Source organism: Mesorhizobium sp. M1428 (genome assembly GCF_040317515.1).
Classification (GTDB): domain Bacteria; phylum Pseudomonadota; class Alphaproteobacteria; order Rhizobiales; family Rhizobiaceae; genus Mesorhizobium.
Genome location: NZ_JAMYKT010000018.1, coordinates 1 through 57,671, shown reverse-complemented (window position 1 = coordinate 57,671; position 57,671 = coordinate 1). Strand labels below are relative to the sequence as shown.

49 protein-coding genes and 1 tRNA gene (1 of these 50 running past the window's edge) are annotated in these 57,671 nt (G+C 62.1%); 32 read left to right on the top strand and 18 right to left on the bottom strand.

All coding sequences use genetic code 11. The features are described from left to right. The 4 genes from NKG60_RS23100 to NKG60_RS23085 all read left to right on the top strand — a co-directional run. Positions 1-165, top strand: the 3' portion of a protein-coding gene (locus NKG60_RS23100) for a DMT family transporter (RefSeq protein ID WP_352866534.1). It extends 720 nt beyond the left edge of the window; the window shows 165 of its 885 coding nt (coding positions 721-885); the start codon falls outside the window, past its left edge; it ends in the stop codon at positions 163-165. Positions 166-233: 68 nt separating this feature from the next. Continuing rightward, positions 234-1,256: a LacI family DNA-binding transcriptional regulator gene (locus NKG60_RS23095; protein WP_023676245.1), complete on the top strand. Its 1,023-nt coding sequence runs from the start codon at positions 234-236 to the stop codon at positions 1,254-1,256. Then, entirely contained in the window at positions 1,253-2,233 is a 981-nt protein-coding gene (locus NKG60_RS23090; protein ID WP_352866536.1) for a 2-hydroxyacid dehydrogenase, read from the top strand. The genes NKG60_RS23095 and NKG60_RS23090 overlap by 4 nt, the downstream gene beginning before the upstream one ends. 152 nt (positions 2,234-2,385) lie before the next feature. After that, positions 2,386-2,781: a hypothetical protein gene (locus NKG60_RS23085; protein WP_352866538.1), complete on the top strand. Its 396-nt coding sequence runs from the start codon at positions 2,386-2,388 to the stop codon at positions 2,779-2,781. A 14-nt stretch (positions 2,782-2,795) separates the two neighbouring features. Here NKG60_RS23085 and NKG60_RS23080 read toward each other — a convergent pair whose 3' ends face one another. Next, positions 2,796-3,569, bottom strand: a complete 774-nt coding sequence (locus tag NKG60_RS23080; protein ID WP_352866540.1) for a gamma-glutamyl-gamma-aminobutyrate hydrolase family protein — start codon at positions 3,567-3,569, stop codon at positions 2,796-2,798. A gap of 283 nt (positions 3,570-3,852) precedes the next feature. Here NKG60_RS23080 and NKG60_RS23075 point away from each other — a divergent pair, with 283 nt between their 5' ends. Further along, entirely contained in the window at positions 3,853-4,962 is a 1,110-nt protein-coding gene (locus tag NKG60_RS23075) for a TRAP transporter substrate-binding protein (protein WP_352667505.1), read from the top strand. Positions 4,963-5,028: 66 nt separating this feature from the next. On the opposite strand, the gene NKG60_RS23070 is transcribed toward NKG60_RS23075, so the two are convergent. The 4 genes from NKG60_RS23070 to NKG60_RS23055 form a co-directional block, all read right to left on the bottom strand. Then, on the bottom strand, positions 5,029-6,051 hold the full coding sequence (locus NKG60_RS23070) for a zinc-dependent alcohol dehydrogenase family protein (protein WP_352866543.1): 1,023 nt from the start codon (positions 6,049-6,051) through the stop codon (positions 5,029-5,031). A gap of 16 nt (positions 6,052-6,067) precedes the next feature. Beyond that, on the bottom strand, positions 6,068-7,846 hold the full coding sequence (locus NKG60_RS23065; protein WP_352866675.1) for a TRAP transporter large permease: 1,779 nt from the start codon (positions 7,844-7,846) through the stop codon (positions 6,068-6,070). Then, on the bottom strand, positions 7,846-8,430 hold the full coding sequence (locus tag NKG60_RS23060) for a TRAP transporter small permease subunit (protein WP_352667510.1): 585 nt from the start codon (positions 8,428-8,430) through the stop codon (positions 7,846-7,848). The genes NKG60_RS23065 and NKG60_RS23060 overlap by 1 nt, the downstream gene beginning before the upstream one ends. 205 nt (positions 8,431-8,635) lie before the next feature. Further along, positions 8,636-9,541 (bottom strand): branched-chain amino acid ABC transporter permease, encoded by a 906-nt coding sequence (locus NKG60_RS23055; RefSeq protein WP_292658326.1) that lies wholly within the window; start codon positions 9,539-9,541, stop codon positions 8,636-8,638. 140 nt (positions 9,542-9,681) lie between these two features. Here NKG60_RS23055 and NKG60_RS23050 point away from each other — a divergent pair, with 140 nt between their 5' ends. The 11 genes from NKG60_RS23050 to NKG60_RS23000 all read left to right on the top strand — a co-directional run bounded on the left by NKG60_RS23050 (position 9,682) and on the right by NKG60_RS23000 (position 23,380). Further along, entirely contained in the window at positions 9,682-10,290 is a 609-nt protein-coding gene (locus NKG60_RS23050) for a CGNR zinc finger domain-containing protein (RefSeq protein WP_352866546.1), read from the top strand. Then, positions 10,283-10,813: a hypothetical protein gene (locus tag NKG60_RS23045; protein ID WP_352866549.1), complete on the top strand. Its 531-nt coding sequence runs from the start codon at positions 10,283-10,285 to the stop codon at positions 10,811-10,813. Before NKG60_RS23050 ends, NKG60_RS23045 begins: the two co-directional genes overlap by 8 nt. 224 nt (positions 10,814-11,037) lie before the next feature. After that, a complete protein-coding gene (locus NKG60_RS23040; protein WP_352866552.1) occupies positions 11,038-14,514 on the top strand; it encodes an indolepyruvate ferredoxin oxidoreductase family protein in 3,477 nt (1,158 codons plus the stop codon). A 152-nt stretch (positions 14,515-14,666) separates the two neighbouring features. Beyond that, positions 14,667-16,988: a putative bifunctional diguanylate cyclase/phosphodiesterase gene (locus NKG60_RS23035; protein ID WP_352866554.1), complete on the top strand. Its 2,322-nt coding sequence runs from the start codon at positions 14,667-14,669 to the stop codon at positions 16,986-16,988. Positions 16,989-17,139: 151 nt separating this feature from the next. Next, entirely contained in the window at positions 17,140-17,922 is a 783-nt protein-coding gene (locus tag NKG60_RS23030) for an N-acyl amino acid synthase FeeM domain-containing protein (protein WP_023676258.1), read from the top strand. 119 nt (positions 17,923-18,041) lie between these two features. Continuing rightward, positions 18,042-18,191, top strand: a complete 150-nt coding sequence (locus tag NKG60_RS23025) for a DUF3096 domain-containing protein (protein WP_013528205.1) — start codon at positions 18,042-18,044, stop codon at positions 18,189-18,191. Positions 18,192-18,364: 173 nt separating this feature from the next. After that, positions 18,365-18,589 carry an aa3-type cytochrome c oxidase subunit IV gene (locus tag NKG60_RS23020; protein ID WP_352667524.1) on the top strand — a complete coding sequence of 75 codons (225 nt, stop codon included), beginning with the start codon at positions 18,365-18,367 and terminating at the stop codon, positions 18,587-18,589. 84 nt (positions 18,590-18,673) lie between these two features. Continuing rightward, entirely contained in the window at positions 18,674-19,948 is a 1,275-nt protein-coding gene (locus tag NKG60_RS23015) for a Re/Si-specific NAD(P)(+) transhydrogenase subunit alpha (RefSeq protein WP_352975666.1), read from the top strand. Then, positions 19,948-20,370, top strand: a complete 423-nt coding sequence (locus tag NKG60_RS23010; RefSeq protein WP_352866677.1) for an NAD(P) transhydrogenase subunit alpha part 2 — start codon at positions 19,948-19,950, stop codon at positions 20,368-20,370. The genes NKG60_RS23015 and NKG60_RS23010 overlap by 1 nt, the downstream gene beginning before the upstream one ends. A 6-nt stretch (positions 20,371-20,376) precedes the next feature. Continuing rightward, entirely contained in the window at positions 20,377-21,774 is a 1,398-nt protein-coding gene (locus NKG60_RS23005; RefSeq protein WP_352866563.1) for an NAD(P)(+) transhydrogenase (Re/Si-specific) subunit beta, read from the top strand. Positions 21,775-21,865: 91 nt separating this feature from the next. After that, a complete protein-coding gene (locus NKG60_RS23000) occupies positions 21,866-23,380 on the top strand; it encodes a hypothetical protein (RefSeq protein WP_352866566.1) in 1,515 nt (504 codons plus the stop codon). A gap of 109 nt (positions 23,381-23,489) precedes the next feature. Here the strand turns inward: NKG60_RS23000 and NKG60_RS22995 are convergent, their stop codons facing one another. The 4 genes from NKG60_RS22995 to NKG60_RS22980 form a co-directional block, all read right to left on the bottom strand. Beyond that, positions 23,490-24,407, bottom strand: a complete 918-nt coding sequence (locus NKG60_RS22995) for a hypothetical protein (RefSeq protein ID WP_352866568.1) — start codon at positions 24,405-24,407, stop codon at positions 23,490-23,492. A gap of 245 nt (positions 24,408-24,652) precedes the next feature. Continuing rightward, the gene (gene gyrB, locus NKG60_RS22990) at positions 24,653-27,124 is read right to left on the bottom strand and encodes a DNA topoisomerase (ATP-hydrolyzing) subunit B (RefSeq protein WP_352667539.1); all 2,472 of its coding nucleotides are present in this window, start codon (positions 27,122-27,124) and stop codon (positions 24,653-24,655) included. Between the two features lie 146 nt (positions 27,125-27,270). Continuing rightward, positions 27,271-29,937: a caspase family protein gene (locus tag NKG60_RS22985; RefSeq protein WP_352975663.1), complete on the bottom strand. Its 2,667-nt coding sequence runs from the start codon at positions 29,935-29,937 to the stop codon at positions 27,271-27,273. A 58-nt stretch (positions 29,938-29,995) separates the two neighbouring features. After that, entirely contained in the window at positions 29,996-30,565 is a 570-nt protein-coding gene (locus NKG60_RS22980) for an NADPH-dependent FMN reductase (protein ID WP_352866574.1), read from the bottom strand. Positions 30,566-30,749: 184 nt separating this feature from the next. Here NKG60_RS22980 and NKG60_RS22975 point away from each other — a divergent pair, with 184 nt between their 5' ends. Further along, complete coding sequence (locus NKG60_RS22975) at positions 30,750-32,123, top strand: cytochrome P450 (RefSeq protein WP_352975661.1); 1,374 nt, start codon at positions 30,750-30,752, stop codon at positions 32,121-32,123. A gap of 21 nt (positions 32,124-32,144) precedes the next feature. Here NKG60_RS22975 and NKG60_RS22970 read toward each other — a convergent pair whose 3' ends face one another. Then, positions 32,145-33,119 (bottom strand): complex I NDUFA9 subunit family protein, encoded by a 975-nt coding sequence (locus NKG60_RS22970; protein ID WP_352866579.1) that lies wholly within the window; start codon positions 33,117-33,119, stop codon positions 32,145-32,147. 174 nt (positions 33,120-33,293) lie between these two features. On the opposite strand from NKG60_RS22970, the gene NKG60_RS22965 reads away from it, so the two are divergent. Continuing rightward, entirely contained in the window at positions 33,294-33,623 is a 330-nt protein-coding gene (locus NKG60_RS22965) for a hypothetical protein (RefSeq protein ID WP_352866582.1), read from the top strand. Positions 33,624-33,680: 57 nt separating this feature from the next. On the opposite strand, the gene NKG60_RS22960 is transcribed toward NKG60_RS22965, so the two are convergent. The 5 genes from NKG60_RS22960 to NKG60_RS22940 form a co-directional block, all read right to left on the bottom strand. Beyond that, on the bottom strand, positions 33,681-34,682 hold the full coding sequence (locus NKG60_RS22960) for an Ldh family oxidoreductase (RefSeq protein WP_023676270.1): 1,002 nt from the start codon (positions 34,680-34,682) through the stop codon (positions 33,681-33,683). 102 nt (positions 34,683-34,784) lie between these two features. Then, positions 34,785-35,609, bottom strand: a complete 825-nt coding sequence (locus tag NKG60_RS22955; protein WP_502903430.1) for an ABC transporter permease — start codon at positions 35,607-35,609, stop codon at positions 34,785-34,787. Beyond that, a complete protein-coding gene (locus NKG60_RS22950) occupies positions 35,609-36,274 on the bottom strand; it encodes an ABC transporter permease (protein WP_352667594.1) in 666 nt (221 codons plus the stop codon). The genes NKG60_RS22955 and NKG60_RS22950 overlap by 1 nt, the downstream gene beginning before the upstream one ends. A gap of 212 nt (positions 36,275-36,486) precedes the next feature. Beyond that, entirely contained in the window at positions 36,487-37,281 is a 795-nt protein-coding gene (locus tag NKG60_RS22945; protein ID WP_352667553.1) for a transporter substrate-binding domain-containing protein, read from the bottom strand. A 51-nt stretch (positions 37,282-37,332) separates the two neighbouring features. Beyond that, complete coding sequence (locus tag NKG60_RS22940; protein ID WP_352866586.1) at positions 37,333-38,142, bottom strand: ABC transporter ATP-binding protein; 810 nt, start codon at positions 38,140-38,142, stop codon at positions 37,333-37,335. Between the two features lie 217 nt (positions 38,143-38,359). On the opposite strand from NKG60_RS22940, the gene NKG60_RS22935 reads away from it, so the two are divergent. The 3 genes from NKG60_RS22935 to NKG60_RS22925 are packed head-to-tail and all read left to right on the top strand — an operon-like array spanning position 38,360 to position 41,550. Beyond that, complete coding sequence (locus NKG60_RS22935) at positions 38,360-39,208, top strand: dimethylarginine dimethylaminohydrolase family protein (RefSeq protein ID WP_352866680.1); 849 nt, start codon at positions 38,360-38,362, stop codon at positions 39,206-39,208. Continuing rightward, positions 39,205-40,785, top strand: a complete 1,581-nt coding sequence (locus tag NKG60_RS22930; protein ID WP_352866588.1) for a 5-guanidino-2-oxopentanoate decarboxylase — start codon at positions 39,205-39,207, stop codon at positions 40,783-40,785. The genes NKG60_RS22935 and NKG60_RS22930 overlap by 4 nt, the downstream gene beginning before the upstream one ends. A gap of 57 nt (positions 40,786-40,842) precedes the next feature. Further along, a complete protein-coding gene (locus tag NKG60_RS22925) occupies positions 40,843-41,550 on the top strand; it encodes an SDR family NAD(P)-dependent oxidoreductase (RefSeq protein ID WP_352667561.1) in 708 nt (235 codons plus the stop codon). Between the two features lie 105 nt (positions 41,551-41,655). On the opposite strand, the gene rpsA is transcribed toward NKG60_RS22925, so the two are convergent. The 3 genes from rpsA to aroA form a co-directional block, all read right to left on the bottom strand. Beyond that, on the bottom strand, positions 41,656-43,353 hold the full coding sequence (gene rpsA / locus NKG60_RS22920) for a 30S ribosomal protein S1 (RefSeq protein WP_023676278.1): 1,698 nt from the start codon (positions 43,351-43,353) through the stop codon (positions 41,656-41,658). Positions 43,354-43,557: 204 nt separating this feature from the next. After that, positions 43,558-44,208, bottom strand: a complete 651-nt coding sequence (gene cmk / locus NKG60_RS22915; protein ID WP_352866591.1) for a (d)CMP kinase — start codon at positions 44,206-44,208, stop codon at positions 43,558-43,560. Between the two features lie 273 nt (positions 44,209-44,481). After that, positions 44,482-45,840, bottom strand: a complete 1,359-nt coding sequence (gene aroA, locus NKG60_RS22910; protein WP_352866593.1) for a 3-phosphoshikimate 1-carboxyvinyltransferase — start codon at positions 45,838-45,840, stop codon at positions 44,482-44,484. A gap of 195 nt (positions 45,841-46,035) precedes the next feature. Between aroA and NKG60_RS22905 the strand changes: the two genes are divergently transcribed. The 11 genes from NKG60_RS22905 to NKG60_RS22855 all read left to right on the top strand — a co-directional run bounded on the left by NKG60_RS22905 (position 46,036) and on the right by NKG60_RS22855 (position 57,067). Continuing rightward, positions 46,036-46,425: a TIGR02300 family protein gene (locus NKG60_RS22905; protein WP_352721538.1), complete on the top strand. Its 390-nt coding sequence runs from the start codon at positions 46,036-46,038 to the stop codon at positions 46,423-46,425. Positions 46,426-46,587: 162 nt separating this feature from the next. Continuing rightward, a tRNA-Ala gene (locus tag NKG60_RS22900) sits at positions 46,588-46,663 on the top strand. Positions 46,664-46,833: 170 nt separating this feature from the next. Continuing rightward, positions 46,834-47,511, top strand: coding sequence for a hypothetical protein (locus tag NKG60_RS22895; protein ID WP_352975655.1), 678 nt, complete (start codon positions 46,834-46,836; stop codon positions 47,509-47,511). Continuing rightward, positions 47,508-47,948: a PIN-like domain-containing protein gene (locus tag NKG60_RS22890; protein WP_352975652.1), complete on the top strand. Its 441-nt coding sequence runs from the start codon at positions 47,508-47,510 to the stop codon at positions 47,946-47,948. The genes NKG60_RS22895 and NKG60_RS22890 overlap by 4 nt, the downstream gene beginning before the upstream one ends. A 2-nt stretch (positions 47,949-47,950) precedes the next feature. Beyond that, a complete protein-coding gene (locus tag NKG60_RS22885) occupies positions 47,951-48,604 on the top strand; it encodes a hypothetical protein (RefSeq protein ID WP_352975651.1) in 654 nt (217 codons plus the stop codon). A 323-nt stretch (positions 48,605-48,927) separates the two neighbouring features. Beyond that, positions 48,928-51,372, top strand: coding sequence for an EcoAI/FtnUII family type I restriction enzme subunit R (gene hsdR, locus NKG60_RS22880; protein WP_352975648.1), 2,445 nt, complete (start codon positions 48,928-48,930; stop codon positions 51,370-51,372). Then, the gene (locus tag NKG60_RS22875; protein ID WP_352975646.1) at positions 51,372-52,232 is read left to right on the top strand and encodes an FRG domain-containing protein; all 861 of its coding nucleotides are present in this window, start codon (positions 51,372-51,374) and stop codon (positions 52,230-52,232) included. Before hsdR ends, NKG60_RS22875 begins: the two co-directional genes overlap by 1 nt. 18 nt (positions 52,233-52,250) lie before the next feature. Further along, on the top strand, positions 52,251-53,705 hold the full coding sequence (locus NKG60_RS22870; protein WP_352975644.1) for a type I restriction-modification system subunit M: 1,455 nt from the start codon (positions 52,251-52,253) through the stop codon (positions 53,703-53,705). After that, complete coding sequence (locus tag NKG60_RS22865; protein ID WP_352975643.1) at positions 53,702-55,318, top strand: restriction endonuclease subunit S; 1,617 nt, start codon at positions 53,702-53,704, stop codon at positions 55,316-55,318. The genes NKG60_RS22870 and NKG60_RS22865 overlap by 4 nt, the downstream gene beginning before the upstream one ends. Beyond that, positions 55,315-55,800 carry a hypothetical protein gene (locus NKG60_RS22860; protein ID WP_352975640.1) on the top strand — a complete coding sequence of 162 codons (486 nt, stop codon included), beginning with the start codon at positions 55,315-55,317 and terminating at the stop codon, positions 55,798-55,800. Before NKG60_RS22865 ends, NKG60_RS22860 begins: the two co-directional genes overlap by 4 nt. A 58-nt stretch (positions 55,801-55,858) precedes the next feature. After that, positions 55,859-57,067, top strand: a complete 1,209-nt coding sequence (locus NKG60_RS22855; protein WP_352975638.1) for an RES family NAD+ phosphorylase — start codon at positions 55,859-55,861, stop codon at positions 57,065-57,067. Positions 57,068-57,671 lie beyond the last annotated feature (604 nt).

The window sequence follows — 57,671 nt, the reverse complement described above, 5'->3', positions numbered from 1 at the left end:
TCCGGCTTGATCGTTTTCAACCAGTTTCCCGATCGCTGGACACTGGCCGGTGCCACAGTGATCGTCGCCAGCGGCCTCTATATCGTCCACCGCGAGCGCCGGCTTCGCTTGCGCAACCGCGCGACGCTGGACGCGGAGGCGGAGGCGCTGGCAAAAAAACTTTGATTTGCTCGGGATCGATGGCATAAGAGCCGGCCTTTAAACAGTTTAAATTGCTTCGGGAGCGCAGGGCGCTGGCACAGAAGATCAAGCTTTCGACCATCGCGGATGCACTCGGCGTGTCCACGGCCACGGTCTCGCTGGCCTTGCGTGACAGCCCGCTGGTCGCCGGCGGCACCCGCGACCGCATCAAGGAACATGCCCGCGCCATCGGCTATATCTACAACCGCCGCGCCGCCAGCCTGCGCACCTCGCGCTCGGGCATTGTCGGCGTCGTCGTCCACGACATCATGAACCCGTTCTTTGCCGAGATATTGCGTTCGATCGAGAGCGAGCTCGACCGCAGCCGGCAAACCTTCATCCTGTCGAACCATTACGACCAGCTCGAGAAACAACGCACCTTCATCGACACGCTTCTGCAGCTCGGCGCTGACGGGGTCATCATGTCGCCGGCCATCGGCACGCCGCCCGAAGACATAATCATGGCCGAGGAGAACGGTCTCCCGGCAGTGCTGATTGCACGCACCGTCGAAGGTGCCGACGTGCCGGTGTTTCGCGGCGATGATGCCTATGGCACCGGGCTTGCTACCAATCATCTGATCTCGCTTGGCCACAAGCGCATCGCAATGATCGGCGGCACCGATCAGACGTCGACCGGCCGCGACCGCTATCAGGGATATGTCAACGCCATGGAGGCGGCGGGGCTTGAGGTCAGGCCATCCTGGCGCATCGCCGGCCCACGCACCAAGCAGGCGGGCTTCGAGGCTGCCGGGCAGTTCCTGGCGCTAAAGGACAGGCCGACCGCGGCCTGCTGCTGGAATGACCTCGTCGCCATCGGGCTGATGAACGGCATTGCGCGCGCCGGTCTGGTGCCGGGCATCGACATCTCCGTTACTGGCTATGACGACCTCGAGGAGGCGGCGATCGCGACACCGGCGCTGACCACGGTCTGGAACGGCCAGCGTGAGGTTGGCCGCCGGGCCGCCAGCGCGCTGCTCGACAAACTCAACGGACAGACGGTGCGGCCGTCGCAGGAACTGATCAAGCCGGAACTGCATGTGCGCCAGTCGACCGGCAAACCGGTGGAACGTGCATGACAAAAACCGAACAGCAAGCTGTCGCCATTCTGGTGCCGGGCCAGTTCAACGACCATGCGGTCGGCCGCATCGACGGGGCGTTCAGCCGCGTCCGGATCGAACGCGCCGATCCATCGCTGGTCACCGACGACATGCGCCGTACGGTGCGCGGCATAGCCGCCTTTGGCGGCATAAGCGCCGCGTTGATGGACGCGCTGCCAAAGCTCGAGATCATCGCCAATTTCGGCGTCGGCTATGATTCTGTCGATGTCCGCCACGCCGCACAGCGCGGCATCATGGTCACCAACACACCGGACGTCCTGACCGAGGAGGTTGCCGATACGGCGCTCGGCTTGTTGATCAACACCATCCGCGAACTGCCGCGCGCCGAGGCCTGGCTGCGCGACGGCAGTTGGCTGCGCAAAGGCAATTATCCGCTGAGCCGGCTGACCTTGCGCGGGCGCCATGTCGGTATCTTTGGCATGGGCCGCATCGGCCTCGCCATTGCCCGCCGGCTCGACGCTTTCGGGCTGCCCATCGCCTACCACAACCGGCGCCGCGTCGAAGGCCTGTCCTATGATTATCACCCGACGCTGAAAGGTCTCGCCGAGGCGGTCGACACACTGATCTCGGTGGCGCCCGGCGGGGCCTCGACGGAAAAGGCCGTCAATGCCGAAATCCTCTCGGCCCTTGGGCCGAACGGCGTCTTCGTCAATATCGGCCGGGGCAGTACGGTCGACGAACCAGCCCTTGCCGCCGCACTTGCCAGCGGCAGCATCGCCGCTGCCGGGCTAGATGTCTTTGCCGACGAGCCGAATGTGCCAGCGGCGTTGCTTGCCGCGCCCAACACCTCGCTTTTGCCGCATGTCGGCTCGGCCTCGCAGCACACCCGCCGCGCCATGGCGGACCTGTGCGTCGACAATCTGGTTTCGTGGTTTTCGCAGCGCAAGGCGCTGACGCCGGTGCCGGAGACGGCAAACGTCAAGGCGAGGCTGTGACCGCCATATTATTGTTAACTTCAGCTTAACCCTTGGGAATCATTCTGAGCCCTTCGCAGTGTATGTCCGCCTGACAGCACATGACAGCAAGATGAAGCGCGCCTCCCTGATCTCTTCGACCGCGGCGCGCTTGAAATGCGCGGAGAAACAGGATGAAGACGCTTCCTGCATTGATGGCAGTCGCTGTGCTGTTCGGCAGCGTCCAGCTGTTTTACGCCGGTAGCGGTGAAAGCCGTGCAGCCAGCGAGTCACCACCTTCATCCGGCAACTACAGGCTGGTAGCCCATGGCGACGAGGCGTCTTGTGCGGTCAGCCGCGGCGCCGAGATTTCGCACGGCCTGTCGCTGTTGACCGTCGCCGCAAATTGCCGCCGGGTGTTGCCCGGCGTCGAGCAGGCGAAGTTCTGGCGAGAGCAGGATGACGGCACGGTCACCTTCAGCGCCAACGGCACCGATCCGATCGTCATGTTCTCAGTCGCCGACGGCGATGGCTACGAATCCTACGCGCCGGCGCTACCGCTGCTGACGCTGGCGTCGGCCGGCAACTAACGAGCGCGGCAGGACTACTCCGCGGCTGCGCGCGCACCCGATTTCGCCGCCTGATGCAGGCGCACCGCATCGCCGAATACGCGAAATATCTTTACCGAGATGCTGTCCGATTTGACCCAGTATTCGGGATGCCACTGGACGCCGACGGCGAAAGCCCGTGCATCGCGCACCGAAACCGCCTCGACAGTGCCGTCGGCCGCGACCGCTTCGACCTGCAGCTTTGGGCCAAGCCGGTCGATGGCCTGGCGATGCACCGAATTGACCATGATGTCGCCGGCGCCGAAGACCCCGGCCAGGCAGCTGCCGGGTTTTATCGACACGCTCTGGCGGATGGCGAAGCGTTCGTCCTGATTGTCGCTTGCCGGCGCACGATGATCGAGCGAACCGGCGCGTTCCTGGATTTCGGTGGCCAGCGTGCCACCCAGCGCCACATTCATCTCCTGGATGCCGCGGCAGATGGCGAGCAACGGCACGCCGCGCTCCACCGCCCGGCGGATCAGCGGCAGCGTGGTGGCGTCGCGGGCGGGGTCGTAAGGACCATTGGCTTCGCTGGCGTCACCGCCATACAGCGAGGGATGAACGTTCGATTTGGAACCGGTGACCATGACGCCGTCGACTGCGGAAAGCAGTTCATCGAAGTCGAGCCGGTCGCCGAAGGACGGTACCAGCAGCGGGAACACGCCTGCCCCCGAAAGCGCCGCCTCAAGATATTGCTGCGGCGCGGCATGCCAGGTGTAATTGTCGAACTGGCGGACGTCGGTCGATATTGCGACGAGCGGCTGGTGCATTTGGTCCGGATCCCATCGGGTGCAACGAATTATCTGCCTGCAAAATAGGCGATCCGAAGGCGCATTTCCATGGCAAGTTTCGGCGTGTCGCGTAGCTAGTTAATCGACCTTAGACTATAGTTGCAAGATCTGCCCCAACGCCGTGAATTTCCCCGAAATGCGCCCCTCAAACCGGACTGCCGCGCTGGACTCGACTCCTTGCCTGTGTATTGTCGGCTCGAAGCCGATCCGGGCGCCGAAGTGTCCCGAATGTCGGTCAGTGGATCCAAAAGGGAGGAACTTCATGGATCGTCGTTCGTTCATCCGCAAGGCCGGCACCGCCGGCGTTGGCGCCGCGGCCGCTGCCGCGACACTTGCCGCGCCGGCCATCGCCCAGTCCAATCCGAAAGTGACCTGGCGGCTGGCGTCGTCCTTCCCGAAGTCGCTCGACACGATCTATGGCGGTGCCGAAGTGTTTTCCAAGATGCTGTCGGAGGCGACCGACGGCAACTTCCAGGTCCAGGTCTTTGCCGCCGGCGAACTCGTTCCCGGCCTGCAGGCCGCCGATGCCACCACTGCCGGCACAGTGGAGGCCTGCCATACGGTGGCATACTATTACTGGGGCAAGGACCCGACCTGGGCGCTGGGAGCGGCGGTTCCGTTCTCACTCAACGCGCGCGGCATCAACGCCTGGCACTATCATGGCGGCGGCATCGATCTGTTCAACGAGTTCCTGGCGACGCAGGGTTTGTTCGGACTGCCGGGCGGCAATACCGGCGTGCAGATGGGTGGCTGGTTCCGCAAGGAGATCAAAACGGTCGCCGACCTTTCCGGCCTCAAGATGCGTATCGGTGGTTTTGCCGGCAAAGTGGTGCAACGGCTCGGCGTGGTTCCGCAGCAGATCGCCGGTGGCGACATTTATCCGGCGCTGGAAAAAGGCACGATCGATGCCGCCGAATGGGTCGGCCCCTACGACGACGAGAAGCTCGGCTTCTACAAGGTTGCGCCCTATTACTACTATCCCGGCTGGTGGGAAGGTGGACCGACTGTCCATTTGATGTTCAACAAGGCGAAATACGACGAACTTTCGCCGGCTTACAAGTCGCTGGTGCATACTGCCGCTCAAGCGGCCGACGCCAACATGCTGCAGAAATACGACTATCTCAATCCGGCGGCGATTAAGCGGCTGGTTGCCGGCGGTGCCAAGTTGAGCCCATTCAGCCAGGAGATCATGGCCGCCTGTTTCGAAAAGGCCAACGAAGTCTATGCCGAGATGGAAGCCTCGAACGCGCCGTTCAAGAAGATCTGGGACTCGATCAAGGCGTTCCGCAAGGAGCATTATCTCTGGGCGCAGGTGGCCGAGTACAACTACGACACCTTCATGATGGTCCAGCAGCGCAACAGCAAGCTCTGAATCTTGCTGCTCTGCGGCGCCGGCGTTCCTTCGGGACGCTGGCGCCGCAGAGCATTCCGTTTGCGATCAGCCGGGCACCACCAGAACCTTGACCTCGCCCGGCGCAGGCGGATTGGCGATCACTGCAGCTGACTCTTCAAGCGTGACCTGCCGCGATATAAGCCGGTCTACCTCGATCGCCCCGGAGGCGATAAGATCGGCGGCCCGGCGATGGGTAAAGGGGTTGAGGAAGGAGCCCAGGACCTTCAACTCGCGGAACAGCAGGTCGAACGGTTCGAACGCCGCTTTCATGCGTTGCGGCATCACGCCGACGATGACAACGGTGCCGCCTGCTTTGGCCAGCCGCATCGACTGCTCAACAGTGTCTTTCACGCCGGCGCATTCGAACACCACGTCGACGCCGCCCGGCATCAAACCCGACCGGCCGACGATCGTGTCGGTGACGTCGGAAGCACTGGGATCGACCGTCGCCGTTGCGCCAAGTTGCTCGGCAAGAGCCCGCCGCGAGGCCTGACGCGTCGACAGGATGATGGTCGTCGCACCGGCGAGCTTTGCCAGCTGAACGGTGAGCAGGCCGATCACGCCGCCGCCGAGCACCGCGACCGACGAGCCTGGTTTGATCGCGGCAAGGTCCACGCCATGCAGGCAGCAACCGAGCGGCTCACAGAAAGCACCATGCGTAGGCTTCAGATCGCCTGGCAAGACGAAAGCCTGTTTCTGCGGCAAGGCAAGATATTCGGCAAAGCCGCCATCGCGATGGATACCGATGGCGCGCAAATTACCGCAGAGATTGACCCGGCCCGCCTGGCAATGCGCACAGCGCCCGCAGGCAATATTGGGGTCGCCGGTAACGCGGTCGCCGACGGAAAAGCCGGATACGGCAGGTCCGACCGCCTCGACGATGCCGGAGAATTCATGCCCGAGCGTCACTGGCGGCGTGCACGGGAATTCACCATGGAAAAGGTGCCGGTCGGTGCCGCAGACGCCGCACGCCTCGATGCGCACCAGCAGCTCGTCCGGCCCGACGGTCGGTTTCTCGACCTCGCACACGGCGAGGCCGCCCACTCGCTCCAACCGAACTGCCTTCATGGCCGCCGGGCCTTCCTCAGTTGAAACTCGGTGGTTGCGACAAATCGATTGCCGGCGCCGCCGGCTTCGCGGGCGGTTTTTCGTCGAAGCTCGGCGGCTGCGACAAATCCGGTGTGGAAGGTGAGGCCGGGGCAGTGCCGCCGTTGGCCGGCGGCGCGCCGAGCGGCGACAAGCCGATGCCAGGCGTCTCCGGCACCTGATAGTTGATGGTGCCCGGATCGACGACGGTGCCTTTGTAGTGCATCACCATCTGCGGGAAGGCGATGGTCAGGCCGATCATGATCACCTGGATACAGACGAAGGGCACCGCGCCCCAATAGATCTGCCCTGTGGTGACCGGCGCGATCTGCTTGCCGCTGAGCCGGTCGAGATAGGGCACGCGCGCGGCGACCGAGCGCAGATAAAACAGCGCGAAGCCGAAGGGCGGATGCATGAAGGAGGTCTGCATGTTGACGCCTAAAAGCACGCCGAACCAGATCAGGTCGATGCCGAGCTTATCGGCCGCCGGTGCCAAAAGCGGCACGATGATGAAGGCAAGCTCGAAAAAGTCGAGGAAGAAGGCGAGCACGAAGACGAGGATGTTGACGCCAATCAGGAAACCGACTTCACCGCCCGGCAGCGACGTCAACAGGTGCTCGACCCAGATGTGGCCATTGACCCCGTAGAAGGTCAGCGAGAACACCCGCGCGCCGATCAGGATGAACAGGACGAAGGACGACAGCCTGGTCGTCGAGGCCAGCGCCTGCTTGACCACGTCGAGCGACAGCCGCCCCTTCATCGCCGCCATTGCGAGCGCGCCGACGGCGCCCATGGCGCCGCCTTCGGTCGGCGTGGCGATGCCGAGGAAGATGGTGCCCAGCACCAGGAAGATCAGCGCCAGCGGCGGGATCAGCACGATGATCACCTGCTGTGCCAGTCTGGACATCAGGTTGATCTTCAGGCGCTGGTCGACGATCGCCACGACATAGATGAAGATGACGCCAATACTGGCGCCGAGAATATCGGCGTTGCCGCCATGGTTCGGCGCAAGATAGCGATACGCCGCATAGGAAACCACCACCGCCGCCAGCAGCGCCGCCAGCAGCGACAGCACGCCGTGACCCAGCGTGCGGGCCTCAAGCGGCAGGGCCGGCATCGACTTCGGCCGGAAGATCGACATGAGGAGAATGTAGAGCATGTAGATGCCGGTCAAAATGAGCCCGGGGATCAGCGCCCCCTTGTACATATCGCCGACCGAGCGGCCGAGCTGGTCGGCCAGCACGATCAGCACCAGCGACGGCGGGATGATCTGCGCGAGCGTCCCGGACGCGGCAATGACGCCGGATGCCAGCCGGCGGTCGTAGCCGTAGCGCAGCATGATCGGCAGCGAAATCAGACCCATGGCGATGACGGAAGCTGCCACCACGCCGGTCGTCGCGGCAAGCAGCGCGCCGACGAAAATCACGGCGTAGGCCAAGCCACCACGGACGGGTCCGAACAACTGGCCGATCGTGTCGAGCAGGTCTTCGGCCATGCCGGATCGTTCGAGCACGATGCCCATGAAGGTGAAGAACGGGATCGCCAGCAGCGTATCGTTCGACATCACCCGGCTGCCATAGAAATTATCCGGCAACGCGTGCAGCAACGGCCAGGCGAGATTGATCGAGCCGCCCGAATAGGGCGACAGAAGCACGCCGATGAAGAAGAACATCAGACCGTTGGCGGCGAGCGAGAAGGCGACGGGGTAGCCGATCAGCAGAAAGACGATCAGCGAGGCGAACATGATCGGCGCCATGTTCTGGGCGATGAACTCGATCACGAGCGCACCTCTTCGACGAGCGCCTTGGCTTCGAGTTCGGCCTGCTCATGCACCGATATGAACGGAGTGGGATCGTCCATCCGACCGCGCATGATGGCGATCTTCTTGATGATCTCGGAAATGCCCTGCAGCGCGAGCAGGAAAAAGCCGACCAGCAGGATCGCCTTCGCCGGCCAGATGATCAGCCCGCCGGAATTGTTCGACATCTCCCCGCTGCGATACGACAGCGACACATAGGGAACGAAATAGACCACCATCAACGTCACGAACGGCATCAGGAAGAAGACGTGACCGAAAAGGTCGATCCAGTGCTGCACGCGGCGCGAGAACATGCCGTAGACGATATCGATGCGGATATGGTCGTTCTGCTTCAGAGTGTAGGCGGCGGCCAGCATGAAGGCGGCGCCGAACAGATACCATTGCAATTCCAGCCAGGCGTTCGAGGACATGTCGAACACCTTGCGGATGACGGCGTTGGCGGCGCTTACCAGGATTGCCAGCAGGATCAGCCACGATACCCATTTGCCGATGAATTCGTTCAAACGGTCAATGGCTCTGGAAAGAGCGAGAAGCCCTGCCATGCATTCCTCCCTTGTGTCAGAGCACGCCGGTTCCCTGTCCGTCGCGTCGCTGTGGACCAACGGTATGCAGTGCGTGGTTCGGCGGGTCAACATGGGACAGCCCGCATAAACACGGTTGTGAGGTGACGCCCGGCAAAAATGCTACCGCGTCGTTTGCATGTCCAAGGACATGCGGCTCGTTCATCCAACCAAAGTCGGATGCGGCTCAGGCGATCTTCTGTTGGTCGCGGCCGGAGCCGATCAGCACAAGCATGGCGACGAGGAACAGGTACATCCAGCCGTCCCGCCATTCGAGCGGGAAATAGCCGGCCCATAGCGATTCGGCCATGCCGAAGGCGGCTGCGCCCAGTGCCGCCCGCAAAGGCGAGAGATAGCCGCCCACTGCGGTCACGAACAGGATTTTCAACCCGTAGACCAAACCTGTGCCGAAGCTGATGTTGCCGTAGTAGAAGGCGGCGAGCACGCCAGCCAGTGCTGCGCAAAGGCCGCCGAAAAGCACCGCACGCCGAAACACCGCGCGGACATCGACACCGCACATCGCAGCGGCCTTGGGATCGTCGGATACGGCACGCCAGCTTCGGCCGAAGCTGGAATGTGTGAACCCCCACGCAGCCAGCGCAATAGCCGCCAGCACGGCGGCGCAATCGAGCAACTGGATCAGCGTCAACGTCGCCTTGAAGCTGGCATTCTGCGCGAAGACGATGGTCTGGGCCAGCATTGGCGGCAACCATAGGTCATGGGTATCGGCGGCGATGCGGCTGGCTTCCGACAAGACCAGCAATATGCCGAGCGTCGTCACCACGATGGCGTTGGGCGAGCGGTCGGCCAGCGGTTCGAAGATGCTTCGCGACAGGACATGGCTGAGCAGCGCCGCATAAAGGAATGCCGCAGCTACGCCGAGCGCGACCGATGCAAACAGCGTCAGCCACAGCGCCTGATAGCCGAACGCCGCGGTGAGGATCATCGTATGCCCGCAAAAGGCGAACAGCGCGCCATAGGCAAGATTGGTACGGTGCAGGATGCCGTTGGTCAGCACGTAGCCGAAGGCAAGCAATGCGTAGAGCGCGCCCGAATGCAGCCCGTTCAGAACCTGCTGGAAGAAATAGAGCATGCAAGACCCTCGATGCATGCCCCGCAATCGGGGCGGGGGTTTGGGGCGAACGACATTCTCAATACGGCGATCGCCTCACTGACGAGCGTTGCACCCGGAATCTAACTTGTCAAACGCGATTTATCGGTTAGATTCTCCATATGATAGTATCCTGGACTCCGCATCGCTTCACCGGTGGCATGCTGGCGCTCGACACGGCGAACACCGTCGTTTTGCGGAACGATCCAAAGGAAACCTTCGACCGTTTCGACGATCCGGCCGAGATCGCCCGCTTTGCCGAAGCCGCGAGCGGCTTTCGCGCCGCCGAGCTCGGCGGCAGGCGGCTCGTAGCGCCGGCGCCTGAAAAGATCGCACCGGTGGTGCTGTCGATTCGCGAGACGACCGATCGGCTGTTTCGCGGCGCGGTATCGAAAGGTGCGATCGACACCGCCGACATGCCTGAATTCCTGCAAGCCTGCGCCGATGGCCTCGCCCATGGCCACACCGAAATCGGCACGCCCGGGAAACCGTTCGGCGACCCGGCAAATCCGATCGCCTTCGAGGCGGCGCTTGCGGTCTCGGCGCTGTCTCTGCTGCGCAGCGACACCATCGCCAGGCTGAGGATATGTCCGAACTGCAGCTGGCTGTTTGTCGACCGAAGCCGCAATTCCAGCCGCCTCTGGTGCGACATGGCGGTGTGCGGCAACCGCCAGAAGGCAAACCGATACTATCGCCGCCGGACCGCGGCCAGGGAGGTCACCAATGTCTAAGAAATGTTCGCGCGCGATGATTGTCGTCGCGGCGTTGTTTGCGGCGGCCGCGCTCGGCGCCTGCCGTGATTCCGGCAAGGACCAGCTGTTCGCCATTTCCGGGAAGCTGTTCGAGTTCAACTACCGGCTGGGTATCGCCACCTATGTCATCACCCTCAATCCGCTGCGGCCGGTGGGTGAGGGACAGGTCGCCGTGGTCTCCTTCCAGAACCCGGCCGGTGGTGATCCGATCATCGTCACCCAGAAAATATGGCCGAAGCTGCCGCATGTGACGCTCACCAGCCCGCCGCTCACCTGCGTTGTCAAGGACAAGCCCTATGCGGTGTCGATCCGCATCGAGGATTCCGGCGGCAAGTTGCTGCAGAGTTTCGAGACCACTCTGACGTCCTCGCTCGACCAGTCGGTCCTGCCCGACCGGCCTCTGGTGGTCGGGCCAGTCTACGAGCTCAACAAGGACTTGGCCGGCCATGTCGACGGCAAGCTGCCCGGTGAACCGAAGCCCAGTTGCCCAAAGGCTGCATGATGCGTCACCAGCGGCACCGACCGCCGCCGGAGTTTTCGTGCTCGGCCATCCTCCCCGACAGGCGTTTCGTGGCGCCACACGGCCGCGGACGGATCGTTTGTTGCGGACCGCCTGGCACCTTCGATTTTGTTTGACCTCCCCGGCAAGGGAAGAAAGACTGTGGGCACTCGACTCCGACGTTGGCCGCGCACCTCCAGACGCGACCTCCGCACAGGAAATGCCTGATGACGCTGCACAATGTCGCGCTCGACGACAAGTTCGACCTGGCAAAGGAGCGCATCTTCCTGTCGGGTGCCCAGGCAGTCATCCGCATGCTTCTGATGCAGCGCGAGCGCGACCGCCGGGCTGGCTTGAACACCGCCGGTTTCGTCTCCGGCTATCGCGGCTCGCCGCTCGGCGGCCTCGACATGCAGCTGTGGAAGGCCAGGAACCAGCTCGCTCAGTCGGACATCGTCTTCCAGCCCGGTCTCAACGAAGAGCTCGCCGCCACCGCCTGCTGGGGCTCGCAGCAGGCCGAATTGCTGGGCGAGGGTACCCATGACGGCGTTTTTTCAGTCTGGTACGGCAAGGGTCCGGGCGTCGACCGCTCCGGCGACGTGTTCCGCCACGCCAATCTCGCCGGGTCGTCAAAACATGGCGGCGTGCTGGCCCTGATGGGTGACGACCACATGGCCGAATCCTCGACCAACGCGCATGCCACCGAGTTCCTGTTCGTCGACACCATGGTGCCGATCCTTAATCCGGCCGGCGTCCAGGAGATCATCGACTACGGCCTCTGCGGCTTTGCCATGTCGCGTTTTGCCGGCACCTGGGCGGCGATCAAATGCGTCAAGGACAACATCGAATCGACGGCCTCGGTCGATGCCGCGCTCGACCGGCTAGATATCGTCATCCCGGACTTCGACATGCCGCCCGGCGGCCTCAACATCCGTAACGAGATCGACATGCTCGGCCAGGAGGAGCGGTTGCATGAATACAAGCGCGCCGCCGCTTCGGCCTTCATCCACGCCAATGGGCTGAACCGGATCGTCTATTCGGGCGGCAGCAGCGCCAAGCTTGGCATCGTCACCATCGGCAAGAGTTATCTCGACGTTCGCCAGGCGCTGGAGGATATCGGCGTCGACGAAGCGGCCGCCAGTCGTATCGGTATCAGGCTGTTCAAGGTCGGCTGCCCGTGGCCGCTCGACCTGCAGCACATCGCCGACTTTGCTCGCGGCCTCGATACCATCGTCGTCGTCGAGGAGAAACGCTCGCTGATCGAGGTGCAACTGCGCGAGAACCTTTACGGCACAGCGACGCAGCCGGTCATCGTCGGCAAGAAGGACGAGCGCGGCGACTGGCTGTTCCCGGCCAAGGGCGCGCTCGACCCCAACGACATTGCCATTGCGCTCGGCGAGAGGATTTTGCGAACGATCGGCCCGTCGGAAGAAATCGCTGCGCGGGTGGCGAAGTTGCGCCAGTTCCAGGCGATGCTGGCCGACACGTCAGACATCGCCTCGCGCACGCCCTTCTTCTGCTCCGGCTGCCCGCATAATTCCTCGACCAAAGTGCCGGACGGCTCGCTCGCCGCCGCCGGAATCGGCTGCCATTTCATGGCGTTATGGATGGACCGCAACACCGTCGGCTTCACCGCCATGGGCGGCGAGGGCGCGCAGTGGGTCGGCCAGGCGCCGTTCTCGAAGCGCGAGCACATCTTCCAGAATCTGGGCGATGGCACCTACAACCATTCGGGTGTGCTGGCGATCCGCTTTGCGCTCTCGACCGACGCCAACATCACCTACAAGATCCTCTACAATGACGCCGTCGCGATGACCGGCGGGCAGCCGCACGAGGGCGGCCTGACGGTGGACATGATCGCAAGGCAGGTGCGCGCCGAGGGCGTCGAGCGCATCGCTATCGTCACCGACGAACCGGACAAATATACCGGCAAGGTGGAATTTCCCGGCGGCGCCACCATCCATCACCGCGACGACCTCGATCTCGTCCAGCGCGAGTTGCGTTCGGTCAAAGGCGTCTCGGTGCTGCTCTACGACCAGACCTGCGCCGCCGAGAAGCGTCGCCGCCGCAAGCGCGGCACCTTCCCCGATCCCGACAAGCGTATCTTCATCAACGAGCTGGTCTGCGAAGGCTGCGGCGATTGCGGCGTGCAGTCGAATTGCGTCTCGATCCAGCCGGTCGAGACCGAATTCGGCCGCAAGCGCAAGATCGACCAGTCGAGTTGCAACAAGGACTTCTCTTGCGTCAACGGTTTCTGCCCGTCCTTCGTCACAGTTCACGGCGCCAAAATCAGGAAAGCCGAAGGCATTGCCGGCGCGGCCGACCCGCTCGCGGGGGTGCCGGCGCCGGCGCAATTTGCGCTCGGTGAACAAGGCTGGGCGGCGATCATCGACGGTGTCGGCGGCACCGGCGTCGTCACCATAGGCGCGGTGCTCGGCATGGCCGCGCACCTGGAAGGCAAGGGCTGCGGCATGATCGACATGGCCGGCCTCGCCCAGAAGGGCGGCTCTGTGTTCACCCATGTCCGCATCGCCCGCACGCCGGACGACATCCACGCCATTCGGGTATCGGCCGGCAAGGCCGATCTCGTGCTCGGCTGCGATCTCGTCGTTTCGGGTGCCAAGAAGGTGTTGGCCGCGGTGCGCGAAGGCCATACCATCTTCCTCGCCAACACCGCCGAGATCATGCCGGGCGAGTTCGCCCGTTCGGCCGATTTCTCGCTGCCCGTCGAGCGGCTGAAGAAAGCGATAAGAACTGCCGCGGGCGACGACAGGACGCATTTCTTCGACGCTACCCGCACCGCCACCGCGCTGTTCGGCAGCTCGCTTGGCGCCAACATGTTCATGCTCGGCTTCGCCTTCCAGCACGGCGGCTTGCCGCTGTCGGCGGAGGCGGTCGAGAAGGCGATCGAGCTCAACGGCGAGGCGGTAGCGATGAATATCGCGGCATTTCGCTGGGGCCGCCGCGCCGCCCACCAGCCGGATTTCGTCCGCAGCCTTCTCGCCCAGCCGGGCAAGGCCACGCAGCCTGCCGCAATTGCCGAGACGCTGGACGATATGATTGCTCGCCGCGTCGCCTTCCTGACCGCCTATCAGAACGCCGCCTATGGCAAGCGCTATGCCGACAGACTGGCGGCGCTGCGCAAGGCCGAAACCAATGCTGTGCCTGGTTCGACCGTGGTGACCGAGGCTGCCGCAAAGAACCTGTTCAAGCTGATGGCGATCAAGGACGAATACGAGGTGGCGCGGCTTTATACGGACGGCTCCTTTGCCGCAGAGCTCGCAAAGCAGTTCCAGAGCTACGACAAGCTCGAATTCCATCTCGCACCGCCGATCATGGGCAGGCGCGGCAGTGACGGCAAGCCGAAGAAATCGAGCTTTGGCCCGTGGATGATGAACGGGTTCCGCCTGCTGGCGGCGATGAAGGGCCTGCGCGGCACCGCTTTCGACCTGTTCGGCTACAGCGCCGAGAGGCGTATGGAGCGGCAGCTTCTTGCCCTCTATGAAGCCGACCTGGAGCTTGTCGCCGGCGCGCTGGCACCGGGCAAGATCGAGGCTGCTGCCGCGCTTGTTTCCGTACCGGCGCTCATCCGCGGCTTTGGCCACGTCAAGCAGGCCAGTGCCGAAAAAGCCGCCGGCGAACGCCAGCGTCTGCTCGACCGACTCTCGACGGCGCTGCGGCCGCAACTTCAAGCCGCCGAATAATTCAGCGCTGTGATACGCCTTGTTTACCTGAACTGTAGTTTCCCTGTTTCCGCTGCGTCACCAATGAGTGCCAATAGAGCCCGAACCGCTGCTCTAAACCTTTCTTAAGGCCAATGTGACACTGCTGGGTTCCCCAGGGTTGGGATCCAGGCGTGAATCTGAGACGAAAAAACGAGATTCCGGTCGACGTTTACATTCCGTTCGTGGAAACGCTGTTTCGCGACGGGTTCACGCTGTCGATCGGCCTTGTTGCGCAGACACTCCTCGTCATCCTGGTCTATTGGAAGACCATGGACCTGGCATATCTTCTAGTTGCCGCTGGGCTCATCATTGTCGGTACTCTGCGCCTTCGCAACATCCGGAAATACGGGCGACTTCCTTCCCCCACGACGTGGGAAGAAGCCCATGATCGTGAAAACGATTACATAATTTTCGGTTCGATGCATGGTTTCATGCTTGGCGCATTCTGTTTCGTCAGTATCTATCTGGCAAATGACAGCCACGACAACTATGCCGAAATAGCCTCTGTCTGCGTCACGTTGGCATCGGTCACGTCGATTGCCGGCCGCAATTATGGGTCGCCGCGCATGGTCATGATTTTTATCATAACCACGACATGGCCCATATCGCTTGGCTTTATCCTGCGCGGCGATATCTATCACATCATCCTGGGGCTGATGTCGGCCCCTTTTCTGTTTGCGATCAAGCGGTTTGCCGACATCGTCCGCGAAGTGCTGTTTACCGCCCTGTCGGAGGAAAAGAAGGCGAACCGCATCGCGCAGCGTTTCAACCGCGCGCTCAACACCATGTCGCATGGCCTTGTCATGCTTGGACCCGACGGCCGGGTGGCGGTGGCCAATGCTGAAGCCGCGCACCTGATGTCGCTCAAATCGGCCGATGCGCTGCTAGGCCGCTCGATTCACGGTCTGCTGATGCGCGGCGCTGCAGGCGGCATGCTGGCGCCGAAGGATTGCCGTTACATCGAAGCCCAGCTGACGCGTGCGTTGCGCGAGGGCCGCGACCGTAAGGTCCTGGTTTCGCTTACTAACGGCCAGCACTATGAATTTTCGGCGCGCGAAGGCAGCCAGGAACTGGGCGTCGTCACTTTCGAGGATGTGACCGCTCGGGTCGAGGCGGAAGACAAGATCCGCTTCATGGCGCGCTACGACAGTCTCACCGGCCTGCCCAACCGCGCCTACTTCCACGAGTTGGTGGTGGAAGCCATGGCCTCGGGGGATCCCGAGCGTCTCTGCGGGCTGGTGGTGCTCGATCTCGACGATTTCAAGAGCGTCAACGACACGCTCGGCCATCCGGTCGGCGACGGATTGATCTACGCCGTTGCCGAGCGGCTGGCGGCAGTCGCTGGGCCAGGCATCACCGTCAGCCGCTTCGGCGGCGACGAGTTCATGATCTTCTTCGAGCGCGTCGAGGATGAAAGCCACCTGACCGGCCAGATCGACGAGATCTTCGTCGACCTGCAGGGCGAGGTCGATGTTGCCGGCCATGGATTGCGCATCCAGGCCAGCGGCGGCGCGGTGCTGTCGCGGGTCAAGGATACCGACGTTGACGCCATGATCGTCAAAGCCGACCTTGCACTCTACAAGGCCAAGGAGCTTGGCAAGAACGGTTGGCGGCTGTTCGAGGCCTCCATGGATGCTGCCTTCCGCAGCCGTCAGCTGATGAAGGCGGACCTGCGCAGCGCCGTGGAAAACAACGAATTGCGGGTGGTCTATCAGCCGATCGTGGCGATGAGCACGATGCGTATCGCCAGTTGCGAAGCGCTGTGCCGCTGGGATCATCCCGATCTCGGGCCGATTTCCCCCGGTATCTTCATTCCGCTGGCGGAGGAAATGGGGATTATCTCCGACATCAGCACCTTCGTCCTGCATGCGGCCTGCACGGAATGCGCCAAATGGCCGGCCCAGACCAGCGTGTCGGTCAATCTCTCGGCCAAAGATTTCCGCAACCGTGATGTCATCCAGAAGGTTCGCGACGCGCTGGCTGAATCCGGTCTCTCCGCCGGACGTCTGGAGATCGAGGTCACCGAGACGGCGCTGCTCGACGACAAGTCGCTGACACGCCAATATATCGAGGAGTTGAAGCGGCTCGGCGTGCGCATTGCGCTCGACGATTTCGGTACCGGGTATTCGAGCCTCAGCTATCTCCACAAACTGCCGCTCGACAAAATCAAGATCGATCGATCGTTCCTGATCGATGTCACTCAGAACAGCCGGTCGCTCGAATTGCTCAAGGGCATCGTCAACCTGTCACGGCCGCTGGGACTTTCGGTTACCGTCGAAGGTGTCGAGACCTTCGAACAGCTCAAGATCCTGGCATTGCAGGTCAAGCCGGACCTGGTCCAGGGCTTTCTGTTCGGGTCGGCACTCAGCGCGTCCGGCATCGAGACGATGTCGAGCACCGTCTGGCCCTTCGCCAAGGACATCCAGACGGCAAGGAAGGCGCCGCGGCGCTGACTTCGCGCTGAAAAACCGCGTATTTTAGTATAATTTTATTAATTGTTAACCTTAACGGGCGGTAAACGAGCTCCTACTTATTTTCATCTTTACATCTCATGACCCGTCCGTAGTGTCGGCTGGTGGCGGTAATCGCGGGGAATAAGAGTTCATGTGTGCCCAGTTGAGTTCGCTCGGCCATGCGGCGGGCGCTGGTGGGAAAGACGCGTCCGAGACCATGTCCAGCTTCGCGCAGCATGTTTATGCGCTGCTTGACCGGACGGAGTACCGACGCTGTGAAAGCGGCGAGGACTTCGAAAGTATTTACAGGCTGCGCTACAATTCCTATCGGATGAACGATCTGGTGCCCGAGAATGCGTCCCGTCAGGTCCATGACGAGTTTGACGAACTGCCCAATTGCCATACGTTCGGAATCTACATCGAGGGGCGGCTGGTCAGCACAATGCGCCTGCATAACGTGTCTGCTGATAATGCGACATCACCAGCGCTTAGCGTCTACAAGGACTTGTTGATGCCGCGTCTGGCGGCCGGCGAAGTCTTTATCGACCCGAGCCGTTTTGCCGTGGACGCCGAATGGTCACGGCTTTACCCGCAGATCCCCTATGTGACGCTGCGCCTTGCGGGCATGGCTTGCTTCCATTTCGGCGCGCCTTACTGCATATCCATGATCCGCGAGGACCATGCGGCTTTCTACAAGCGCATCTATCGGGCGCGACCGATTGGCGATGCGCGGCCCTATGCCGGCGTGATCAACTGTTTCGCGCTGCTTTATCAAGCTGATGTCCTGGCGATCAAGAATGAAACCTACGCTCGCTTTCCGTTCTTCCGTTCGACGCCAATGGAGCAGCGCATGTTGTTCGATACGCCCGGTGCCGGCGAACTCGCCCCGCTGACCATCCTGCCTACCGCCAAGTATTTTCGCGAAGCCGCCTGAACGAGCCCATGGAGCCTTCCGGTCGCTTCGGCGTTCTGGGCAAGGGTGCTGGTGGTAGGTTGGCATGGCCGACATCCGCCAAGCATCGCTTCGATAGCGATCCGATCAAAGGAACCAATATGACCATTTCGACACTCGCCCTTACCCCGCTTATCTCGCTGATTGCAGGCGTGCTGATCCTGGTGATGCCGCGGCTGCTCAATTATATCGTCGCCCTTTATCTGATCGTTGTCGGCCTGCTCGGTCTGTTCCCACATCTCGCCGGCTAACGCCATCGGCAATAGCGGACCTGCCATCCATTGGGATTGGTATCGCCGTGCTTCGCGCAGCGATTTCAAGTTTTGCTTGAGATTGTTGGCTGCGGCGATGCGGCAATAGCGCCATTGCCCTTAACGCGGCTTTTCGCTATGTGCCTGAAAGATGTCTTCGAAGGGGTATTCCAATGGCTGAACACACGCCGACCGGTCCTGTCGAACTGGGCGCGAAGATGGACTATGCCGAGCATGATCGGACCTATGCGGGCTTCCTCAGGCTCGCGAAATACGGATCGCTGTTTTGCCTCGCCGTGCTTCTGGCAATGGCTTTCGGCTTCTTCGCAGGCGGCTTCTTCTCGGGGTTTATCCTGTTCGTTCTGATCCTCGCCGTCGGCGCCTTCATTCTCCGGTAAATTCTTCAAAACCCTTGCCCGTGACATCGCCGGAAGTCCGGCCGGCGTCCTGCGCAGACAGGTTCCAGCCGAAAGGATCATGCGGTGGGACAGACGGTTTTCATCCCTCGTGAGCTCGATGCGAACGAGCCGCGCGTTGCTGCCTCGCCGGATACGGTGAAGCGGCTGGCGGGGCTGGGGTTCGACCTAATCGTCGAAAGCGGGGCCGGCACTGCCTCGCGCATTCCCGACGAGGAGTTTGCCAAGGCGGGCGCTGCGATCGGTAAGGCCGGCGATGTCGCCAAGGCCGATGTGGTGCTGAAGGTGCGCCGGCCTGATGAAGCGGAGCTGAAGGCCTATCGCCGGGGCACTGCGGTCATCGCCATCATGGATCCCTACGGCAACGATGCCGGTGTCGCCGCTCTGGCAAGGGCCGGCGTCACCGCCTTCTCGATGGAGTTCATGCCGCGCATCACCCGCGCCCAATCCATGGATGTCCTGTCCAGCCAGGCGAACCTCGCCGGCTATCAGGCAGTGATCGACGCGGCTGCCGAATATGACCGGGCGCTGCCGATGATGATGACGGCCGCCGGCACCGTGCCGGTGGCGAAAGCCTTCATAATGGGCGTCGGCGTCGCCGGCCTGCAGGCCATTGCGACGGCAAGACGGCTTGGCGCCGTCGTCACCGCCACCGACGTGCGTCCCGCCGCCAAGGAACAGGTCGCCTCGCTGGGCGCAAAGTTCCTGGCGGTCGAGGATGAGGAGTTCAAGGCGGCCGAGACCGCTGGCGGCTACGCCAAGGAAATGTCGAAGGAGTATCAGGCCAAGCAGGCGGCACTGACCGCCGAGCACATCGCCAAGCAGGACATCGTCATCACCACGGCGCTGATTCCCGGCCGTCCGGCGCCGAAACTGGTTTCGGCCGCGATGGTCGCCTCGATGAAACCCGGCTCTGTGATCGTCGACCTCGCGGTCGAGCGCGGCGGCAATGTCGAGGGCGCCGTGCCGGGGCAGGTGGTGACCACCGCCAACGGGGTAAAGATCGTCGGCCATCTCAACGTTCCTGGTCGCGTCGCCGCCTCGGCCTCGCTTCTCTATGCCAGGAACCTCTATGCCTTCCTCGAGACGCTGGTCGACAAGGCGACGAAGACACTTGCTATCAACCGCGACGACGAGCTGGTCAAGGCAACCATGCTGACCGATGCTGGCAAGGTCGTGCATCCCGCCTTCGTCTGGGCTGAGCAGGAGCCGCCAAAGGGCCAACATGTCGAACCGCCGGCCATTCCGGCCAGGACAATGGTTGCCGAGGCTTCGGCGAAGCCGGCTGCGAAGAAAACGGTCGCTTCGAGGAAGCCCAAGACCACCGGAGGGATCGCGTGATGGATCAGACCCTGCAGAAAGCCCTCGACCAGCTCGACCAGGCCACAGCTGCCGTGCGGCTCGCCGTGCAGAACGTTGCCGTCGCTCCCGGCACTGAGGCGGCCGGCGACGCCGCGCACGCGCTGTCCGGCGGCGCGATCGATCCTTTCGTCTTCCGCTTCGCCATTTTTGTGCTGGCGATCTTCGTCGGCTACTACGTCGTCTGGTCGGTGACGCCGGCACTGCACACGCCATTAATGGCGGTCACCAACGCCATTTCCTCCGTCATCGTCGTCGGCGCGTTGCTGGCCGTCGGCATCTCGGCCTCCGGCATCGCCACCGGCTTCGGCTTCGTTGCGCTGATGCTGGTATCGGTCAACATCTTCGGCGGCTTCCTCGTCACCCAGCGCATGCTGGCCATGTACAAGAAGAAGGAAAAGTAGGCCGCTATGAACGCCAACTTCGCCTCCTTCCTCTACCTGGTCTCCGGCATCCTGTTCATCCTGGCATTGCGCGGCCTGTCGCACCCGACCAGCAGCCGCCAGGGCAATACGTACGGCATGATCGGCATGGGCATTGCCATCGCCACGACGCTGGCGCTGGCCACCCCTTCCGCCGGACGCTTCGCGCTGATCGTGCTCGGGCTAGCCATCGGCGGCTCGGTCGGTGCGGTCACGGCACGGCGCATTGCCATGACCTCGATGCCGCAGCTGGTCGCCGCCTTCCACTCGCTGGTCGGTCTTGCCGCGGTCATGGTGGCGGCCGCCGCCATCTATGCACCGGAAAGCTTCGGCATCGGCACCGTCGCCGATATCCATGCCCAGGCGCTGATCGAGATGAGCCTCGGCGTTGCCATCGGCGCCATCACCTTCACCGGCTCGGTCATCGCCTTCTTGAAGCTCGACGGCCGCATGTCGGGCAAGCCGATCATGATCGGTGGCCGCCACTTCATCAACGCGGCCCTGGGCATTGCGCTGATCGTGCTGATCGTGCTGCTCGTCACCACCGAGTCCAAGCTGGTCTTCTGGCTGATCGTTGCCGCCTCGCTGGTGCTGGGTGTGCTTCTCATCATCCCGATCGGTGGCGCCGACATGCCGGTGGTCGTGTCGATGCTGAATTCCTATTCGGGCTGGGCCGCCGCCGCACTAGGCTTCACGCTCGGCAATCTGGCGCTGATCATCACCGGCGCGCTGGTCGGTTCGTCCGGCGCCATCCTGTCCTACATCATGTGCAAGGGGATGAACCGGTCGTTCATCTCGGTCATCCTCGGCGGCTTCGGCGGCGAGACATCAGCCATTGCCAACGACGGCATCGAGCGCACGGTCAAGCAGGGCTCGGCCGAGGATGCCGCCTATCTGATGATGAATGCGCAAAAGGTCATCATCGTGCCGGGCTACGGCATGGCCGTCGCCCAGGCACAGCACGCGCTGCGCGAGATGGCCGACAAGCTCAAGGCCAACGGCGTCGATGTCAAATACGCCATCCACCCCGTCGCCGGCCGCATGCCCGGCCACATGAACGTGCTCCTGGCCGAAGCCAATGTGCCTTATGACGAAGTGTTCGAGCTGGAGGACATCAACTCTGAGTTCGCGCAGGCCGACGTCGCCTATGTCATCGGTGCCAACGACGTCACCAATCCCTCGGCTCGTGACGACAAGTCCTCACCGATCTACGGCATGCCGATCCTCGACGTCGACAAGGCCCGCACCTGCCTGTTCGTCAAGCGCTCGCTCGGCTCCGGCTATGCCGGCATCGACAACACGCTGTTCTACAAGGACGGCACCATGATGCTGCTCGGTGACGCCAAGAAGATGACCGAGGAGATCGTCAAGGCGATGGATCACTGAACGGCGTCGTTGCCAACTCACTGCCGATCGTCGAATGCAGCCCGGCTCCGCGCCGGGCTTTTTCTTGGCTGTTACCGGTTCTGAAGCTACGATGCCGACCCGTCGTCTTGCTAACGGCGTCATCGTGGAGGTGCTGGTGCCCGACCCTGGTTCTGCTGCATCGCCGGCCGCCGATCTGACCGCAGCAGAGAAGGCGCCACGCAAGCGCAGCCAGGCGGTGGTGGTCGTGCACGGAATGGGCGAACAGCGGCCCATGGACACGTTGAGGGGATTTGTCCAGGCCGTATGGAGCCACGATCCGGCCCGTGCTCCGTTCTATGCCCATGTCGCCGATCCGGCCGACCCGATGGGCGCGAAAATCAACCAGAGCTGGATCACGCCCGACAGCCGGACCAATTCGCACGAGCTTCGCCGGATCACCACGCCCTATGATGTCGATGGCCGCCGCACCGATTTCTACGAGCTTTACTGGGCCGACATCACCCAGGGCACGACCCGGAGCCGCCTTGCTGCCTGGGTGACCACCCTGCTCTGGCGCAAGCCCGCCGATATTCCGCACGATGTGCGCAGACTCTACGCCGTCACGCTTTTGGCAACCATCGTCGTCCTCGGCGCGGCGCTGGCGCTCGCAACGTCGGCCTGGCAAGGCTACATCTCCTGGACGACCGGCGTGGTTGTCACCGTCGTTGCGTCATTCGTTGTCTGGTCGGTGGACCAGTTTGGCCTACCTTATTTCGGCGATGTCGCCGCCTATGTGCGGGCCGAAGCGGCAACGGTCGAGAAGCGGGCGCTGGTCCGCGAGCGTGGCCTCAAGCTGCTGAAGCGTCTTATGACGGACGACGCCTATGACCGCATCGTGCTGGTCTCGCACAGCCTTGGGTCGATCATCGCCTATGATCTGTTGCAGATATTGTGGGCCGATTTCAGGCCTCGAAGGCTGGAAGCCATTCGTGACAGAGCGCGGCTGAAGGCGATCCACGCCGTCGACAAGGCGACGCTGGCCGCCGATGCCGCCGCCTGGCCCGACAGCCTCGACGACCTCCCCGCATTCCGGCGCAGCCAATGGGAGCTCTACCGGCAGCTTCGCGTCGGCGACGCCGATCATCCGCTGTCGTGGAAGATCAGCGATTTCGTCACGCTCGGCAGTCCGCTGACCCACAGCGAGTTTCTGGTGACCTACAACCTCGCCGAATTCAGGCGCGGCATCGCCGAGCGGCTGTTCTCGGCATGCCCGCCGATCGCCGACAGGGCGGCGGGCGCGACCATGCTCTACCAGGAAGGGCGCAGCCATTCCGGCAAGCCGCAGCGGGCGGTGCATCATGGCGCGGTGTTTGCAGCGACGCGCTGGACCAACATTTTCGACAGGGGCAATGGCTGGCTGACCGGCGACCCGATTTCCGGGCCGATGACGGAAAATTTCGGTCCCGGCGTGGAAAACATCCAGGTCGAGCTGCGCGGCTCGCGCGGCCGCGTCTTCACGCACAGGCTCTACTGGTCGCTGACGGCGAGCGGCGTCGAGGTCAACGCGCCGGCCGGCGCACAGCCGCGCTCGCACCTTGCCGTGCTGCGCGATGCGGTCGATCTTGGCCGCAAGCTGGAGGACTGAGCTATCGGTCGGGCGATGCAGCGCACGACAATGCCGCGCCGGCAGTTGAAAGCAAGGTCCGCTTCGAGGGTAATCTTCCCGAAGCGGACCGAGTTCGCTTAGTCACCGATCAACGATTGGTCAGGAAAATCGCTTCCTCTTCGTCGCGCTGCCTGCCGCCAAGTGCTGCAGCCGCGCTGGCGATAAAAGCCCCGACGACCAGCGACAGCGCGCCAATCAGTGAGATGGTGGCGCCTGCCTTTCTGGCGGTGTCGGCCGCCTGCTGGGCCTTAACCTTGGCCTCCTGCGCTTTGGCGATTACCGCATCGACACGAGCGGTGGCATCGGCTTCGGACAGACCTGTGCGGGCGGCCACCAGCCGCGACAGATAGGTCTTGTCTTCGGCCGATATTTCGCCTGCTGCGGCACTCGCGATCAGAATGCGCGATGCCTGCGCCGTTGCCGCGGCGTCGCTCTCCGGGTTGGCGGCAGCGAGCCTTGCCGGATCGGCCGCGCGGAACAGCGTATCGACGAAATACGATGTGGCGTTGTCGGTCGAGGCGCCACCAGCGTTTGCAGCGGCACCTGCCGAAGCGCCCATTGCCGCGCCGGATGCCACAGTCGAAGCAGCCTGCACACCGGTGCCTATCGCGGCCGAAAGAGCCGTGCCGAGCACCCCGGCGACGAGCAGCGTCGCCAGCGCCCAGGCCAGGAAGCCGTGAGCGGTATCGCGGAAGAAGACTTCATCGGTGTGGATGCCGACCCATTTGGTGCGCAGCCGCCCGGCAAGGTAGCCGCCGACGCCCGACGACAGCCATTGCACGACGATCAGCCAAACGGCGGTGGAAACGGCGAAAGTGGTGACTGACGCACCCGAGCCGGACCATGGCGACACCATGCTCAGCCCAAGCCCGGAGCCGAGCAGCATCAGAATGAACGTAAGTGTCGAGGCAGCAAAGGCCCCGGCGACGATTGGCCCCCAGCTGACGGCGGGGGAAGAGGATTCCGTCGGTGCGGAAACGTCGACAGTCGTTAGGGTTGACGGCATCGAAGTCCCCTACCTTGCGAACAGCATGATCAGAATAATGATCGGAATCGGGACTCCGAGAAGCCAGAGCAAAATGCCACGTCCCATGGATGCCTCCTGCGGCGATTGTGATCGACTACAATGCCTTGAAAGCCTTTCCGTTCCGGCGGTCCTGGTGATCTTTGTTGCGTTGCAGCAGTTGGTATTGGTGCGCCAAGGCGCACCAATGCACTTCATGCCTGCTGGCTGGGTATCTCGGCCTTGGCTCAGATATCCAGATTGGCAACCGACAGCGCGTTTTCCTGGATGAATTCGCGCCTTGGCTCGACCTCGTCGCCCATCAGCCGTGAAAACAATGAGTCCGCATCGGTCGCGTCATTGACCTTGACCTGTAAGAGCGAGCGCACATTCGGGTCAAGCGTCGTTTCCCAGAGCTGCTCGGCGTTCATTTCGCCAAGGCCCTTGTAGCGCTGCATGGTCAGACCCTTGCGGCCGGTGGCAAACACGGCATTAAGCAGTGCCAGCGGCCCCGAGATGGTTTCTGAGACATCCTTGCGGCGCAGCACCGGCGGCTCGCCGTAAACTTCTGCCAGGCGTGGCGCATAGCGGTCGAGCTGGCGTGCGTCGGCGGAATTGATCAGCGCCAGGTCGAGATGTGCGAACTCCTTGACGCTGCGCACTGTTCGCTCGAAGACATAGCCGCCGATGCCCTCGTTCGAGGTCGACATGCGGCCGATCCAGCCGCGTTCGGTATCCTCGGCGATAATATCCAGACGGCGCGCAACACGCTCGGCCGTCTCGTTGGCGCGGCCGAGGTCGGTGAAGATCTCCGGGTTGAGCGCGCCGGCGATCGCTGCCTGCTCGACCACGCCTCTGTTATAGCGCGTATGCAATCCGTTGATGAGCTGGCGGACAGCCAAGGCGTCGTCGATGGCGCTGCGCAGGTCCTGCCCGGCCCGCACCTCGCCCGCGCTGAGCGCAAGCGACGCTTCTTCCAGCCCGGAGCCGATCAGGAATTCCTCGAAGGCGGCTTCGTCCTTGATGTATTGCGAGCTCTTCCCGCGCGTCACCTTATACAGCGGCGGCTGCGCGATGTAGAGATGGCCGCGTTCGATCAGTTCCGGCATCTGGCGGAAGAAGAAGGTCAGCAGCAAGGTGCGGATGTGGGCACCGTCGACATCGGCGTCGGTCATCAGGATGATCTTGTGGTAGCGCAGCTTGTCGGCATTGAACTCGTCCTTGCCGATCGAGGTGCCGAGCGCGGTGATCAGCGTGCCGATCATGTCGGAGCCGAGCATGCGGTCGAAGCGGGCGCGCTCGACATTGAGGATCTTGCCGCGCAGCGGAAGAATGGCCTGGTTCTGGCGCGAACGGCCGCCCTTGGCCGAGCCGCCGGCGCTGTCGCCCTCGACGATGAAGATCTCGGATTTCGCCGGATCGCGCTCCTGGCAATCGGCCAGCTTGCCGGGCAACGAGGTGACGCCGAGCGAACTCTTGCGGGTGATGTCGCGTGCCTTGCGCGCGGCTTCGCGCGCGGCAGCGGCCTGGATGACCTTCTCGATGACCGCCTTGCCCTCGGTCGGGTGCTCCTCGAGCCAGGTGCCGAGCGCTTCGTTGACAAGCCCTTCGACCACCGGGCGAACCTCGGACGACACCAGCTTGTCCTTGGTCTGCGAGGAGAATTTCGGGTCGGGAACCTTGACCGACAGCACCGCGGTCAGCCCTTCGCGGCAATCATCGCCGATTAGCGCCACTTTTTCCTTCTTGGTCAGGCCCGAGGAGTCGCCATAGCCGGTTATCTGGCGCGTCAGCGCACCGCGGAAGCCTGCCAGATGCGTACCGCCGTCGCGTTGCGGGATGTTGTTGGTGAAGGCCAGCACGTTTTCATGGTAGCTGTCGTTCCACCACATGGCGACTTCGACGGTGATGCCGTCGCGCTCGGCGCGGATCGATATCGGCTTGTCGAGCAACGGCTTCTTCGTCCGGTCGAGATATCGGACGAACTCTTCCAGCCCGCCATCGTAGTGCAATTCATGGCGCACGATGTCGGCATGGCGGGCATCGGTCAAAACGATGCGCACGCCGGAGTTCAGGAAGGCGAGTTCGCGCAGCCGGTGCTCCAGCGTACCGTAGTCGAATTCGACCATGGTGAAGGTCTCGGACGACGGCAAAAACGTGATTTCGCTGCCGCTGCGGCCTTCATAGGTGCCGGGGACCTTGTCCTGTTCATAACTGCCGGTGATGCGCAACGGCGCGTCGGCATTGCCATGCGTGAAGCTCATCTCGTAGATTTGGCCGTTACGGCGGATCTTCAGCTTCAGCCAGGCCGACAAGGCGTTGACGACCGACACGCCGACGCCGTGCAGGCCGCCCGACACCTTGTAGGAGTTCTGGTCGAACTTGCCGCCGGCATGCAGCTGCGTCATGATCACTTCGGCCGCCGAAATGCCTTCGCCGGTGTGGATATCGGTCGGAATGCCGCGGCCATTGTCGATGACCGTCACCGATCCGTCCGGATTGAGCGTCACCGTCACCAGGTCGGCATGGCCGGCCAGTGCTTCGTCGATGGCGTTGTCGACGACCTCATAGACCATGTGGTGCAGGCCCGAGCCGTCGTCGGTGTCGCCGATATACATGCCCGGCCGCTTGCGAACGGCATCCAAGCCCTTCAAAACCTTGATGGAATCGGCGCCGTATTCGGCTTCAACGCCGTTGGCGATGTCGGTCTGGTCGCTCATGAAAACCTGTCTGATTGATGCCGTGTGCAGAGCGCGAAAAATCGGCGTCGAATCGCGCATTTCTAATGTCGTAGATATAGGCGCAAAAGGCGGTTTTTCCAAGGTTTGCAGGCATTTCCGAACGGAATGACCGTCGCGTCGGCCGGCTACTGGCGCTTGGCTTCGATCCTGGCCAGCCGCTCACGCAGGAACTGGACCATGAACTTGTATCGCGGCGCCAGCCGACCGGTCCGGTCGAGCTCGAGCGTCATGTCGAGCGCCTTGGAAAGCACGGCCTTCGGGTCCTTTGCGACTTGGGCGTAGTCGATATAGGCGACCACCAGGTCGCGCTGCCAGGTGGCGTTGTCCGGATCGGACCGGGCAAGTTTCTCACGAATGGCCAGGCTGTCCTGAAGGGCTTGCCGCGCCCCCCTGACGTCGCGCTGCCTGAGGCGCAGCGTGGCGATCTCGGACAGCGTTATCGACAAGTCCCGCTGCCAGTCGGAATTGGCGGGATCGAGCTTCGCCAGCCGCTGCGCAATCGCGTAGCTGTCCAGATAGGCTTTCAGCGAGCCTTTGTGGTCGCCCTGTATAGCCAGGACGCCGGCGACTTTCTCGATGCATACGGACAGGTCGCGCTGCCATTCGGTGTTGTTCGGGTCGCCGGCGGCGAGCGCGCTGGCCTGCGAAAGTGCTTCACGATAAGCCGAAAGTGCCGCCTGCCAATTCTGCCGGTCGCTCAGCGCGTTGCCGATCTTGGCATTGCCGACCGACAGGTCGCGTTTCAGCTCGGTGTCGTCCGGATCGCGTTTCGCCAGTTGCTTGACGATCGCCAGGCCCTCCTTGTAGGCAGCTAGCGCCCGCACGGCGTCGCCGCGTTCGCGCAGCAGGTCGCCTATCGTATCGTGGCTGACCGAGACGTCACGCTGCCGGTCGGCGTCTCCCGGTTTGTCCGCGGCCAGCGCCAGCCGCACCTTCAGGCTCTCTTCATAGGCCGCCTGTGCGTTGTCCAGTTGGCCTGCGACATGGGCAAGGTGACCGATCTCATCGTAGGTGATGGTCAGGTCGCGCTGCAGTTCGGCACGGTCGGGCTCTCCGGCGGCGAGCTGTTTCTTGATCGACAGGCTTTCCTGGTAAACCTCGGCGGCGCCGGCCAGATCGCCTTGCGTCGCCAATACGTTGCCGATCTTGTCGTCGGCCATGGCGAGGTCGCCGAACCAGTCCAGATTATCCGGTTCTGCCTCGGTCAGGCCCTGCAGAATGGTTTTGGCCGTCTCATAGTTTTGCAGCGCTGTCGGCAGATTGCCTTGGGCCATCCGCACATTGCCGAGCTTGACGTGGCTGACGGCGAAGTCGCGCTTCACGCTGGGATCGGTTTCATGATGCGACCGCCGCTCGAGATCGGCTTGCAGCGCCTCGAAGGCACGGCCAGCCGCATCGATATTGCCGACCGTGGTATAGAGCTTGCCGAGCTCGTCCAGCGTGCGGATCAAGCGGTCGGCGTCGTCGAGCGACAGCACCACCTGTCCGGCTTCGCCATAAAGCGCGAGCACGGACTCATAGTCCTTGATGGCTGTGGCGTAGTCGAGGTCGGCGCGCGCCGCCCCGCCGGACAGATAGCGCGTCGCGGCCTCGGAGAGCGTGCGGCTGACGAAATTGGCCTTCAAAGCGTTGCGAGAGACACTGTCGATCTCGGCTGCCTCGGCGAGCTTTTTCCGAGCGGCATCGAACGCTCCCAGCGAAAGCTGCTCTTCGGCCTGCCGGCGCAACGCCGACACTCTGAGATCGTCGGATCCGAGCGTCTGCATTTCGCTCCGCACCTTGACGAAGGCGTCGGCTGCCTCACGCAGCCTGGCGTTCAGACTGTCCGCAGAGAGGTGGCCGGCATCGGAACTGATCAACGCGCCATAGAGCGGTGCCAGCGGCATGTCGGCGTCGCTGGCGATCTTCTCCACCTCGCCGCGCATCTCGGGCGTCACCTCGGCCATGGCCAGCAACAAGCGTTCGCGTTCCGGCAATTTCTCCTTGGCCGAGGCGGCAAAGAACAGCTGCGGCAGGCCGCTCTCGACATAGGGCAATTGCCTGCCGCGCGAGAGGTCGTAGACCTCCTGCTGCACGAGCGTCAGCACGGAGCGGATCTCGAGACCTTCGGTGCCGAGGTATTTCGTCAGCGCCGCGGTAAACGGCGAATTCTGGCCCGTCCCATCCGCGGCGGTCTCGCCGGGCGCCGCCGAGAAGGCAAACAGGATGTTTTCTGCCCGCCCGATGCGGCCAAGACCCGGCCGGACCTTGTCGCTGACCTCTTTTACCAGCGCCGTTGCGCCGCGACCTTCGCCGCCCGTAGCCGCGAATGGATCGCTGCGGCAGGCATCGAGCACGATCAGTCCGACCTTGCTGGTGGCGGCGACGGTCGCGCGGATCTCCTCCAGCGGCAGGCTGGTCCTTTCCAGCGTAGCGAGCGACGACGCGTCTGCATCGACCGGCAGGAGCCGGTTCTCGCCGGCTATCTCGACGCCGTGGCCGGAGAAGAACACCAGTGCCACGTCGGCGCCTTTGGCATCCTCGCGGAAATCGTCGAGCGCCCGGCGCATGCGCCGCAGGTCGCGGTTGGTTTCGAGGAAGACCTCGAAACCGAGCTTCCTCAGCACCGTTTCCATGACCTCGCCGTCATTGACGGGATTGGCGAGCGGCCGGATCAGCCGGTAGTCGTTCTCGGCGATGACCAGCGCAGCCCGCCGCTCCGCTACGGCAGCGGAGGCCGTCGAGAGGATCAGCAGCAAGGCAAACAGAAAACGCAAATCGAACCGCCCCGGCCCGGTCATTTGACGGAGCATTCCATCTCTTTATGGCATGAGCAAGTTACGGAATCGGCCAGCCGGGTCGTTCGCGTTGTCAGCCGACCCGCATCGGCTTCAGCGCTTCGCTCCAGCGGAACAGCTCGTCCAGCATGGTCCTGGCCCCGCCGAGCACCTGCTCGCTGGGCAGGAAGGCGCCGGTCTCGTCGAGCAGCTTCTGGTACATCGGCAGCGCCACGCCTTCCGGAATCGGCATGACGCCGACGGCGGTCAGCAACGGTTTGACCGCCTGCGCCGCTCGCAAGCCGCCGGAGACACCACCGTAGCTGAGGATGGCGGCCGGCTTGTATCGCCATTCCCTGAGCAGGTAGTCGACCGCGTTGACGATCGCGGGGGCTGCGAAATAGTTGTATTCCGGCGCCACGAAGACGAATGCGTCGGCGGCGTCGATTGCTTTCGACCAGGCTTTCGTGTGGCTGTTTTCGTATTTGGCGAGTCTCGGATGATGCGGCTCGTCCAGCACCGGCAGGTTGAAGGCGGCGATGTCGGTGAGAACCGGCTCGAATTTCCCGTGTTCGCGCGCAAAGCTCTCCAGCCACTTTGCGAAAACGGGTCCGGCGCGGCCCGGCCGCGTGCTGCCGATGATGACGTTCAACTGGTGCTTCAAGGCAGGCTCCCGCCGGTTAGTGGCATCTATGGTGCTGCCACCTAAGATACGCAGCCCGACACAGCAAGCAGGCACTTTCCGGTGCCCCGGTCAAATTCCAGCGAGCGGATGCTTCGCCTTGTCGTCCGGTTACATGGACGCCTGCCTTGCCCGCCACTACATTGAGGTGTCAGCGGAGCAAGCCATGGACAGTCAGCCCGTCCCCTTTGTCCCGCCAGCGCCGAAGCCGCGCACCGCGCCGCCCTCGACGCTGGAGATGATCCGCATCGTCTATCGCAATCCCCTCGAACTGTGGGGCGAGCCGACCTACAACGAGCCCTGGATTTCGGTGACCGGCGTCGGTGGGCCGCTGGTCATCGCCAACGATCCGGGCCTCATCCGGCATGTGCTTGTCGATAATGCCAAGAACTACAAGATGGCGACGGTGCGTCAGAAGATATTGCGGCCAATTCTGCGCGATGGCCTGCTGACCGCCGAAGGCGAGGTGTGGAGGCGTTCGCGCAAGGCGATGGCGCCGGTGTTCACGCCGCGCCACATCTTCGGCTTCGCGGAGCCGATGCTGAAACGCACACTCGAATTCGTCACCCGTTACGAGCAAGGTGGCACCTCGGACATCGCCCACGACATGACGCTGCTCACTTTCGACATCCTGGCCGAGACGCTGTTTTCGGGCGAGATATCGGGCGAGCCCGGCAGCTTCGCCAAGGAGATCGACCGCCTGTTCGAGACGATGGGCCGGGTCGATCCGCTCGACCTTTTGCGTGCGCCCGATTGGCTGCCTCGCCTGACCCGCATCCGCGGCCGCAAGACCATGGCCTACTTCCGCAAGATCGTCACCGACACGGTGCAGATGCGCGAGGCGCGGCTGAGGCGCGCTCCGGACACGGTGCCGCAGGATTTTCTCACGCTGCTGTTGAAGGCGGAGGGACCGGGCGGGCTGACCCGAGCCGAGGTCGAGGACAACATCATCACCTTCATCGGCGCCGGCCATGAGACTACGGCCAGGGCGCTCGGCTGGACGCTCTACTGCCTTGCCGAAGCGCCGTGGGAGCGCGAAAAGATCGAGCACGAGATCGATGCGGTGCTGGCGCGTGAACCCGACCCGACGAAATGGCTCGACGCCATGCCGCTCACCCGGGCCGCCTTCGACGAGGCGCTCAGGCTCTATCCGCCAGCGCCGTCGATCAACCGCGAACCGATCGAGCCCGAAACCTGGAACGGCCTCTACATACCCCGACGTGCCGCGGTGCTGGTGATGCCGTGGGTCGTCCACCGCCATCGGAAATTGTGGGACCGGCCGAACGCTTTCATGCCGGAACGCTTCCATCCGGGAAACCGCGAAAAGATCGATCGTTTCCAGTATTTGCCGTTCGGCGCCGGACCTCGCGTTTGCATCGGCGCCAGCTTCGCCATGCAGGAAGCGATCATCGCGTTGGCGATCATGCTGTCGCGCTACCGTTTTGATACCACTGCTCAAACCCGCCCCTGGCCGGTGCAGAAGCTGACGACGCAGCCGCAAGGCGGCCTGCCGATGCAGGTCACCCGGCGCGCCTCGTAGGCAACCGCACGTCCGTTCGTGTTATGCGGCGGACTTGCGTTGGAACTGGCCGGCGGCGCGGTAGCGCCAGAGATAGCTGGGCAGGATGGTTCCGATCGACCGCGGCTGGATCCCGAGGCCGGCGAGCGTCCTGTTGTCCTTGACGGCGGCTTCCGACACGACATTGTGCTGGCGCAACAGCAGGACTTGGTCCTTGGTCAACAACGGATTGGGCAGCAGCCCGAGAATTGATGCCTGGAGGTTCGCCAGCCACCATGGCACGGGCAGCAAAAGCCGCTTGCGTTCGATGATGACAAGCAGCTCTTGCATACATTCCTTGAAGGTAAGCGCTTGCGGCCCACCGAGTTCATAGATCCGGCCGCCCTGGACCTTGCCGTCGACCGAATGCGCCACCGCCTCGGCGACGTCGCCGACATAGACCGGCTGGAATTTCGTCTGCCCGCCGCCGATCAGCGGCAGCACTGGGGAAAAGCGGGCCATGTTGGCAAAGCGGTTGAAGAAACCGTCCTCCGGCCCGAAATTGATCGATGGCCGCAAGATCACGGCGTCCGGGACCGTCTCCAGAACGGCCTTTTCGCCGAGCGCCTTGGTACGCGCATAGTCCGATTGCGCGTCGAGATCCGCTCCCAGAGCCGAGATGTGGGTGAGGCCGGCGCCGACGGCGCGCGCCGCTTCAGCGACAGCGCGCGCGCCGAACTCGTGGACGGCAGTGAATTTCTGCCGGCCGGCCTCATGCGCGATTGCCACCAGATTGACGACATGGTCTGCGCCCTGCACGGCGCGGTCGACCGACCAGCGCACCCGGACATTGGCCTGCACCGGCTGGATCTGCCCGACATTGCCGAGCGGCTGCAGGTGGCCGGCGAGATCGGGCCGACGGCAGGCGACCCGGATGCGGTAGCCGCGCTTGGCCAGCGCCCGCACGACATGACGACCGACAAAGCCGGAGCCGCCGAACACGACGACGAGCTTTGGGGTCTGCAGGATTTCGGTCATGGCTGGCTCCGGCGGGCTATCCAGATGGCTTGATTGAAGCCGTTTCATAGTCGGTTTCGCGCCAAAGGCAAAGGGCGACCATCGGTCGGCCGGCATTGTTGAAGCATGATTTCCGGTATCCGTTCGAAATGGCAGAAAACGCCGCCGACGTAACTCCATTCGGGACAGGAACCTTTGTTCCGGCCGGCGATTTTAGATGTATGGTTTGATTCCGAATGGAGGATATTGCCGATGACGACAAAACGCGTTGCGATCTTCGCTGTGGCTTTCGCAACAGGCTGCAGCATTGGTGCCTCGGCATTCGCGGCAAACCGGCATCACCACCAAGCTCAACCTGAACGCTACGTTCCGGCCAACGGCGACATCATCGACATTCTGTTCGGCGGCCCGCGCTACTATGACAACCACCTGTTCACGACGGCCGCCGAACCCTGCTCCTACAACAGGGTAGGACCGGACGCGAATGCGGCGAACGTCATCAACGATCATTATTGCGGGAAGTAGGCTCGCCCTGCCGGATAGGCCGGCCTCCTCAACCGCTTACCGGACAAACGAATTTCTTCAGGACGAATAGCGCGCGGCGAATTCGGAAATGCGTTGCACAACGGCTTTCGGCGCGCTTATGCCGCGCGCCGCCGCCTTCTCCGCGGCCTCGGCCCGGGCACGCCCCGGCACATGCACGCCATAGCGCCGCCGCAGCCGGTCGAGCTGATCCTTCATCCGCTTTTCGAAGTCCGGATCGAGCAGCTTTGGCTCGACGGCGAGCACGAACAGGCCGGTCCCCGGACTGTCCGGCCCGCCGCTGAACCACGGCGCATCGAGCGACCAATTGGCACCAGATAGGCCTGCAGCCAGCACCTCGACCATCAGCGCGATGTTGGCGCCGCGCTGGCCGCCGAAGGCAAGCATGGCGCCTTTCATGGCGGCTGCCGGGTCCGTGGTCGGATTGCCGCTGGCATCCAGTGCCCAGCCTTCGGGTATCTTCTTGCCGTCCTCGGCCGCCTTGCGGATGTTGACGAAGGCGGTGGCGCTCGAAGACTGGTCGATGACCAGCGCCGCCCCGTCCGCGGCGGGTGCCGCAAAGGACATCGGGTTGGTGCAGTAGACCGGCTTGACCGAACCCGAGCCGGCAAGCACGGCCGGGCCGTTGGTGGCGGCGAACGACACCAATCCCTGCGCGGCCAGCCGTCCGGTGAAATAGCCGAGCGCGCCGCACGTATAGGCATTCTTCTGCGAAAAGATAGCGACGCCGAACAGCCGCGCCGCCTTGGCGAGGTCATCGATCGTGCGGTCGAAACCGGTATGCGCTAAGCCGCCGCGCGCATCGGAGAGATAGACCGCGAGCGCCGGCCTGGTGATCACCGGATCGGCGTTGCCGTCGATACGGCCGGCCTCCAGCGCTTCGAGATAATCGATGAAGTGCGACAGCCCGACGGTCGACAGTCCTTCCGCCTCGGCCGCGACGATCGAGGCAGCCAGCGACTGCGCCGCCTCTTCGTTGGCGCCAGCGCCAAGTGCGGCCATCCGGCACAGCCCTGTCGCCTGGTCGAGACTGAGTTGCATTGTGCTTGCCATGATATCTGAGGGAATGGTGAGTGGGACTTAGCCGGCACCACTACGGGCTACTCACCACTGACTATTCACCATTCACTATTCACCATTCACCTAACCAATCTTGTTCGGAATCCGCGCCTCGATCTTGCCCAGGGTGAAGACGAGGATGCCGGTGATCGCCATATAGATCAACGCCAGGAGCAGCAAGGGTTCATAGGTGAGGTAGGTATCCTGACGCACCTTTGAAGAGACGGCGAATATGTCGATCACGCTGATGGTCGCCACCAGCGGCGTCGATTTCAGCTGCAGCACGGTTTCGCCCGTCAGTGTCGGCAGTGCACGGTAGAAGGCCTGTGGCAGCCAGATTCGCTGGAAAATCCTCCAGCGGCTCATGCCGAAGGCGCGGGCGGCTTCCAACTGGCCCTTCGGCACGCCGGCAAAAGCGCCTCGCATCACCTCGCCCTCATAACCGGCGAAGGACAGCGTCAGCCCGAAGACGCCATAGGGCCATGCTTGCCTCAGATAGGGCCACATCCAGGACTCGCGAATCCATGGATATTGTGGAAACAGCGAGCCCAGCCCGTAATAGAGCAACCAGAGCTGCAGCAGCAGCGGCGTCCCTCTGATGACGGTGCAGAAGACCTTGGCCGGTGCCGCGAACCAGAACGAGCCCGCGGCCTGCGCCAGCCCGAGCGGCACGGCGAGCAGGAAGCCAAGCGCGCAGGTGACGGCAAGAATCCACAGCGCGCGCCAGATGCCGAGCAATCCCATCCCGTAATATTTCGGCAGCCAGTCCCAGCGCATGAAGACAGCCGCCGCCAAAACCAGTCCCAGCGCGATCAGGATCAGCACGATACGATGCGGCTTCAGCCACAGCGAAGCGCGTGCGGCTATCTCGATGGCCGCCGCTTCGCCAGTCATCGCCGGGTCAGCCATCACCGGGCCTCCTTGAGCGACGGCATGCCGCGGCGGGCCCATGTCTCGATACGGCCGATGATCAGATTCGAAACCAGCGTCAACAGAAGGTAGATCGCGCCGGCGGCGATAAAGAATGTCAGATAGGCTTTGGTTACGCCGGCCGCCTGCCGTGTCGCCAATGTCAGCTCGAAAAAGCCGACGACCGCCAGCAGGGCGGTGTCCTTGGTGGCGATCAGCCAGAGATTGGCAAGGCCGGGTATGGCGAACGGCAGCATCGCCGGCAACGTGATGCGCCGCAGCAGCAGGCCGGGAGACATGCCATAGGCGCGCGCGGCTTCGATCTGGCCCTGCGGAATGGCGAGGATCGCGCCGCGGATCACCTCGGTCGAATAGGCGCCCTGGACGAAGCCGAGCACGGCAATGCCGGCCGCCAGCCCGCTAATGTCCATGCGCTGATAGCCCATTGCCGTCAGCATCTGATTGATCAGGTCGGTGCCGGCGTAATAGAGCAGAAGGATCAGCACCAGCTCCGGCACGGCGCGCACGACTGTCGTATAGACTGCCAGGAGATCGCGCACCACCGGACCACCATACAGCTTGCCGGAGGCGCCGCCGATGCCGATCAAAAGGCCGAGACAGGTGGCGCCGACCGCGATCTCGATCGTATGGAGCAGCCCGACGATGAGCGTTCCACCCCAGCCCGGCGGCACGGGCGAGAGAAGCGCGATGGCAGAGGCGGCCCAAGCCGGAACAAATGCGTCGATCAGCGTCGCCCTCGAATTGCTGGCGCTAAAACCGCCGGCGATTTCCGCCCGCGGCAGCTCGCGTCGATGGATTTCGACCAACCACGCGGGTCTATCGGGGCCGCGTGGTTAATCGCTCATGGATGAGGCCGTCAGTTCGACTGCGTGTCGGAGCCGTAAATATCAAAGTCGAAGTACTTCTTCGAAATCTCGTCATATTTGCCGTTGGCGCGGATGGCCTTGATTCCGGCGTTGATCTTTTCCTTCAACTCGGTGTCTTCCTTGCGGACGCCGGCGCCGACGCCGGGCCCGAGAATCGCCAGATCCGGCGCTACCATGCCTTTCAGATCGCAGCATTGCTTGCCCTGGTCCGATTTCAGGAAGGCATCGAGGGCGATGGAATCGGCCTGCACCGCGTCGACCCGGCCGGCGGCAAGATCCTGGTTGGCCTCGTCCTGGGTCTGGTATTCCTTGATTTCCGCCGCGTCGGCGAAGTGCTTCTTGGCGTAGTCGGCGTGTACGGTCGAGACCTGGACGCCGATGATCTTGCCCTTGAGGTCCTCCGGTGTCGAGCCGAACTTCTGGTCCTTCGGCCCGATGATCGCGGTCGGGGTGTTGTAATATTTGTCGGAGAAGTCGATCGTCTTCTTGCGTTCGTCGGTGATCGACATCGAGCTGGCGATGACGTCGATCTTCTTGGTCGTCAACGCCGGGATGATGCCGTCCCAGGCGACCGGCGTGATGACGCAGTCGAGCTTCTCCTCGGCGCAGACAGCGTCGATGAATTCGATTTCCCAACCGACCCATTTGCCGGACGCATCCGGCGATGTGAACGGCGGGTAGGGCTCGGCAGCGACACCGATCTTGACCGGATCGGCCTTGGCCACGCCCATGGCGGCAACGCCAAGCAGCAGCGCTGCGGCAAAGGTCTCGAGAATAATCTTCATCGTCATGACTCCCAGTTTTGTTGTTGTTCCCGGTTTTCGTCCGCCCACACATTAACCGATGTTGCGGATGAACTGCTTCAGCCTTTCGGATTTTGGTGCGCCGAAGATCTGTTCCGGCGGCCCTTCTTCCTCGACCAGCCCGTTATGGAGGTAGACGACATGCGTCGCGACCTCGCGGGCAAACTTCATCTCATGGGTGACCAGCACCATGGTGCGGCCTTCGCGCGCCAGGTCGCCGATCACCTTCAGCACCTCGCCGACCAGCTCCGGGTCGAGCGCCGAGGTCGGCTCATCGAACAGCATGACGCGCGGATTGATGGCCAGCGCCCTGGCAATCGCGGCGCGCTGCTGTTGGCCGCCCGACAGATAGGCGGGATAGACGTCGCGTTTTTCGGCCAGGCCGACGCGGGCGAGCAATTTCTCCGCCTCGCCGACCGCCACATCGCGCTTGACGCCGAGCACATGCACGGGAACCTCGATGACGTTCTCGATCAACGTCATGTGACTCCACAGATTGAAGTTCTGGAAGACCATGCCGAGTTTGGAGCGGATGCGTTCGATCTGCTTGCGGTCGGCGGGGACGGTGTGGCCGTAGCTGTCGGCCTTCAGCTTTATCTCTTCGCCATTGACCCGGATGATGCCGCTGGTCGGGTTCTCCAGGCAGTTGATGCAGCGCAGCAGCGTCGATTTGCCCGAGCCGCTGCCGCCGATGATGGCGATCACCTCGCCATCGCGCGCCGACAGCGAAACGCCCTTCAATACATGCAGCTTGCCGAAATTCTTGTGCAGGTTCTCGACGTGGATGGCTTCGGCAGCGCCGTTCTGCGCCATATGCTTCAGGGCGGTGGCCGGCGCTGTCATCGTCGCGGCGCCCCGCGGAGCAGCCGAGGCAGTCCTTGCTGGAATTTTTTACCCATTACCCGTCACTGGACAGCGTTCCGATTCTCAAGATGGACCGTTCCGCTTGCCTCCGTCAACCGCAGTTTTTGGACCATTGATCACCGCCTGCCGAGTGGCTATTGGCAGGAGGGACGCGTTTCAGGAGAATTTAGTGGGCAAAGCATACGGGTCGCAGTCGATGGCCGGGACGCTGCAGCGCGTGCTGATGCGCTCCGCCGCCAGCGCCATGCGTCGGGCCGAAGCGCTGGAGTGGCACTATGGCCCCGGCTTCGATCCGCAAAAAGCGGCGGCCCAGCATGAAGCGCTGGCCAGGCTGATTTCCGCATCAGGCGCCGAAATCGAATGGCTGAGCGACGCCGATGACGGGCTTGCCGATTCGGTCTTTACCCACGATCCCTCGCTGATGACCGACCACGGCGCGGTCATCCTTGCCATGGGCAAGGCGCTGCGCCGGCCCGAGCCCGGCCTGCACGAGGCAGCCTATGGGCGCATGGGCATCCCCGTCCTCGACCGAATCGAGGCTCCCGGCCAGGTCGAGGGCGGCGACTGCGTGTGGGTGGATGCAAACACGCTGGCCGTCGGCCGCGGCGTGCGCACCAATCAGCACGGCATCCAGCAGCTCTCCAACCTGCTTTCACCCAAGGGCATCCAGGTCTACGGCTTCGACCTGCCGCTCTGGCAGGGCGAGGAGGCCTGCCTGCACCTGATGTCGGTGATCAGCCCGCTCGCCGACGATCTGGCGCTGATCCATGCGCCGCTCCTGCCGGTCGCCTTCCACCAGATGCTGCGCGAACGCGGCATTCGGCTGGTCGAGGGCGATGCCGACGAATTCTTCGCCTCGAATGGGCTCAGTCTGAACGTGCTGCCGACCGCGCCGCGCCAGGTTATCGCCGTTGCCGGTTTTCCGAAGACGGCGGCTGCCATGCAGGCCGCTGGCTGTACGGTCTCGACATTCGAGGCCGATGCACTGTGCATTGCCTGCGAGGGCGGCCCGACCTGCCTCACACGCCCGGTGTTAAGACAATGACGACCATCGGCGAAGCGCTCATCACCTTGCTCGAAGCGCACGGCGTCGACATCGTCTTCGGCATTCCCGGCGTACATACGGTCGAGCTCTATCGCGGGCTGGCGCGATCGAAGATCCGTCACGTCACGCCGCGCCACGAGCAGGGCGCCGGCTTCATGGCTGACGGCTATGCGCGCGCCAGCGGCAGGCCGGGCGTCGCCTTCGTCATCACCGGGCCGGGGCTGACCAACACCATCACCGCCATGGGCCAGGCGCGCGCCGATTCGGTGCCGATGCTGGTAATCTCGGGCGTCAACGCCACACCGACGCTGGGCAAAGGCCTTGGCCATCTGCATGAACTGCCGGACCAGCGCGGCATGATGGAGAAGGTGGCGCTGTTTTCGCACCGTGTCACCGAGGCCGGCGAACTGCCCGGCGTGCTCGCCCGCGCCTTTGCGCTGTTTTCATCCTCGCGTCCGGGTCCGGTGCATATCGAGATCCCGACCGATGTCATGACCATGCCGGCCAACGGCATCGTGCCGCTGCTGCGGAATTCAGCGCCGCCCGGGCCGGATGTGGCGGCGATTGCAGAGGCGGCAAGGCTGTGCGCGTCTGCCAGCCGGCCGCTTATCCTCGCCGGTGGCGGCGCCAAAGCCGCCGAAGCGCCGTTGCAGCGGCTGGCCGAGAGGCTGGGAGCGCCGGTCGTCCAGACGGCCAATGCGCGCGGCCTGCTCTATCGTCATCCGCTTGGCGTGCCGGCCAGCCCCGGCCTGAAGGCGGTGCGTGCGCTGATCGCCGATGCCGATCTGGTGATCGCAGCCGGCACCGAATTCGGTCCGACCGACTATGACGGCTATGGCGACGGCGGTTTTGTCCTGCCCGCCAATCTGATCCGCATCGACATCGGCGCCGACCAGCTCGCCCGCCGGCCTGCGCGGATTTCGATCCAGGCCGATTGCGGTGCAGCGCTCGAAGCGCTGCATGCCGAACTCGGCACGGGCCAGGCGCAATCAGGCGACGGCGCCGCTCGCGCCGCCGCGACGCGGCAAGCGGCCTTTGCCGAGATCGGCCCGGCTATGCAGGCGCAATTGCGCGCCGTCGAGACGATCCGTGATGCGCTGCCTGGCGCGATCATCGTCGGCGATTCGACCCAGCCGGTCTACGCCGCCAACCTCTACTACGATCACGACCGGCCGGGCGGCTGGTTCAACGCCGCCACCGGCTTCGGCGCGCTCGGCTATGGCCCGCCGGCGGCGATCGGTGCCGCCCTTGCCAGGCCTGAGGCGCCAGTCGTTTGCCTCACCGGCGACGGCGGCTTCCAGTTCACCCTGCCGGAACTGGGCGCCGCGCTCGACGCGGCGGCGCCGGTGATCTTCACCGTGTGGAACAATCGCGGCTACCGTGAGATCGAAACCTCGATGCTCGACGTCGGCGTCGAGCCGGTCGGCGTCTCGCCGGCACCGCCGGATTTCTGCAAATTGGCCGAAGCCTACGGCATTGCCGCCGAGCGGATTTCCGGCACCGGCGGCTTGGCGGACGCGCTACGGCGCGCGCGGGCGACTGGACGACCTTACGTCATCGAGATTTCGGTTGAGTGATCGCGCGAAAGGCGCGACCTTCCGCATCGGCGGCGCGCAATGACGGAGCGGTCGAATATGACGGAAACACTGGACGGCAGACATATCGTGGTGACCGGCGGCACCGGTGCCCTTGGCGGCGCGGTCGTAGGAAAACTGCTGGAGCAGGGCGCCATCTGCCATGTGCCCAACGCCCACGCTGCCGCGCCTGCGCATTTCCCCTTCCCGGCGCATGACCGCGTCAGGCTGGCGCATAATGTCGACCTCGCCGACCCTGCCAAGGTCGACGCCTTCTATGCCAGCGTTCCAGATTTATGGGCATCGGTGCATCTTGCCGGCGGCTTCACCGCCGCGCCGGTCGAGAAGATCGAGCCCGCCTCCTTCGCCGAGATGATGGACACCAACGCCCGCACCACCTTCCTGTGCTGCCGCGCGGCGATACGCTCGATGCTGGAATCTTCCGTGCCGGGCCGCATCGTCAATGTCACCGCGCGAGCCGGGCTCGATCCGCGGCGCGGCTCCGGCAAGGTGGCCTACGCTGCCGCCAAGGCGGCGGTCGCCGCGATGACCGTGGCGATCGCCGAAGAGCTGAAGGGCAACGGCATCCTGGTCAACGCCGTGGCGCCCTCGACGCTCGACACGCCGGCCAACCGGGCTGACATGCCGAACGCAGATTTCAGCAGATGGGTCAGCCTTGAAGCGGCGGCCGAGGCCATTGCCTACCTTGCCTCGCCGGCCAACATGGCCATCAGCGGCACGCTGGTGCCACTTTACGGCCGGGCCTGAGCCTGCGGTCCGTCACAAGCAAAAAGTCACAAGCAAAAGCCCCGCCGGATCGTTCCGGCGGGGCTTTTTGTTTCGTTTATAACCCGCGCGAGGCGCGGTGTCGGCTTAGCTGCCCTGCTTCTTCAGCGCGGCACCCAAAATATCGCCCAGCGAAGCGCCGGAGTCGGTCGAACCGTATTGGGCGACCGCTTCTTTCTCTTCGGCGATTTCCAGCGCCTTGATCGAGACCTGCAGCTTGCGGGTCTTCTTGTCGAAGGCGATGACGCGGGCGTCGACCTTCTGGCCGACGGTGAAGCGCTCCGGGCGCTGCTCGTCGCGGTCACGGCTGAGGTCGGAGCGCTTGATGAAGGTCTCGATGCCGCTGTCGACCAGCCGCACTTCAAGACCGCCATCCTTCACGCCGATAACCTCGCAGGTGACGACTGCGTTCTTGCGCAGTTCGCCTGACGTCGCGGCTTCGCCGACCGTGTCCTTTGCCAGCTGCTTGATGCCGAGCGAGATGCGCTCCTTGTCGATGTCGACGTCGAGCACCTGCGCCTTGACCATGTCGCCGCGATTGTACTCCTCGATCACCTGCTCGCCCGGACGGGTCCAGTCGAGGTCGGAAAGATGGACCATGCCGTCGACGTCGCCCTCGAGGCCGATGAACAGGCCGAACTCGGTCTTGTTCTTGACCTCGCCCTCGACCTGGCTGCCGACCGGATGGCTGCGCGCGAAGGCCTCCCACGGGTTCTCCAGCGTCTGCTTGAGGCCGAGCGAGATACGGCGCTTGGCCGGATCGACTTCGAGCACCACGACGTCGACTTCCTGCGTTGTCGACAGGATCTTGCCAGGATGCACGTTCTTCTTGGTCCACGACATTTCCGAAACGTGGATGAGGCCTTCGATGCCCGGCTCCAGCTCGACGAATGCGCCGTAGTCGGTGATGTTGGTGACGGTACCCTTGATCTTCTTGCCGATCGGGAACTTGGTGCCGATCTCGGACCACGGATCGCTCTCGAGCTGCTTCATGCCGAGCGAGATGCGGTGGGTTTCCTGGTTGATGCGGATGATCTGCACCTTGACCGTCTGGCCGATATTGAGGATTTCGGTCGGATGGTTGACGCGGCGCCATGCCATGTCGGTGACGTGCAGCAGGCCGTCGATGCCGCCGAGGTCGACGAACGCACCATAGTCGGTGATGTTCTTGACGACGCCTTCGACCACCTGGCCTTCTTCGAGGTTCTGCACGATTTCCGAACGCTGTTCGGCGCGGCTTTCCTCGAGCACGGTGCGGCGCGACACCACGATGTTGCCGCGGCGGCGATCCATCTTGAGGATCTCGAAGGGCTGTGGGTTGTGCATCAGCGGCGAGACGTCGCGGATCGGGCGGATATCGACCTGGCTGCGCGGCAGGAAAGCCACGGCACCGTCGAGGTCGACGGTGAAGCCGCCCTTGACCTGGTTGAAGATGACGCCTTCGACGCGTTCGCCCTTGGTGAACTTCTCTTCGAGGCGGACCCAGCTCTCTTCGCGGCGGGCCTTCTCGCGCGACAGCATGGCTTCGCCAAGCGCGTTCTCGATACGCTCGACATAGACCTCGACCGTGTCGCCGACCTTGAGCGTCGTGTCCTTGCCCTTGACGCCGAATTCCTTCAGCGGCACGCGGCCTTCGACCTTGAGGCCGACGTCGATGATGGCCATGTCCTTCTCAATGGCGGTGATGATGCCCTTGACGACCTGGCCTTCGCCGGAATGGCCGGCGGAAAATGATTCTTCGAGCAGGCTCGCGAAATCATCGCGAGTGGGATTTGCAACTGACATAGTTTCTCCTGGAATGCCCCGCAATCTGTCGCGGGGCGGGCGCCGTGGGTTAGCGTTGCGTTGGCCTGCCGGCGTTCCGGGCAAAAAGCCCTTGGCCGCCCTCGAGCGGCAATTCCGGCGCATGAAGAATGCTGGCAGGCTGGTTCACGCCCAATATGGGAATTCTTTTGTCGCCGGCAATCGGCGGCGGCAGGAAAACCCGGCTCAGGCTTCGTTTCTCTTGGCCAGGACATCGTCGATGATCGCCTGAGCTGCCAGAAACGCGGCTTCTATAGCCATTTCCGACGTGTCGAGCAAGTGCGCATCGGCGGCCGGCTTCAAGGGCGAGTCCATGCGGCCCATGTCGCGCTCGTCGCGGCGCACGATATCGGCAAGGATTTCATCGAAATTGGCAGTGCCGCCGATGCTCTCGATTTCATCCAGTCGCCGCTTTGCACGCACCTCGGCGCTGGCCGTGACATAGAGTTTTACGTCGGCATCGGGACACACAACAGTGCCGATGTCGCGGCCGTCGAGCACCGCACCCGGCGGGGTTTTTGCAAAGTCGCGCTGCTTTTCCACCAGGATGCGCCGCACGGTTGGGAACACAGCGACTTTCGAGGCCGCCTCGCCGACCGCGTGTGCCGAAAGCACGGCGCGGTCGAGCTTTGCCAGATCGACCTGGCGAGCCGCCGTTTCAGCGGCCGAGACATTGTCGAGTGGCAGGCCGAGCCGGAGCAGCGCATGCGCCACCGCGCGATAGGTAAGGCCGGTGTCGAGCAGGTTCAGCCGGTAGTGATCGGCCAGCCGCCGGGCAAGAGTGCCTTTGCCAGCACCGGCAGGTCCGTCGATGGCGATGGTGAAGGTTGAGGTCATTGGCCGCCCACCGGAATCGAAAAGCGCAATGATCCAGATAGGCGTGGCGATCCTTCGCGCCCCCCTCTGTCCTGCCGGACATCTCCCCCACTTGGGGGGAGATCGGCGGCCATCGCGGCTTTCGCCAATTGTCTACGTCGCAGGATTGAGCGGAGCGCCGAAGCTGCCAATCTCCCTCCTTGTGGGGGAGATGTCCGGCAGGACAGAAGGCGGCGCTGTCCCGCCGACGTTCCAGTTTGGCCCCAGCCCCCAAGGCTATTGATTGCCATCAAGCTACTCGATCTCTGCACCGAGCCCCTTCATCAGCCCCATGAATTCCGGAAAACTTGTCGCGATCATCGCTTGATCATCGATGGTCACGGGCTTTTCCGTCGCCAGCCCCATAACCAGAAAACTCATGGCTATGCGGTGGTCGAGATGGGTCTGGACGATGGTGCCCTGTCCGTTGGGATGCTGGCCGAGGCCCTTGCCGCCCGGCTTTCCGTGCACCACAAGCGAGGCTTCGCCTTCGCTGCAGTCCACGCCGTTGAGCTTCAGCCCTTCGGCCACCGCCGACAGCCGGTCGGATTCCTTCACGCGCAGCTCTTCCAGGCCAAGCATCAGCGTTTCGCCCTCGGCGAAGCTGGCCGCCACGGCAAGCACCGGATATTCGTCGATCATCGTCGGCGCCCGTTCCGGCGGTACGGTGACGCCTTGCAGTTCCGAATAGCGCACGCGCAGGTCGGCAACATCCTCGCCACCTTCATTGCGGCGGTCGAGAATGTCGATCCGGGCGCCCATTTCCTGCAGCGTCAAAAGAAGGCCTGTGCGGGTCGGGTTCATCAGCACGTTTTCGATGGTGATGTCCGAGCCCGGCACGATCAGTGCCGCCACCAGCGGAAAGCCGGCCGAGGAGGGGTCGCCAGGCACCGCGATGGTCTGGCCGGTGAGCTTGCCCTGGCCTTCGATGAAAATGTGGCGCACGCCGCGCTCGTCGGTCTCGACCGACAGATTGGCGCCGAACCCCTTGAGCATCTTTTCGGTGTGGTCGCGCGTCATCACCGGCTCGATGACGGTGGTGATGCCCGGCGTGTTCAGCCCGGCCAGCAGCACCGCCGATTTGACCTGCGCCGAGGCCATCGGCACGCGGTAGGTGATCGGTGCGGCGTGCTTGGGTCCGTGCAGCGTGATCGGCATGCGGTCGCCGGGCGTCGCCCTCAGCACCTGCACGCCCATCTGGCGGAGCGGTTCGAGCACGCGGCCCATCGGCCGGCCGGACAGCGAGGCGTCGCCGATGAAGGTGGTTTCCATGTCATAGGTACCGACCAGGCCCATGGTGAGGCGTGAGCCCGTGCCGGCATTGCCGAAATCGAGCGGGCCTTCCGGCTGCAGCAGCGCGCCGTTGCCGGTACCGCGGATCACCCACTCAGCGCCATGCTTCTCGATATGAGCGCCCATGGCCTTCATGGCAGCGCCCGTACGCATTACGTCCTCGCCTTCCAGCAGCCCGGTGATGCGGGTTTCGCCGGAGGCCAGGCCACCGAACATGAACGAGCGGTGCGAGATCGACTTGTCGCCCGGCACCCGTGCCGCGCCTGAAAGGCCAGATGATTTGCGGGCGGTGGCCTGCTTCGGGGCGGCAGTGTGCGACATGGTTCTTTCCTGGGAAACGCCGGCGGCCGGCCATTTTCGTCTGGTTTGCGCGGTCTCCTATCATGGCGGACCGAAATGGTCATCCCCTTGGTACGAAGGCCTTCGAATTCAAGCTTTTTGAGACGCCGGCTTTTCGCTTTGACAGCGCCGTAAACTCTGGTTAAGGGGACCAAACTTTCATCGACGAGGCTTGCTGTGGCAAAACCCGAACTTGGCACCAAACGTATCGACCCGGAGACCGGTCGAAAATTCTATGACTTGAACAAAGACCCGATCGTCTCGCCTTATACGGGCAAGAGCTATCCGCGCTCCTATTTCGAGGAAGGCAAGATCGCCGCCCTCGAGGAGGAAGAGGAAGTTGCCGAGAAGGAAGTGGACACCGAGGAGGAAGAGGGTGTCGAGGTCGTCTCGCTCGAAGAGGCGGACGAGGACGCGAAGGCCGACGAACTTCCCGATCTCGGCGACGATGAGGACGACGTTGACCTTGGCGATGATGAGGATGACACATTCCTCGCCGACGAGGAGGAAGAAGACGACGACGTTGCCGACATGATCGGCGTCGGCGAAGACGACGACGAAGTCTGAGCGAACCGCATTCGCCGGCTTTCGCCGCGCCGCCTAGAAAAAGCGGTTCTTGAAGGCTTGATATTGACTGAAGGCGGGGTTAGAAGCCGCCTGCACTAACGGCGCGGTCTAGACCCGCGCCGGATCTCTTCGCCGGAAACGGCGCCGGCGAACTGCCGGAGTGGGGCCATAGCTCAGTTGGGAGAGCGCTTGAATGGCATTCAAGAGGTCGTCGGTTCGATTCCGATTGGCTCCACCAAACAAATTCCATCACTTAGGTGATAAGGCTGGCTCTGAAGAGCCGGCCTTTTTGCTTTCAGGGTAACGCTGCGGGTAACGCACGGCTTGACTATTTATCGCCCTGCGGCAGTTCACCTATTTACAAGGAGTCCGGCGTATCAACATGGTACCGGCAATCTAGGTGTGGTCATGGATTGGCAACGAGCCGTTCATCAGGGCGTTTACCCCGTCACGTTTGCCGCGAAGCTCACTGACATGAGCCCAGCTCGCGTTGGCGAGTGGTTTCGTCCGTCCAAGTCGAGCAGGTTGCAGCCTGCCATTCTTACGCGTTTCGAACCGATCAAAGGCCGACTCGTGATGCCATTCCTGGCGTTGGTGGAGAGTCGTTTCGTCGCCCGTTTTCGAAAGCATGGCCTCTCGCTGCAGACCATTAGGAAGACCGCCAGGAAGCTGCGGAAGGACTACGACCTTGACAACCCGTTCGCGACAGAGCGCAGGTTTAGGACGGACGGCAAACGCATAATGCTGGAACTCGCAGCAGATGACGAAGAGCGGAAGCTGCTCGACATAATGACCGACGAATGGGCCTTTCCAAGCGTGGTGGAACCGTCCCTCTTCGGAAGTGTCGTTTATGAACATGACCTAGCCGTGCGGATGGTGCCCTTCCACGAGTTTCCGAACGTAATCATCGATCCGCGCTACGCCATGGGTAGGCCTGTCGTCGATCATGGGTTCATCCCTACCGAAACGCTTGCCGCGGCATATTTGGCTGAAGGCAACTTGGACGAGGTCGCCTCCTGGTACGAAACTGAACCAGGGCTTGTCTCGCAGGCGATCGGATTCGAGACAAGGCTGGCCGCTGCTTGAAGATCAAGTTCGACGCCAACGTCTCGCCGAAGATTGTGAGGGCGGTTCGAGCTCTAGAAGCCGACTCATCGATTGAAATTGGATCGGTGCACGAGGATTATCAGGCTGGCATCGCCGATCCAGACTGGATGTTCAAGTTCAGCAAAGCCGGCGGCGACGCCATGATTTCGGGCGATCATAATATTCTTCAAAAGCCGGAAAATCTTATCGCCTACATCGAATCCGGCTTGGTCTCGATATGGCCGTCCCCGGGCTGGCCTGACCTCAAGCGCTTCGGCCAGGCCGCTTTGGTGATCCGTTGGTGGATCACAACCAAACAGCGGATCCTGACGTCACAGAAAGGGGATCGCTGGCGATTACCGATGAATTGGACACCAGGCGTGGAGAAGTTTACGCCAATCAAAGACCCGCGGTTCGACGGGCTGGCTGGGGCGTAAGTATGGCTGATCCGTTGGATGTAACTGCTTCGCCCGAAGGGATGACAGAATGTTGGGAAGTCATAGCTTCTGCTACCGCATGGTTTCAGCACACCAGCAAATTTGACGCGCTTCCAGCTATACGCGCCCACGGCCTCAAGCCTTCTATCCCTGATGAAGGACGGGCAGTTCCGCCAGTTGATGTTCTCGCAATATTTGGAGACCCTTGTCGCGCACTACTTTGCTTATGGCCCACTGGCAGCACGATAATGGCCATAAACGATTCAGTGAACGATCAGTTTGTGATGGCGATCGATAGCGTGGATTTGCCTAAACGCGTGATGCTCGATTGGTCGATAGCGGATCAGATCGGACGACGGGCAGCGCTAGACACGTTTCGAGAGCGATTGAGCAGCGGCTCGAATGTCGGCGTCGGAGATGCGTTTCGGGAAGCTGTATGGTCGAGCGGCTGTGTTGCCGCGCTTGAACCGATCCCACCCACGATGATTCGAGTTTGCCCTGCAAAATATCCTGATGCTCCGTATTCGCGGTGGCCGCTTCTCACCGAAGTTCGCGACGCCGAGATATACCGGATTACCGCGGTGATGAACGTCGATATCAATGCAATTTTCAACCCGCAGCAGCCGAGTCCGTCGACTGACAAATCCGGTGGCTAGAAAAGCCCGTGAGGCAGCGGGCCTGATAATCGTTTCGTAATGCGGAATGCTTTCGTGAGTGGCGCTCGGCCGGTCCCTGGAGAAATTCAAAGAACGAGTCAGCGACTTTGTCGATCGGCGTTGACTGTGGGTGGCAGCGCTTCACTATGGCGGCGGCTGAATGTACGCCCGCAAACCATCCCAAGGTCCTCAGATGTGACGACCAGCAGTATTGCGCAAAGGTTTCAGAAAGCGCAACGAGTTTTGCCCGCTTGATGCAAACAGTTGGCATCCGTGCCAATACTGGTTTTTGACTTGGACGATTGGGGGATTCGCCCGGGACGATGGACAAACGAAGCCTCACCGAACGCGACATCTGCACAAAATTCATCTTGCCCGCCGTCAAGCGCGCTGGCTGGGACGAGATGCTGCAGGTTCGGGAGGAGGTCTATTTCACCAAGGGCCGCATCATCGTGCGTGGCAAGCTAGTGGCACGCGGCAAGGCCAAGAAGGCGGATTTCGTTCTCTACTACAAGCCGAATATCCCGATCGCGCTGATAGAGGCGAAAGACAACAATCACAGCGTTGGCGATGGTATCCAGCAAGGCCTCGACTATGCCGCGACGCTGGACATCCCCTTCGTATTCTCCTCGAACGGCGACGGTTTCGTCTTTCACGATCGCACGGGCGCCAGCGCCACCAAGGAAGCAAACCTCGGCCTCGATGACTTCCCGTCACCAGTCGATCTTTGGACGCGCTATCGCGGCTGGAAGGGCCTCGACACGGAAGCAGAACAGATCGTGCTTCAGGACTATTTCGATGATGGCAGCGGCAAAGCCCCCCGCTACTACCAGGTAAACGCCGTCAATGCCGCGATCGAGACCATCGCTAAGGGCCGGGACCGCGTGCTGCTCGTCATGGCGACCGGCACGGGCAAGACCTACACCGCGTTTCAGATCATCTGGCGCCTGTGGAAAGCGGGCCGCAAGAAACGGATCCTTTTCCTCGCCGACCGCAACGTGCTGATTGATCAGACGATGGTAAACGATTTCCGCCCGTTCGGCGCCGCGATGGCGAAGCTTTCGACCAACGCCAAGACCATCGAACGGCAGGATGGAACCACAGTCGATCTGGCGCTGGCGCTTGATAGGAAGAGACGGATCGACACCGCCTTCGAGGTCTATCTGGCGCTCTATCAGGCCATAACCGGCCCTGAGGAACGGCAGAAACTCTACAAGGAGTTCTCGCCTGGATTCTTCGATTTGATTGTCATCGACGAATGCCATCGTGGTAGCGCCGCCGATGATTCTGCATGGCGCGAAATCCTCAGCCACTTTTCCGGTGCAACTCAGATCGGCCTAACTGCCACGCCGAAGGAAACGGAATATGTTTCCAACGCCGATTATTTCGGCGAACCGGTCTTCACCTATTCATTGCGTCAGGGCATCAGCGACGGCTTCCTTGCGCCCTACAAGGTCATCAAGGTCCACATCGATCGCGACGTGGAAGGCTATCGTCCTGAACTCGGACAGCTCGACCGCGACGGCAATGAGGTCGAGGATCGTATCTACAACGCCAAGGATTTCGACCGGACGCTGGTCCTCGATGACCGCACCCTACTGACCGCAAAGAAAATTACCGAATTTCTAAAGGAAAGCGGCGACCGCTTCCAGAAAACCATCGTGTTCTGCGTCGACCAAGAGCACGCAGCGCGTATGCGGCAGGCGCTTGTCAATGAAAACAAGGATCTGTGTGACCAAAACCAAAGATACGTCATGCGGATCACCGGCAGCGACAAGGATGGCCAAGATCAACTCGGTAATTTCCTCGACCCGGAATCGAAATATCCCATTCTGGTCACGACCTCGCGGCTTTTGTCCACTGGGGTTGATGCGCAGACCTGTCGGCTAATCGTGCTCGACCGCACGGTAGGTTCTATGACCGAGTTCAAGCAGATCGTCGGACGCGGCACCCGCGTTCACGAAGACACCAAGAAATTCTATTTCACGTTAATCGATTTTCGTGGCGCGACCAATCATTTCGCTGACCCAGAGTTTGATGGGGATCCAGTCCAGATTTACGAACCCGGCGAGTACGACCCCATTACGCCGCCCGACGATACTGTCTTCGATCTGGGTGAAGATGATCAGGAGCCTTACGACCCGGGCAATGGAGAAACGATGGTCGATCAGCCGGGCTTTCCGTTGCCGCCGGGCAACCAGGCGCGCAAGATTTACGTGGACGGAGTAGGCGCCCGCATTATCACTGAGCGCGTCGAATATCTTGACGAGAATGGCAAGCTGGTCACGGAGTCCTTGCGCGATTTCACCAAGACAGCGTTGAAGAAGCGCTTCGCCAGCCTTGACGAGTTCCTCAAGCGCTGGAAATCTGCTGAACGAAAACAGGTAATCGTCGAGGAACTAGAAGCCGAGGGCCTGCCACTTGACGCCATTGCGGACGAGTTGGGCAAGAACCTTGATCCCTTCGATCTGATCTGCCACGTCGCCTTCGACAAGAAGCCACTCACGCGCCGCGAGCGTGCTGAGAACGTCAAGAAGCGCGACGTATTCACGAAATACAGCGCGCAGGCCCGCGCCGTGCTCGACGCGCTGCTCGAGAAGTATCGCGACGAGGGTGTGCTCAATCTCGATGATGCCAACGTGCTGAAGGTGACGCCGTTCACAGCAATGGGAAGCGTCTTGCAGCTCATAAGGGCGTTCGGTGGCAAGGCGGGCTATGAAAAGGCCGTGCATGAATTGCAAGACGCTTTGTATGAGGCGGCTGGGTAATGGAGACGATAGGCGAAGCTAAGCTTTGGACGTTCCTCTCAGGCCGCACGTTCGCTGCGCGTGGCGCGACTTGTTCCCAAGTGAGACACTCAAACGGTTTCGAGGTCTCCGACTATTTGGATTTGGCGCGGCGGGTCGCCGAATTGCAGTTTTTGAATAGGGACTATGTTCTCCTTTTCCGTGGCCAATCTCAAGATTACAAAAACGACAAGGGAAACAGCACGCTAAAGCCGAGTCTGTTCAGGCAGATAGGTGGGCAAAACCCGAATTCGGCTCAGCTACTGGATCGCTTTCAGGCATTGTCTGAAGCGGAGCGAATCCTAACGCAGGAGTATGAGATGCGTGGTTTCATGGGCCGGGACCGCCTGATACGCCAACGCGTGCTTCGATGGTCCATTCTGCAGCACTACGAGGTTTGCAAGACTCCTGTTCTCGATGTCAGTCAGTCTCTTAGGATCGCAGCGTCCTTCGCGTCAACCGATGCGACTCCAGCGGCATTTGTCTTTGTCCTTGGTGTGCCGAACATCAGTGGCGCAATTACCGCAAGTGCCGAAGCAGGCGTTCAGATTGTGCGTCTCGCCAGCGTATGTCCTCCGTTGGCCGTAAGGCCTCATATCCAGGAGGGCTACTTACTAGGCGAATATCCCGAGATGACAGGCTACGATCAAAAGCAGCACTATTCCCACTTCGAGATTGACCTTGGGCGCAGGCTCATCGCAAAGTTCAGATTCAACCCCTCCACGTTTTGGAAGCGCGGTGATTTTTCTCGCGTTAGGCCAGCAGCCCTTTACCCGAACGAAAGCGATCCTGTCTTCGCCGCCGCTGAGGCGGTGAGGCATCGAATAGTCCACGTCGAATAGTCGAAGTTGAGAGGTCAAATGATCGTCCGCACCACAGTCAAATCCGTCCAGGACATCATGCGCCAAGACGTTGGCGTCGATGGCGATGCGCAGCGCATCAGCCAGTTGTGTTGGATGTTCTTCCTCAAGATTATCGACGATCAGGATCAGGAACTCGAACTGACCAAGGCTGGTTATAACTCCCCGATTCCGGAAAAACTTCAGTGGCGCAACTGGGCGGCGAACCCGGAAGGCGTCACTGGGCAAACCATGCTTGATTTCATCAATGATGAGCTGTTTCCAACTCTGAAGGGTTTGCAACTCACCGGAAAGCCTGGAGACCGACGCCGCGTGGTGCGCGATGTGTTCGAGGATGCCTATAACTACATGAAATCCGGCCATCTCATCCGGCAGGTGGTGAACAAGATCAACGAGGTCGATTTCAACAACCTCGATGAGCGACGGCATTTCGGCGAGTTCTATGAGCAGTTGCTTAACGACCTGCAATCGGCCGGCAATGCAGGCGAATACTATACGCCCCGGGCCGTGACCGCCTTCATGGTGGACCGTATTGATCCAAAGCCCGGTGAGACTCTATTCGATCCCGCCTGCGGCACTGGCGGCTTTCTCACCTGCGCCCTTCGCCATATGGAGAAAGCCTACGTCCGCACCCCCGCACAGCGGGAGACGATGCAGGGCGCACTGCGCGCGGTGGAGAAGAAGCAGCTTCCGCATATGCTGTGCGTCACCAACATGCTGCTGCACGGCATCGAAGACCCGAGCTTCGTGCGCCACGACAACACGCTGGCCCGACCGCTAATTTCGTGGAGCAAGGACGAACGCGTCGACATCGTCGTCACCAATCCGCCGTTCGGCGGGCGCGAAGAAGACGGCATCGAGAACAATTTCCCGACCTTCCGCACCAAGGAAACGGCCGACCTGTTCCTCGCGCTGATCGTGCGCCTCTTGAAACAGGACGGGCGCGCCGCGGTGGTGCTGCCCGACGGCACGCTGTTCGGCGAGGGCGTCAAGACGCGGCTCAAGGAACATCTGATGGAGGAATGCAACCTCCACACCATCGTCCGCCTGCCCAATTCCGTGTTCAAGCCCTATGCCTCAATTGGCACCAACCTGCTGTTCTTCGAGAAGGGTGCGCCGACGCGCGACATCTGGTTCTACGAACATCGCGTGCCCGAAGGCCAGAAGGCTTATTCGATGACCAAGCCGATCCGGCTGGAGCATTTTCAGAGCTGCATCGACTGGTGGGGCGGCAAGGATCGCAAGGGCCGCGAGGGGACGCCGCAGGCATGGAAGGTGAGCGCCAAGGAGGTGAAGGCGCGCGGCTACAATCTCGACATCAAGAACCCGCACAGCGTGGCCGACGACCATGGCGACCCGGAAACCCTGCTGGCCGATCTGGCCCGCGCCGAGGCCGAGACGGCGGGCTTGCGTGACCAGTTGAAGGCGATCCTCGCCGAGGCGCTCGCCCGATGAATGCGGATCGCCTGTTAGATGCCTTCAATCGCCTTGGTGATGAGCCGGAGACGGTTCAACAGTTTCGAAAGCTTGTCGTTGGACTTGCCATGTCCGGCAAGCTGGTTGCACCACACGAAGCGGTGATGGACCCAGCGAGCTTGTTGAAACAGATTGAAGTAAAGAAGCGCATTCTCGTTCAACAAGGCGTCATTCGGAAGCAAAACCCGTCGGCGGCGTTGTCTCTTGAAGACTTGCCGAAAGGCTTCAACAACCCCGCGAATTTTGTCCGTTTGGGCAGTATCGCAAGAATCGAAAAAGGGCTGACCGGCATCATGAAGGCCGAGCCGGGCCCATATCCCCTCGTGGTTACGGCTGAAGACCGCACAACCTGCGATCATTTCGATTTTGATGGTGCGGCAACAATTGTCCCTCTGGTTTCATCGGCTGGACATGGGAAGGCCAGCTTGCAGAGGCTCCACTATCAGGAAGGAAAGTTCGCTCTCGGTAGTATCTTGGCTGCCATATTCCCGCACGCGCCTGAACTTATCTCGGCGCGTTTCCTTTTCGAGTATCTGACCGCCTTCAAGGACGAATTGCTTGTCTCCCAGATGATCGGGACGGCAAATGTATCCTTGAGCGTTGGCAAGGTTTCAGACGTTCCCGTGCCACTCATTTCGCCATCAACACAACGAAAGGTCGATGAAATGATGGCGCTATGCGACCGGCTGGAGGCGGCGCGGGCAGGCCGCGAGGGGGTGCGCGACCGGCTGGCGGCGGCGAGCCTCGCGCGCCTCAATGCGCCCGATCCCGAAACCTTCCAGGCCGACGCCGGCTTCGCCCTTGACGCTCTGCCGGCGCTGACCACCCGCCCCGACCAGATCAAGGCCCTGCGCCAGGCCATCCTGAACCTCGCCGTGCGCGGCAAACTCGTTCCGCAGGACCCAAAAGACGAACCGGCGTTCGAATTGCTGAAGCGGATTCGGGCCTGGCAGCGCCGTGAGATCGAACAAAAGAGAATCCGCGCGCCACGAAAGCCACTAGCACCGATCAAAGCTGACGATAGTCAATATCCAAAACCAACAGGGTGGGCTTTCGCTCGTCTTGGCGAACTCATCTACATTCAGTCTGGTGATGGTCTGACCGCCGCTAATATGAAAGACGGGCCGGTTCCGGTTTTTGGGGGCAATGGCATCAACGGATACCACGACCAGAGTAACGTCTATCAGCCGACCATCGTAATCGGGAGAGTCGGTTATTACTGCGGATCAATTCATGTGGCGCCGCCTAGCGCGTGGATAACAGACAACGCGTTCATCACGCATTTTTCTCAGGGAGATATCTATCTGCGGTTCTTAGTACTCCTCCTCACCGGGACGAACCTAAAGGAAGACGAGAACGCCACGGCACAGCCAGTCATATCCGGCTCGAAGATTTATCCGATCGTCGTCGGGCTTCCACCTCTGGCAGAACAGCACCGTATCGTCGCCAAGGTGGATGCGCTGATAGCGCTCTGTGACCAGTTGGAAGCAAGTCTCAACGTCACCGCCGCCACCTGCCGCCGCCTGCTCGACGCGCTGCTCGCCGACGCGCTGGCGCCGACCGACACGCGCGAACTGGAGGCGGCGGAGTGACCAGCCCTACCGAAGGCTTCATTCGCACCTTCGAGGACATCGCTAGCGAGGTGAACCGCCGTGCTGGTGAGCCTGAATCGCATTCGTTCGAGATCGAGAGGGCGTCAGGCCGCGAGGGTATCGTGAAGAAGAATCGCGCGCTACTTATCTACATTCGTGATGTGCGAAATGCGCTCCAGCATCCAAAACATCGTTCCGACGGTGACGCCATTCAGATTTCCAAGGCGTTTCTCGATGAGGCACTGGCTCTGCTGAACCATCTGAGAAACCCACCTACTGCTAATTCTGTCGGTGTGCCTCGGAAGGAGGTCAGAACCGCCAAGCTTACTGACCGGCTTGGCGACCTAGCCGACAAGATGAAACAGGGTGGCTTCACCCATATTCCAATTCTGGATGAGCGTCGCATTAACAGCGCCGGTCACTACGAGCAGGGCAACCTTCAGGTAGTCTGCCAGTTCATCAATTTCTCGGAAGGCCGATAGCGAGAATGCGGAGTTCGAAAGGCTTCTGATGCTCGTTCGTGGCGTTGAGTAATAAGACATGGCGAAGAACGCTGATGAACTGAAGGTCTGCGAGCATTGTGTAGGCGAGCATTTCGCGCATTGGATTCACGAGAACGGTCGCAGGGGCAAATGCGATTTCGACAAGAGCCATCCCCGCGGATTAGTCGCCGGCGCCGGTGAACTTGTCATAGAGGTGGATGATTTTTTCCGTAAACACTATGTGCTTGGAGAGGACGAAACATACTTCTCCGGAGACTCCGATAAGATACATCGCCGCCAAAGGGGGGAGTCCTACGAAGATATTCTTGCGGAAGTACTCGAGTGCGATGAGAACGTGCTTCTCGCTCTGTCAGAAAATCTACCCGACGTTTCGCATCGCGAGATTGCCCGAGGGGCGGAACCCTTTTACGATTCATCAGCCAACTACGAAGCCATTGCTGAGATTGAACGGCGGAACCGCGCGGATCAGGAAGAGTACTGGTACGAGCAACGCTTCAGCTACCAGTGGACAGAATTCTGCGAGAAGGTGCAGTACAGCCGACGGTTCTTTCGGTTAAAGGAGCTTCTGGACGAATTGTTCGGAGATCCGAAGGAGTACGAGGGCGGCGAGATCAATCCAATATATCCATTGCCGATCGGCACAAAAATCTACCGTGCCCGCGTTCTATCGGACAGCCTCACGCATGCCAAGCTCGGTCTGAATCCGGGAGCGCAGCTCGGCGCCCCGCCCAAGGAGAGGGCGCCGGCTGGTCGCATGAATGTAGAATTTATCCCCGCGTTTTACGGCGCCTTCAGCGAGGAGACGGCTGTTGCGGAAATGCGGCCCGGCATCGACGAGCAAGTGGCGATTGGCGAGTTTGAGCTAAAGCGAGACCTGAAGGTGTTCGACTTCACCGCGTTCACGCTGAAAGTGGGTTCCCGTTGGGAGGAGGTCATAGGGCATACACGATACGATTTCATCGACCAGATGGAACAAGAAATCAGCCGACCCGTGATGCCGCACGAAAAACAGCGCCAATATATCCCGACGCAAATCGTGGCCGAGTATCTGAAAGAGTATTTTGGGTGCGACGCCGTCATTTACCGATCCTCTGTGATGCGGAACGATAAGATTGACAACCGAAATATCGTCCTTCTCCCGAAAGGCGAGGAGTTTGTCGGCGCCGATGCTGTCCTCAAATATTCGCGCTACTCCATAAAGCGGGTACTGGACGTCACATACCATTTTGCCAGTGACCCGTTCTAAAGAAGGCTCCCGACTGATTCTGCCTTGAGCACAAATATTCTTTCGGTGGACTCTCGCGAAAATGGCTCAGCAGCCGGTCCGGGATACTGGAGTTCATAAAGATTAACTCGTCCCCCTACCCGTCGGCCGACCTGGCCACGGAGGCTCAAACTCAGACAAGCGGAGTTCCTGGTTGGTATGCTGCCTCCCGGCCATCACAAATCGATAGGGCATGGTATACACTCGCTACGGGGCCTCCCGTTGACGCTGCTTGCCAGCTGGGGCTCTGATACCCATCGGTTACCCCGAAGGTACAAATTCCGCTAGATTCACTCGCGGAGGGCCGCGTCCTCAGGGTTTCAAACTGTTTGGAGCACTTGTCTGTGTGTCACAGGGTCGCCAGAAACGCACCATTTTCCGATGGCGTGGCTTTCGCGGATTTTCACCATTACTTCGCCTTCTGGAAACTGCGTTCACGGAAGCAGCGGTAAGCGCTCTCTCGCGCGCGGACTTGGCGCCAACAGAAGACGTGGGGGCGGAGGGCCCCCCCCCCCCCAAACACCCCCCGAGCCGGGCCCAGGGAGCGAGGGGGGTGGGTGTGGGGGCGGGCGCTAGAGAAGCGCGT

Coding starts and splice junctions, on each gene's coding strand:
- NKG60_RS23090 (WP_352866536.1), top strand. CDS start 1,253: ATGACAAAAACCGAACAGCAAGCTGTCGCCATTCTGGTGCCGGGCCAG.
- NKG60_RS23085 (WP_352866538.1), top strand. CDS start 2,386: ATGAAGACGCTTCCTGCATTGATGGCAGTCGCTGTGCTGTTCGGCAGC.
- NKG60_RS23080 (WP_352866540.1), bottom strand. CDS start 3,569: ATGCACCAGCCGCTCGTCGCAATATCGACCGACGTCCGCCAGTTCGAC.
- NKG60_RS23075 (WP_352667505.1), top strand. CDS start 3,853: ATGGATCGTCGTTCGTTCATCCGCAAGGCCGGCACCGCCGGCGTTGGC.
- NKG60_RS23070 (WP_352866543.1), bottom strand. CDS start 6,051: ATGAAGGCAGTTCGGTTGGAGCGAGTGGGCGGCCTCGCCGTGTGCGAG.
- NKG60_RS23060 (WP_352667510.1), bottom strand. CDS start 8,430: ATGGCAGGGCTTCTCGCTCTTTCCAGAGCCATTGACCGTTTGAACGAA.
- NKG60_RS23055 (WP_292658326.1), bottom strand. CDS start 9,541: ATGCTCTATTTCTTCCAGCAGGTTCTGAACGGGCTGCATTCGGGCGCG.
- NKG60_RS23050 (WP_352866546.1), top strand. CDS start 9,682: ATGATAGTATCCTGGACTCCGCATCGCTTCACCGGTGGCATGCTGGCG.
- NKG60_RS23045 (WP_352866549.1), top strand. CDS start 10,283: ATGTCTAAGAAATGTTCGCGCGCGATGATTGTCGTCGCGGCGTTGTTT.
- NKG60_RS23040 (WP_352866552.1), top strand. CDS start 11,038: ATGACGCTGCACAATGTCGCGCTCGACGACAAGTTCGACCTGGCAAAG.
- NKG60_RS23030 (WP_023676258.1), top strand. CDS start 17,140: ATGTGTGCCCAGTTGAGTTCGCTCGGCCATGCGGCGGGCGCTGGTGGG.
- NKG60_RS23025 (WP_013528205.1), top strand. CDS start 18,042: ATGACCATTTCGACACTCGCCCTTACCCCGCTTATCTCGCTGATTGCA.
- NKG60_RS23020 (WP_352667524.1), top strand. CDS start 18,365: ATGGCTGAACACACGCCGACCGGTCCTGTCGAACTGGGCGCGAAGATG.
- NKG60_RS23010 (WP_352866677.1), top strand. CDS start 19,948: ATGGATCAGACCCTGCAGAAAGCCCTCGACCAGCTCGACCAGGCCACA.
- NKG60_RS23005 (WP_352866563.1), top strand. CDS start 20,377: ATGAACGCCAACTTCGCCTCCTTCCTCTACCTGGTCTCCGGCATCCTG.
- NKG60_RS23000 (WP_352866566.1), top strand. CDS start 21,866: ATGCCGACCCGTCGTCTTGCTAACGGCGTCATCGTGGAGGTGCTGGTG.
- NKG60_RS22995 (WP_352866568.1), bottom strand. CDS start 24,407: ATGCCGTCAACCCTAACGACTGTCGACGTTTCCGCACCGACGGAATCC.
- gyrB (WP_352667539.1), bottom strand. CDS start 27,124: ATGAGCGACCAGACCGACATCGCCAACGGCGTTGAAGCCGAATACGGC.
- NKG60_RS22985 (WP_352975663.1), bottom strand. CDS start 29,937: ATGCTCCGTCAAATGACCGGGCCGGGGCGGTTCGATTTGCGTTTTCTG.
- NKG60_RS22975 (WP_352975661.1), top strand. CDS start 30,750: ATGGACAGTCAGCCCGTCCCCTTTGTCCCGCCAGCGCCGAAGCCGCGC.
- NKG60_RS22970 (WP_352866579.1), bottom strand. CDS start 33,119: ATGACCGAAATCCTGCAGACCCCAAAGCTCGTCGTCGTGTTCGGCGGC.
- NKG60_RS22960 (WP_023676270.1), bottom strand. CDS start 34,682: ATGCAACTCAGTCTCGACCAGGCGACAGGGCTGTGCCGGATGGCCGCA.
- NKG60_RS22955 (WP_502903430.1), bottom strand. CDS start 35,609: ATGGCTGACCCGGCGATGACTGGCGAAGCGGCGGCCATCGAGATAGCC.
- NKG60_RS22945 (WP_352667553.1), bottom strand. CDS start 37,281: ATGAAGATTATTCTCGAGACCTTTGCCGCAGCGCTGCTGCTTGGCGTT.
- NKG60_RS22940 (WP_352866586.1), bottom strand. CDS start 38,142: ATGACAGCGCCGGCCACCGCCCTGAAGCATATGGCGCAGAACGGCGCT.
- NKG60_RS22935 (WP_352866680.1), top strand. CDS start 38,360: ATGGCCGGGACGCTGCAGCGCGTGCTGATGCGCTCCGCCGCCAGCGCC.
- NKG60_RS22930 (WP_352866588.1), top strand. CDS start 39,205: ATGACGACCATCGGCGAAGCGCTCATCACCTTGCTCGAAGCGCACGGC.
- NKG60_RS22925 (WP_352667561.1), top strand. CDS start 40,843: ATGACGGAAACACTGGACGGCAGACATATCGTGGTGACCGGCGGCACC.
- rpsA (WP_023676278.1), bottom strand. CDS start 43,353: ATGTCAGTTGCAAATCCCACTCGCGATGATTTCGCGAGCCTGCTCGAA.
- cmk (WP_352866591.1), bottom strand. CDS start 44,208: ATGACCTCAACCTTCACCATCGCCATCGACGGACCTGCCGGTGCTGGC.
- aroA (WP_352866593.1), bottom strand. CDS start 45,840: ATGTCGCACACTGCCGCCCCGAAGCAGGCCACCGCCCGCAAATCATCT.
- NKG60_RS22895 (WP_352975655.1), top strand. CDS start 46,834: ATGGATTGGCAACGAGCCGTTCATCAGGGCGTTTACCCCGTCACGTTT.
- NKG60_RS22885 (WP_352975651.1), top strand. CDS start 47,951: ATGGCTGATCCGTTGGATGTAACTGCTTCGCCCGAAGGGATGACAGAA.
- hsdR (WP_352975648.1), top strand. CDS start 48,928: ATGGACAAACGAAGCCTCACCGAACGCGACATCTGCACAAAATTCATC.
- NKG60_RS22875 (WP_352975646.1), top strand. CDS start 51,372: ATGGAGACGATAGGCGAAGCTAAGCTTTGGACGTTCCTCTCAGGCCGC.
- NKG60_RS22870 (WP_352975644.1), top strand. CDS start 52,251: ATGATCGTCCGCACCACAGTCAAATCCGTCCAGGACATCATGCGCCAA.
- NKG60_RS22865 (WP_352975643.1), top strand. CDS start 53,702: ATGAATGCGGATCGCCTGTTAGATGCCTTCAATCGCCTTGGTGATGAG.
- NKG60_RS22855 (WP_352975638.1), top strand. CDS start 55,859: ATGGCGAAGAACGCTGATGAACTGAAGGTCTGCGAGCATTGTGTAGGC.